This is a genomic window from Bacillus sp. GC_Bacil_1, from assembly GCF_026540675.1.
Classification (GTDB): Bacteria; Bacillota; Bacilli; order Bacillales; family Bacillaceae_G; genus Bacillus_A; species Bacillus_A cereus.
This window is the reverse complement of the sequence record NZ_JALNUG010000003.1, coordinates 1-57,671: the sequence shown is the minus strand read 5'-3', so window position 1 is coordinate 57,671 and position 57,671 is coordinate 1. Positions and strand designations below refer to the sequence as shown.

The window sequence follows — 57,671 nt, the reverse complement described above, 5'->3', positions numbered from 1 at the left end:
ATTTTCCGTTTGGCGAAAGAAGAGAATGTAAAGTATATCCGTTTACAATTTACGGACCTTTTAGGGGTAATTAAAAACGTAGAGATTCCAGTGAGACAATTAACGAAAGCTCTTGATAACAAAATGATGTTTGATGGATCTTCGATTGAAGGTTTCGTACGTATTGAAGAATCTGATATGTATTTATATCCTGATTTAGACACTTGGGTAATTTTCCCTTGGACAGCTGAAAAAGGTAAAGTAGCTCGACTAATCTGTGATATTTACAATGCAGATGGCACTCCATTTGATGGAGACCCACGTAACAACTTAAAACGTGTGTTAAAAGAAATGGAAGCTTTAGGATTTTCAGACTTCAATCTTGGACCAGAGCCAGAATTCTTCCTATTTAAGGTTGATGAAAAAGGAAATCCAACATTAGAACTAAACGATAACGGTGGATACTTCGACCTTGCGCCGATGGATCTAGGGGAAAACTGTCGTCGTGATATCGTTCTTGAACTTGAAGAAATGGGATTTGAAATTGAAGCATCTCACCATGAGGTTGCTCCAGGGCAGCACGAAATTGACTTTAAATATGCAAATGCAATTCGCTCATGTGATGACATTCAAACATTCAAACTTGTTGTAAAAACAATTGCTCGTAAACATGGTTTACACGCAACGTTTATGCCAAAACCACTATACGGTGTGAACGGTTCAGGTATGCACTGTAACTTATCATTATTTAAAAATGGTGAGAACGTATTCTTTGATGCAAACGGTGACTTACAATTAAGTGATGATGCTCGTCACTTCATCGCAGGTATTTTAAAACATGCACCAGCATTTACAGCGATAGCAAACCCAACTGTAAACTCATACAAACGTCTAGTACCTGGATATGAAGCACCTTGTTACGTAGCATGGTCTGCACAAAACCGTAGCCCGTTAGTACGTATCCCTGCATCTCGTGGTATTAGTACACGCGTAGAAGTACGTAGTGTTGACCCAGCTGCAAACCCATATTTAGTAATGGCTACATTATTAGCTGCAGGTCTTGATGGAATTAAAAACAAATTAACTCCACCAGCTGCAGTAGACCGTAACATCTATGTAATGACAAAAGAAGAGCGCGAAGAAGCAGGTATCGTTGACTTACCAGCAACATTAGCGCAAGCGTTAGTTACATTACAATCTAATGAAGTAGTATGCGGTGCACTAGGAGAACACTTACTTGAGCACTTCATCGAAGCGAAAGAGATTGAGTGGGATATCTTTAGAACACAAGTTCACCAATGGGAACGCGATCAATATATGTCTCTTTACTAAGAGGCTTGAACCCTTGATACAACTCGTATCAAGGGTTTTTTAATTCCCTATTATTACAATTTTATATGGTTGCAAAATGAAAAACAGCCACATAAAAGCCAATAATTAATAACAAGTAGTGATATCATAGAAAAACATTATCAGATAAATGTAAGTTTTATATAATTTGTGAAATGAAAAAGCCTTGATACTACGGTATCAGGGCTTTTTTAGTGAAGTTATTGGATATGTTAACTACTAGATAATGGATTGTTTTTGGTTATTTTGAATCATGTTACTAAGAAAATCTTTTCAAAAGAAGTGATTTTATCTTTTTTTTAAATCACTTGTGCTATAACTTAATAATTCTTTACTGCCTGTACAACGCGACCAATGATTTTTACATCTTCAGCTGAAAGATCGTAAGTTTTTGGTTCGTGGATAGGATCATTACTCAATGGTATTAAAGTAATGATGCTTCCAGACTTTGAAATCTTTTTCACGGTAGCATCATAACCATTGACTTTTACAACAGCAATTTGTCCGTTTTCAACATAAGGAGTTTCCTCTACTAAAACATAAGAACCATCAGGAAATTCGAGATTCATGCTAGTGCCTTTTACAGTAAGATAAAAATACTTTTTACGCTTGTTTAAAAATGTACTCAGCATTGGTAAATAGCCTTCGATATTTTCTTCAGCGAATATAGGTGTACCAGCTGCTACAGAACCAATGATAGGAATATGAATAATATTTGATTGATCGTTTTGGATGGTTTCATAAATAGAAACTTCTTCTTTAACAGTATTGTCCTCTTGAGTTGCGAGTTTTTCTAAATCATCAGTAGTGATTCCTAATCCCTTACAAACTTTTATTACATTATCAACAGATGCTTTACCAATCCCTCTTGATAACATGGATTGCAGTGTTGTGGGGGGGAGACCTATTTTTTCGGCGAAGGCTCTTTTGCTATAGCCAGCTTCTTTTATTAAGCGTGTTACAACCTCTGCTTTTTTCATTACTTTCACCATCTTTCATATTAAAATGTATACGATATTGCGTATTTCTGTATATATCATAACCTAACTGAATTTGTTAGTAAATAGAAAAGTATACGAAATTAAGTATTTAAATACGTTTTTTTGTTGACTAAATACGAAATTGAGTTTATATTTAAATGGAAATGAACGCAATATCGTACAAAAAATAGGTGGTGAGTCGATGTATTCGAATTTGCGTGCAGAGATGGCGAGAAAAAGAATTATGATTACACAAATTTCTTCGCATCTGAAACTTCGCCACGCAACAGTGAGCGACAAAATAAATGGTAAATTTCGTTTTTATTATGATGAAGCTTTTGAAATTAAGAAAACTTTTTTTCCAGAACATAATTTGGAATATCTCTTTGAATTTGAAGAAAACGAAGCGAATTGAAATCGGAGGAGAATTGCTTAAAATGGATAACCGAATTATTGAATAATGACTTAATAAAAGGGTTCATATCATAGTATTTATTTTAAATTTCGATAATTAGTTAATCTGTAAAAAGAAAGCAACGAATTATGCGTAGTGCGAAATTATCTCAATACAATAAAGATAGTTCAAAATTAGTAGTGAGGAGGAGATGAGGATGGGGCAATTAACTGACTCATCAGTACATAGTTCATTAGTATTTGAAGTTAATGGAAAAGTAGTAACGGATAGTTTGGTAATTGCGAAGATATTCAAAAAAGATCACTTCGACGTTTTGAAGGAAGTTCGAAAACAAATTGTATCTGTAGGTGAAGAGTTTGGAGGAGAAAATTTTCACGAGTCCACTTATATGAATTCAAAGAACAGGCGAATCCCTAAATATGATTTAACAGAAGAAGCATTTACGTTACTTGTGATGGGATATACCAGTAGAGAAGCGGTTGGAATAAAAATTAAATTCATGAAAGAGTTCAAACGAATGAAGCAGTATATACAAAATCAACAAAATGTGCCAAAGGATCCAATGGGGGTTTTAAAGTTAACATTTGCTGCGTTAGAAGGGCATACCCAGGAGATACAAGAGATTAAGTCTGAGGTGAAGGGATTGCGAGAAAATACGCCGCTGTATGCTATCGAGTGTGAAGAAATAACAAGGGCTGTAAAAAGGTTAGGTGTTATGTTATTGGGAGGTAAAAATTCAAATTCTTATCAGGATATCGGCCTTAGAAGGAAGTTATATAGAGATATTTACAGTCAGTTACATCGGGAATTTGGTGTGAATAGTTATAAAGCTATTAAGCGTCATCATTTGGATAGAGCAATACAAATTATTAATGAAGAATATTCAATCCCAACTGTTTTAAATGAAGAAATTACAGTTAAAAACTCACAAATAAATATGGCAGACATTCAGTAGGAGGAAAGAACATGCAAAGAAAGATTTTAGTAATTACTAGCAGTTTAGCAGGATTACCAACTGTCAGTGAATTTAAAACAAAAGAAGATGCAAAAGAGCAGGTTAGAAAGCTTATTCAAAAAGGAATGAGTCAAAATGTGATTCGTATAACACAAGAAATTCCAATGAATATCGAAATTCAAGTGGATGTTGAATTTGAGGAATAAGAGAGGTTTAGAAGAAAATAGATATGGATAGCATGATTGTTTTGAATGAATAAGAAAAGAATCCGTTGCAGCGGATTCTATAAGAAAAAATATCTCTAGATAAGTATAACATTGAATACCGTTTTTGAGAATTTATGAGGTGGCTAGTATGGGGATTATTCGAGTGAAAAAAGATAGTAATTATTCTGTTATAAATAATACTGGTTTAAAAGATGAAAGGTTGTCATGGAAAGCGAAAGGAATCTTAGCCTATGCGCTTACATTACCAGACGATTGGACTTTTCATATTAGCGAATTAGCTCGACATGCTAAGGATGGAGAAGATTCGCTCCGTACAGGTTTTAAGGAATTAAAAGAATTAGGTTATGTAAAACGTTATCCTGTTCGTGATGGGAATACGAAAAAAATTACAAGGTGGGATACGGAAATTTACGAAACGCCACAAAGGAACATGCCACAAGTGGAAAACCAAGATGTGGTAAAGCCATATGTGGAAAATCAGACACTACTAAATACTAATAGACTAACTACTAATAAACGAAATACTAATATACAAAATACTAATCATTTTGATGATATGGATAAATTAGACTCTCGTGTATTTATTAATGAGAGGGTTAAAGTAAGTTGTAACTTTATTAAGGGGATGGGCATTCCGTTAAGTGAAATTGCAATTGCAGAGTTGGGAGATTTTTGTAATTTGTTTAGTGATGAGTTAATTCAGTATGCAATTAATAAAGCCGTTGATGAGAATGCACCAAGATGGAACTACATTAAGGCTATATTGAGGAATTGGAAGGAGCAAGAAGTTAAAACATTAGTTGATGTGGCTATAATAGATAGACGTTTCGAAATGAGCAAGAAAAAGAAATATAACGGGACAGGTAGGAAGTATTCAAATAGAAAAGAGATTGTACCCGATTGGTTATATAAAGATGATGAATCAACAAATCTAGAAGAGGAAAGAAAAACTGTGCAGTCTATTGATGAAGAGCGTGAGAGATTACAAGAAGTGTTAAATAAATATAGGTCATAAGAAAAAATACTAGATGATTTACGAGTAATAAAGATTGAAAAGGCTAATAAGCATATTCATTCTATTAAATTAGTATTAAGAGACTTTGTAAAAAGAACGGAAGTGGGTGAATCAGTAAGTGTTCGAATGGCTCAAAGATTATAAGAAGTTAGAAGAAGAAATTGCTTATTTAGAATACAACTTAGATAAATCAAAAGCCGAATTGAAGCGTTGGATTAGCGGTGATTTGCAAAATGTAAGGTTAACCGCTGAATCGGAAGGGGCTAAGGTAGAAGGGCGGATTGAAGCAATTGAATATGAATTAGCTCATAAGATGAATGAAGAGTATGATTTAAAGCTTTTGATTAATAAGTTTACAGGACTGGATCATCAAATACTTAAAATGAAATATGTTGATGGAATGACTTTAGAACAAATTGCGTTTGAATTACATTATAGTACAGGTTATATACGCCGGAAACACGCTGAAATAAGGAAGATTGTCAAGTTTTTAGATGGATTTTAATGTTACCTTTTTGTAGGATACATGCAGTGTACAGAAAGTATTGAAAAAGTGATTTATAGTAGTAATATAAGATTTCGACGAAAGGGCAACTATTTTTATGGTTGCTCTTTTTGTTGTGAAAGAAGGTGAGTAACATGAAGTGATTTGATGGATTAATGGGTCTTTAGCTTCTAGTTATATTTAGTAAAGTAGTAGTTTTGCAGGCGAAAATAATAGAAAAATAAGGAGATGTTTAATGATGAGTTTATTAGCTGCTTCAGTCAAAACAAAGAATTTGCCACAACAGGTGTTACGTTGGCAATCAATGGTAGAAAGTGAATGTGCTGCACAAGGTGTATCTGAGTTAGTTCCTTACGTGCTTGGAGTTATTATGGTAGAAAGTGGAGGGAATTCTGAAACGACACCTGATATTATGCAGTCCAGTGAATCACAAGGATGGGCAATGAATACGATTAAAAATCCGAAAGATTCAATTTATTACGGAGTGAAGCATTTAAAGGGTGCTTTTGATGATGCGAAGAAAAATGGCATTACAGATTTAAGTGCCATTGTTCAATCATATAATTTTGGACGAGCTTACCTTCGCTGGTTAGCATCTAATAATAAACAGCATTCATTACCGGTGGCAGATCTGTATTCTAAAACGGTTGTTGCACCATCTCTTGGAAATACAACTGGTGCTATGGTTCGATATAATCAGCCTATCGCAGTGGCATACAATGGTGGTTACCGATATAAAAATGGAGGGAATTTTTTCTACTCTGAAATCGTTAAGCAATATGTGAATTTTGATGGAGGTGGCCACAATACTGATAAACCGATACAACCAGTAGGTCTTGGAATTGCTGTAAATAAATATCCGAATAACGGTGGTATTAATCTATATAGCCAACCACAAGGTGGACATTTTACGAGAGTAATTTATGATAAAACACCGTACCTTATTATAGATGCAGCATGGTTTGAAAATCCTATGATTTGTCTCGGGAACGAGGCATGGGCTGCTCTGGAACATTTCGATGTGCAATGGTTCAGTGCTTATTCAAAATATCCACCAGGTGGCGGTATTAACACGTATGATGGTCCTAACGGAAATTATACAGGTTTTGTAGATGGGTCTGTTCCGTATAGACTTTTAGGACGAAAAGATGGTTACCTGGGTATTGGAAATAATGCATGGGTAAAAGAAGAACATTTTGATGTTAGATAATAACGGGGAGCTTTTCGTTCGGTTAATCTTAAGATTTGAAAAACTAAAATACATCCAAAAAATAATAAATATAGACAGTGAACGAAGGTGCTCATTCAAGCACCTTTTTTATATTGTGTAAAAATAGAAAGGAAGACTAATATGGCAAAATTTATTTATCCTACAGATACAACAAGAGTAACAAGTGGTTTTAGAGGTAGTAGACCAGATCATCATGGGGTAGACCTTGCTGAAGCGGGCTATCATCCGATTTATGCAGCAGCTAGCGGGCAGGTTAGTCGTTCTTATCTTTCATCTAGTTATGGTGAATGTATTATGATTGTGCATACTATTGATGGAGTTACATGGGAAACTGTATACGCTCATATGCGTAGTGGTTCTCGAACAGTAAAAGTAGGCGATTATGTTACACAAGGACAAACTATTGGGGTTATGGGGAACACAGGGGAGTCTAGTGGCCAACACTTACATTTTGAATTGCATAAAGGGCGCTGGGATGCTAGTAAGAGTAAAGCTGTGAATCCACTAGATTATTTGGGGAAAGGTGACAGTGGCAACAATACTGATAAACCGATACAACCAGTAGGTCTTGGAATTGCTGTAAATAAATATCCAAATAATGGGGGTATTAATCTATATAGCCAACCACAAGGTGGACATTTTACGAGAGTAATTTATGATAAAACACCGTACCTTATTATAGATGCAGCATGGTTTGAAAATCCTATGATTTGTCTCGGAAACGAGGCATGGGCTGCTCTGGAACATTTCGATGTGCAATGGTTCAGTGCTTATTCAAAATATCCACCAGGTGGCGGTATTAACACGTATGATGGTCCTAACGGAAATTATACAGGTTTTGTAGATGGGTCTGTTCCGTATAGACTTTTAGGACGAAAAGATGGTTACCTGGGTATTGGAAATAATGCATGGGTAAAAGAAGAACATTTTGATGTAAAGTAGTATCTCGAAATCCATGAATATTAAATTAGATAAACAAAAAGCATTATATGATGATTTTTTGAGGTGAGGTTAATCTCTGTAAACCGGTGGGCGAAGAGTAGAGAGAAATTAATGGAAGAGCAAGAGCAACGGACACATAGTTGCTCTTTTTTTTTTGAAAGAAAGTGATAACAATGAATCACCTATAGAAAATGCTAGCCGTATATGCATTAAGCCATCAGATGTACTTAGTAACACAGTAGAAATTTTAGGTGAAAAAACAAGAGAATAAAAAGGAGATGTTCAGCAATGGAAATTAGACAAAAATTAGTTAACTCAAGTAAATATGGTATAAAGTGTCCCAATACAATGACACCGGAATTCATCACAGTGCATAATACATACAATGATGCATCAGCTGAAAACGAAATATCTTATATGATTGGAAATAATAATTCAGTTTCGTTCCATGTTGCAGTAGACGATAAAGAGGCAGTACAAGGTATTCCATTCGATCGTAATGCTTGGCATGCTGGTGATGGTAACGGAAATGGTAATCGTAAATCTATCGGGGTTGAAATTTGCTACTCTTTAAGTGGTGGGGATAAATATTACAAAGCAGAAGATAATGCAGCAATTGTTATTGCTCAGTTAATGAAACACTTCAATATTCCAATTAGTAATGTACGTACACATAAGTCCTGGAGTGGCAAGCATTGCCCACATCGTATGCTTGATGAAGGAAGGCTGGATCAATTTATTAAGAAGATAAATGAAGCACTTAACAACGGTAATAACGATAATAAACCGATACAACCAAAAGGCCTTGGAATTGCGACATCTAAATATCCAGAGGGTTGGGGTATTAATTTATATAGTAGTGGTAATAAAGATGCTTGGTTCACTGGTGAAGTAATTAATACTAAGACTCCATATTTAATTTTAGATGGTGCTTGGTATGGTGGTAATGAAAATATGCTGTGCCTAGGATGGCAGCAATGGGCGAAGCAAGAACATCTTGATGTACAGTGGTTCTATGCATATTCAAAATATCCAGCAGGTTATGGTATTAACACATATAAAGGGCCGAATGGTGAATGGACTGGTAATGTAGATGGGTCTGTGCCTTATGGGATTTTTGCAAGAAAAGATGGTTATATCGATATTGGGCAAAACACATGGGTAAAAGAAGAACATTTTAATGTGAGATAAGGATATGAGAGTAGGATCACTCGTGTGATTCTTTTTAATTTTTGAAAAGGAGATGAAAACGATGGAAGAACAAATCTTCAATTCAATGATTCAACAAGGAGCATTCGCAGCTTTATTTGTATGGATGCTGTTTACTACGCAAAAAAAGAATGAACAGCGCGAAGAACAATATCAAAAAGTTATTGAAAAAAATCAACAGGTCATTGAAGAACAAGCGAAAGCATTTAGTTCGTTGTCGAAGGATTTATCAGATGTTAAGCAAAAAATCTTAGGAAACGGGGATGAGAAATAAAATATGATATTAAAGTATTTGTCGCGTATGCAGGTTCTCAAATAGGAATGCGATTAATATATAATAATGAGAAAAAGCCCTAATACCGATAAGTATTGGGGCTTTTTCTCATTAGCTATAGTGAATAAGGTTGTGGTGGATTCTTCAAGAGGAAAGAGTGAATGAAGTCTAATGTAAATGAAATGAAACCTTGAATGATGCTTAGTTATAACGCAGTCTTATTCAGGGGTTCGTTAGTTTATTTTCTAAATTTAGGGAATAAATATAGCTTAGTACCTTGCAATAAACAATACCAAGTGGTATATTATGGATAAAACAGGTACCGTGTATTGAACAGTACTAAGATAGGAAAGGAGGATGGCACTTGAACGTTCAGTTTAAAAAAGGTGTGCTTGAACTTTGTGTATTAGCACTTGTAAAACGTAAAGATAGTTACGGTTATGAACTTGTTCAGCAAATTTCTAATAAATTTTTAATATCGGAAGGGTCAGTATACCCTTTATTACGCCGTTTGACGAAAGAAGGGTATTTTCAAACGTATTTAAAGGAATCTACGGAAGGGCCACCTCGTAAATATTATCAATTAACAGAGCAAGGGAAGACGCAATTTCATTTGTTAGTAACAGAATGGCGTGATTTTGCGAAAGGGGTACAAGAAATTATTGAAGGGGTGGAATGGGATGAGTAAAGAAGGGTTTCTTAAAGAATTATCAAGTTATCTTAGAAAGTTACCAGAGGAAGAGAGGCAAGATATTTTATTGGATTATGAAGAGCACTTTCAGTTTGGACTAGAAGAGGGGAAAACTGAATCAGAAATAATTCAGGGCCTTGGTTCTCCGAAAGTAATCGCAAAAGAGTTACTTGCGATGTATCGCTTCGATGAAATGAAAAAAAATCCATCGACTTCAAATGTGACAAGAGCTGTTATGGCAGCGATTGGACTTAGTTTGTTTAATTTTATTATTGTGTTAGGCCCGTTAGTCGCAATTGTTGCTTTTATATTTTCTTTTTGGATTGGTGGTATTGCTAGTGTAGTAACACCATTTTTCGTTATTGGAAAAGTATTTATGGGTACTTTTATATGGTTGGATCTTTTCGTTAGTATAACGTTTGTTGGAGTAGGTTTATTGTTATGTATTATCGCTTTTTATAGTACAAAGTGGTTTAAGAGATTGTGTGTACGATATGTAATATGGAACTTCAAAATGATAAAAGGAGAGTAAATGATGAAAAAACTATTTTTAATCGCTATCGCTTGTATCATTATTGGAGTAATAGGAATTTCCCAAACATATGAAAAAGCAGTACAAACTGCTGAAAAAGGCGATAAAGAAGATGTAATTAAAAACGAAACATTAAAAAATATAGAAGTTAAGTTAGATGCCGGAGATATTGTTATCCAAAAATCTCCTGATTCTTCTTTTTATGTAAAGCAATCAGGAGATGTACGTAAACAAGAGATTCGTATTGCAGAAGATGGTGACACATTAAAAATTATTGGGGAAAGAGAAAAAGGTGCTTCATTTGATTTTTCTTTTTATGATTTTAGGTTTCAAACGTCTAAATTGACTCTCCTTGTGCCCGAACGCTCTTATCAAGATGTAAAAGTAAATTCATCTGCTGGACAAATCGAAATGAGTGATGTGAAAAGTGATAGCGTAAGTGTTAGAACACTTGCTGGAGAAGTAGAGTTGAAACAAGTAACGGCTAAGAATGTGGAGGGATCGACAAAAGCTGGTGAGGTGAACTTTAAGAAGGTATTAGGGAAAGTGACCGCAAAAACAACAAGTGGGGAAATAAATATTCAAGATCATGATTCTAAGTATAATCTAGAAGCAAGTTCAACTGCGGGAGATATAGATATTACTTTATCGGAAAAACCACAAGATGCGGTAATTACTGGGCAAAGTGCTGCCGGAGATGTAACAATTTTTAATGAAGAAAATAATAACGTAACAATTGGCAATGGTAGTAAAAAGATTAGCGGTAAAACGGCTGCGGGAGATGTGACGATTGAAACTCGTTAATAAGAAATAGAATGTATGGAAATCTATCAAAATACAAAAAAAGAAGATAATTACCGTATATAAATAAGGTAATTATCTTCTTTTTATTATTTTTAATGTAAATCACGATATACGCCAATTACTTTCCCGATAACTGACACTTGTTTTAAAATGATAGGTTCTAATGAAGAGTTTTCTGGTTGTAGACGGAAATGGTCTTTTTCTTTATAGAAACGTTTAACAGTTGCTTCGTTATCTTCTGTTAAAGCGACTACAATTTCACCATTATATGCAGACTGTTGTTGGCGAACAACAACTAAATCTCCATCGAAAATACCAGCTTCAATCATACTATCTCCAGAAATACGTAACATGAACACTTGGTCTGCTCCAGCAACAATACTAGCTGGAAGTGGGAAATGTTCCTCTACGCTTTCAACCGCTGTAATTGGTAAACCGGCAGTAACTTTTCCGACAATTGGAACTTGAATAACAGATTGTGTTTCCGTATCCATTCGGTCTTCACCTAAAATTTCAATGGCACGTGGTTTTGTTGGATCGCGTCGAATGTATCCTTTTTCTTCTAATCGTGATAAATGTCCGTGCACTGTAGAACTAGAAGCGAGGCCGACTGCTTGACCAATTTCACGTACGGAAGGTGGATATCCTTTTTCTTGTACTTTTAGCTTAATAAAGTCGAGAATGTCTTGCTGGCGTTTTGTTAACTTTTCCATGTTTTCTAACACCTCGTTTTCTTTCATTTTTCTTATTAATAAGTATAACATGTGAAAAAACATTCTACAAACATAAGTTCGAACAAATGGCGGATTTATGTTACACTATAGGGAAATAATAGGGAGAAAGAGGGGTTCAAAATGAATGCAATTATTTATGCACGTGTGAGTACAACGAAAGAAGCGCAAGAAACATCATTATTACGTCAAAAAGATGAATTATTGCATTTAGCTGAGCGCTATCAAATGAATGTTACTAAGGTGATTGAAGAGCAGGCTAGTGGATATACAATTGAACGTGACGGTATATTAGAGGTGCTGGATACAATTCGAGACGAACAAATTGATGTGTTACTTATACAAGATGAAACGCGCCTTGGTAGAGGAAATGCGAAGATCGCATTAATGCATTGTTTACATAAAGAAGGCATAAAAGTATATACGCATACACATAATGGTGAATTACAATTGTCGGATTCTGATTCGATGGTATTAGATATTATTGGTATTGTTGAAGAATATCAAAGAAAGATTCATAATTTGAAAATTAAACGAGGTATGCAACGTGCAGTAGAAAAAGGTTATCGTCCAGAAAATAATTTAAAAAATCGTCATTTAAGTGTAGGAAGAGAGAAAAAAGAAGTGCCAATTGAGGAAATTGTACGTTTGCGAAAAAGTGAACTCACGTTTGAAGAAATTGCAGCAACATTACGTGGATTTGGTCATAATGTTTCAAAGGCGACTGTACATCGTAGATATGTAGAGTATACGAAGCAATTGCTTGATAAAGAAGAGTAACTATTGTATGATAATAATCAGTTTTGATTAGAAGGGGGATTCGAGATGATTAATCACGAACTCGTTGAACGCATTAACTTCTTAGCGAAAAAAGCAAAAGCTGAAGGTTTAACTGAAGAAGAGCAACGTGAGCGTCAATCGCTACGTGAACAATATTTAAAAGGATTTCGTCAAAATATGTTAAACGAACTTAAAGGAATTAAAGTTGTTAATGAAGAAGGTACAGATGTTACACCGACGAAATTAAAAGCTTTAAAAAAGCAAGATAATGCAAAATTAAATTAAAAGATGGGCGAAGCCCATCTTTTTTTATTTGTAAAAATCGTTATTTAATAACTTTCCAGTTGTTATTAACTGTTGCTTCTATCGTTTTATGTTCCAATATATAATTAGCGATAAGTTCAGACATATCTGTGGGTATATCTTTTACTACCGGTTTGTTTTGAAACATAAAGAAATTTCCCCCGCCACTTGCACGATAATTATTCATTACAACTTCATATTCTTCATTCATATTAAGAGGAGCACTGTTATGCTGTAAAGATTCTACTCTTTCACCAATTGGTTTTGAAATGTTTAATACATATGAAATCCCTTCCCACATATCATAATTATAATGTTGTGGTTTTGGTTCTATGTAGGTAGGACTTACGATGATGGATCCATCTGTTTTTAATGTGAAATAAGAAGCAGAGAGTTCAAGAGCGGCTTTTATATCAGCTCCAGTTATTCTAATTACTTTTAATGTGTTTGGATAAATATAATTAGAAACGATGTCACGCATTGTTACATGTTCCGGGAAACCTGGAGATGTATTATGGAACAAACTTGTACAAGAAATTGATACCTGAGCTATATCCATCTGTATTTTATTTATGAATTCGATAAAAGGATGATCGTGCAAACGAGTTTGCATAGCATCTGAAATTTGCATGTCCCCCTGAATGATTCCAATAGGTTGATCAAGCCACTTTTGTGTTTTCTCTTCGTAATCGGCTACCAATGAAAGTACATCTTGGTCCGCTTCAATTCCTTGTACAGATAATAATTCAGAAGAGCTCTCTTTTTTTACCCATTTACGTTTCGTTTTTTCGAATGTTACTTTTACTTTGCCGACTGAGTGTCCATTGCATCCGGTCTGTAAAATTGTTACACCGTTAGCCATTGTGTGAGAAATTTCTCGGTGTTGATGACCTGTTAGTAAAAGATCTATGCCTTCAATTTCATGGCACATTGCATATCCTTGGTTTTCACCTGTTAACACGTCAGTAGGTTCCCCGGTTTGTAAATCTTTTTCAAATCCACCGTGATAGGCTACGACTAATAAATCGGGTTTCTCATGTTCGCGAATATAAGAAACCCATTTTTTTGTAGTCTTTAATGCATCTTCAAATAGTAAATCTTTAATGTGATGGGCCTGTTCCCAATTTGGGATGTAATGTGTTGTTACCCCTAAAATAGCGATTTTTATATTGGATTCAATCTGTTTGATTAAATAAGGTTTTCCGAAATAGGGTTTGTTTATGTTTTTATCTAATATGTTTGCTGATAGGTACGGGAAGTTCGCAGTAGTCACAGCATTATTTAATATATTCATCCCGTAATTAAATTCATGATTGCCGATAATTGCAGCGTCATATTGTAAGTAATTCGCTAATAAGGACATTGGATTTTTTTTGTTTTTTTCGTATGTAACGTAATGATAAGTAAATGGTGTTCCTTGAATAAAGTCGCCATTATCAATTAAAAGAACGTTTGTATTTTGGGAACGTTCTTTTTTTATAAGAGTAGAAATTTTAGCTAAACCAAGTTCTGCTGGGGAGTTATCTTGGTAGTGAATAGGATAAACAGTGCCATGTATATCGCTTGTTAATAAGATGTTTAAAGTTACAGTTTGATTTTGTTCCAATATGACTCACCTTTTCTATTGTTATCTTCCAATTAATCATATCAAATATGTGAAGTGAATTTTGATGTGAATGTATAGAATGTGTAAAGATTCTGTAAATACCCAATTGTGTATCAAAATATGTGATATATTTCTTCATGTTTACGGAAGGTTATTTTATAACAAGAAAAATGGAGGCATTAATATGTTGAAAAAAGTTTTTGCAATGAGTACAACAGTTGTACTAGCGGCCGGATTATTAAGTGGCTGCGGGACGAAAGAGTCCAGTGCAAGTAAAAATGAAGATACGAAAAAAGGTTATGTACCAAAGACCTTAAATGTTCAATTTGTTCCTTCTCAAAATGCGGATACGTTAGAGGCAAAGGCAAAACCATTGGAAAAGCTATTAAGCGATAAATTAAATATTCCGGTAAAAGTTAGTATTTCAACTAACTACAATACAATTGTAGAAGCGATGGCATCTAAACAAGTAGATGTAGGATTTTTACCGCCAACAGCGTACGTATTAGCACATGAAAAGAAGGCTGCAAATGTAATTTTGCAAGCACAACGTTTTGGAGTAGAGGATGAAACAGGAGCTCCTACAAAAGATTTAGTAGATTATTATAAATCTGAGTTTGTTGTTAAAAAAGACTCTAATATAAATAGTGTAAAAGATTTAAAAGGTAAAAAAATTGGTTATCAAGATGTAACATCATCAGCAGGATATGTATGGCCTGCAGCTGTTCTATTAAAAGAGGGAATTGATCCGCTAAAGGATGTGAAACCTGTTACATTAAAAGGGCATGATCAGTCACTTATTGCTCTTTTAAATGGTGATGTAGATGCAGCTGTTGTATTCCAAGATGCTCGTAATATTGTAAAAAAGGATTATCCGAATATATTTGATCAAACGAAAATAGTGAAATTTACTGAGAAAATTCCGAACGATACAATTTCTGTACGCTCGGATTTAGATGCAGAGTGGAGCAAGAAATTACAAGATGCTTTCATTGAAATTGGAAAAAATGAGGAAGGCCGTAAAATCATTAAAGAAGTATATTCTCATGAAGGATATATTAAATCTGATGATAGTAAATTTGATATTGTTCGTGAATATGGAAAGACAGTGAAGACGCAATAATACATAGTGAAATGGCGGCTAGCTGGAAGGTGTGAGATTTCAGTTAGTTTGCCGTTTTTTAGTTATTGATAATACATTGAAAGTAGGTAAGATGTGTGATAGAGTTTCGAAATGTTTCCAAAATGTATCCGAATGGCACAAGGGGATTGAATAATATAAATTTAAAGATTCAAAAAGGTGAGTTTATTGTAATGGTCGGATTATCCGGAGCTGGAAAATCTACACTTCTCAGATCCGTAAATCGTCTTCATGAGATTACCGAAGGAGAAATCATTATTGAAGGTGAGTCTATTACTTCTGCGAAAGGAAAAGGATTAAGGCGTATGCGCCGGGATATCGGTATGATCTTCCAAAGTTTTAACCTTGTAAAGCGATCAACAGTATTAAAAAATGTATTAGCTGGTCGTGTTGGATATCATTCCACATTACGTACAACGTTAGGTTTGTTTCCGAAAGAAGATGTGGAGCTCGCATTTCAAGCATTAAAAAGAGTGAATATTTTAGAAAAAGCATATGCGCGTGCTGATGAATTATCAGGAGGACAACAGCAACGTGTATCGATAGCTAGAGCATTGGCGCAAGAAGCAAAAATCATATTGGCAGATGAGCCTGTTGCATCGTTAGATCCACTTACGACAAAGCAAGTGCTAGATGATTTGAAAAAAATTAATGAAGATTTTGGAATCACGACAATTGTAAATTTACATTCTATTGATTTGGCTAGACAATATGCGACACGCATTATCGGATTACATGCAGGAGAAATTGTTTTTGACGGTTTAGTAGAAGAAGCAACGGATGAAAAATTTGCTGAAATTTATGGGGACGTTGCTCAGAAAAGCGAATTATTAGAGGTGGCAGTAAAATGAATGACGTGACGATATATTCAAATGAAATACCGAAGCCGCCGAGTAAATTGAAACATATGTTAACGTTTATTTTAGTTATTTTAATGCTGTGGAGTAGTAGTGTACAAGTAGATGCATCATTTTCAAAATTGGTAGACGGTTTTCCAAATATCGTAGATCTATTGAAAGAAATGGTGCCACCTGATTGGAGTTATTTTCAAGTTATTACAACAGCGATGTTAGATACAATACGTATGGCGATTATTGGGACGACCTTAGGAGCGATTTTAGCTATTCCACTTGCATTGTTTGCAGCAAGTAATGTGTTTACTAACACATTTTTATACAGTCTAGCTCGAATGATTTTAAATTTTATACGAACAATACCAGATTTATTATTGGCGGCTATTTTCGTAGCGATTTTTGGAATTGGGCCACTTCCAGGTATTTTGGCTCTTACTTTTTTTTCAATTGGACTTGTAGCGAAATTGTTGTATGAATCAATTGAATCAATTGACCCTGGCCCACTAGAAGCGATGACAGCTGTAGGGGCTACTAAGGTACAATGGATTGTTTATGGAGTCATTCCACAAGTAAAAGCACACTTTGTTTCCTATGTACTATATACATTTGAGGTGAATGTACGTGCAGCGGCTGTTCTAGGTTTAGTAGGAGCAGGTGGTATTGGACTATATTATGATCGTACACTTGGATTTTTACAATATCAACAAACTGCTTCTATAATTATCTATACCCTTATTGTTGTTTTGTTAATTGACTACATTAGTACATTGTTGCGGGAGAAACTATAATGAATAGAACGACGATGATTGTGCCAAAACCGAAGAAACCGAGTATATATCGCTGGATTATTTTAATAGCACTTACAGTTGTATATGTATGGGCCTTTTCAGGAGTACCATTAGAAGGGATAAAGGACACAGCAGGTGAAATCACGAAAGCAATTATGACAGGGATATTAAATCCAGACTGGTCGTATGTATCTTTGCCAGATGGTGAAGATTTATTGCATGGATTAATTGATACGTTGGCAATTGCGATATTAGGTACATTTATTTCTGCATTTTTATCTGTTCCGTTTGCCTTCTGGGCGGCAACGAATATGAGTAGTGGAAAATTAACTTCAGGATCTGGGAAATTTGTACTTAGTTTTGTTCGTACGTTTCCTGAATTAGTTATGGCTCTTTTATTTATAAAAGCTGTTGGTCCAGGCTCTTTTGCAGGAGTATTAGCTTTAGGATTACATTCTATTGGAATGTTAGGGAAACTATATTCAGAAGGAATTGAAAACATAGATAAAGGACCGACGGAAGCGTTGCTAGCAACAGGAGCAAACCGTTTTCAAATACTTTGGTATGCAGTGTTACCACAAGTGTTACCAGATTTTCTATCGTATACGTTATACAGATTTGAAATTAATGTACGATCCGCTGCGGTTTTAGGGGTTATTGGAGCGGGAGGGATTGGTACACCTTTAATTTTTGCGCTGAGTTCACGGAATTGGTCTCGTGTTGGGATTATTTTATTAGGTATTATTTTAATGGTAATTATAATTGATTTGATTTCAAGTTCGATTCGGAAACGGATTGTTTAACTTATTTGAAAAGCATCGAAGTTAGATGCTTTTTTATGTTTTTAAAAAAGTAAGAATAGAAGAAATTTGTATAAATATACAGATAATTCTCTTTCTTTTTAAAATAAAAATAATGAAAAAGTATGTCATATTGAATGCCCATACATTCCCGGAAACATTGATTTTTTTATAAAAAATCAAAAAAATATCAACATATTTGTCGATACATGTTGTATAATCTTGCGTGGGAAGCTATCATATAAATGTATAAAACGTTTACTAATATAAGCGAAGGGAAGAATAGCATGTCACATTCAATCGAACAACTTTCTATCAACACGATTCGCACATTATCCATCGATGCGATTGAAAAAGCAAACTCTGGTCACCCAGGAATGCCAATGGGTGCAGCACCAATGGCTTATACATTATGGACTCAATTTATGAAACACAATCCAAATAACCCAACGTGGTTTAACCGTGATCGTTTCGTATTATCTGCAGGTCATGGTTCAATGTTATTATACAGCCTACTTCACCTATCTGGTTATGATGTAACAATGGATGACTTAAAGAACTTCCGTCAATGGGGAAGCAAAACTCCAGGACATCCTGAGTACGGTCATACAGCTGGTGTAGATGCAACGACTGGTCCACTTGGACAAGGTATTGCAACTGCTGTAGGTATGGCAATGGCTGAAAGACATTTAGCTGCTAAATATAACCGTGATGCGTATAATGTAGTAGATCATTATACATACGCTATTTGTGGTGATGGAGATTTAATGGAAGGCGTTTCTGCTGAAGCATCTTCATTAGCTGCTCATTTACAATTAGGTCGCCTTGTTGTGCTTTATGATTCAAACGATATTTCATTAGATGGCGATTTAAATCGTTCATTCTCTGAAAGTGTAGAAGATCGTTACAAAGCATACGGATGGCAAGTAATCCGTGTTGAGGATGGAAACGATATTGAAGCAATCGCGAAAGCAATTGAAGAAGCGAAAGCTGACGAAAAACGCCCAACGCTAATTGAAGTAAGAACGACAATTGGTTTCGGTTCTCCAAACAAATCAGGAAAATCAGCTTCACATGGTTCTCCACTTGGTGTAGAAGAAACAAAATTAACGAAAGAAGCATATGCTTGGACTGCTGAGCAAGATTTCCACGTAGCAGAAGAGGTATACGACAACTTCCGTAAAACAGTACAAGATGTTGGTGAAACTACGCAAGCAGAGTGGAACACTATGCTAGGTGAATATGCACAAGCATACCCAGAATTAGCAAACGAATTCCAAGCAGCAATGAACGGTCAACTTCCAGAAGGTTGGGAGCAAAACTTACCAACTTATGAATTAGGATCAAAAGCAGCAACTCGTAATTCTTCTGGTGCTGTAATTAATGCAATTGCAGAGTCTGTACCATCATTCTTCGGTGGATCTGCTGACCTTGCTGGTTCTAACAAAACATACATGAATAACGAAAAAGACTTTACAAGAGATGATTACAGCGGTAAAAACATTTGGTACGGTGTACGTGAGTTCGCAATGGGTGCAGCAATGAACGGTATTGCATTACATGGCGGTTTAAAAACTTACGGTGGTACGTTCTTCGTATTCTCTGATTACTTACGTCCAGCAATTCGCCTTGCAGCATTAATGCAATTGCCAGTAACGTATGTATTCACACATGACAGTATCGCTGTTGGTGAAGATGGTCCAACACATGAACCAGTCGAGCAATTAGCAGCGCTTCGTGCAATGCCGAACGTTTCTGTTATCCGTCCAGCTGATGGTAACGAATCTGTTGCAGCTTGGAGACTGGCTTTAGAATCTACAAACAAACCAACTGCTTTAGTATTAACTCGTCAAGACCTTCCAACATTAGAAGGTGCAAAAGATGATACGTATGAAAAAGTAGCAAAAGGTGCATATGTAGTTTCTGCAAGCAAGAAAGAAACGGCTGATGTTATCTTACTTGCAACTGGATCTGAAGTAAGCCTAGCTGTTGAAGCTCAAAAAGCATTAGCAGCAGACGGTGTTGACGCAGCTGTTGTCAGCATGCCATCTATGGATCGTTTTGAAGCTCAAACTGCAGAGTACAAAGAATCTGTATTACCAAAAGCAGTAACAAAACGTTTCGCAATCGAAATGGGTGCTACATTCGGATGGCACCGTTACGTAGGTCTTGAAGGAGATGTGTTAGGTATCGATACATTCGGTGCTTCTGCTCCTGGTGAGAAGATTATGGAAGAGTATGGATTTACTGTAGAGAACGTTGTTCGTAAAGTAAAAGAAATGCTTTAATGATTTCAGAAAAATCTCTCCGGCATGGAGAGATTTTTCTATGTAAATGAGTTTTTTCGACAGAAAAAGTTTTTTATCTCTCCGCAGTCAGACAATCATTGCAAATTTTCTTATATATAATGAAGAGAAAAGGTTGTCCAGATTGGGAGGGGAAAAATGAAAACGTATGAATTGTATTTAATTCAAGAGGATATTGCGAAATCTTATTTTGGTCGTGAATATTTGTTTTTTGATTTATTTGCTCGATTTTCAGAATCTGGGTCCCTTTCGGAGAAAAAAGTGTTATATAAACAAATGATGTATATAACAAAACCATTGCAAGTAATGAAAATTCATCATAAATTAGAACAAGCTTTGCGCGTTCTTGGTAAATATGATAGAACACATCATACACATACACTTTATACGGGAGCGGAGTACGGTGAAATAATGGTGAAACCGCACTATATTCGTATGAATACCTCTGGAAATGTCTCTATGGAAACGACTTTCTTTGAGGTGTTAAGAAAGTGTGAATTAACATTTTTAGCTATGGATTATGAAAATACAAAGTACGGATGGCTGAATCCTCTAAAACAAGTACGAACATATGTGTAAAAATGTCGAATTGTATCTTGTCTTATTGAAAAGGTTTTAGTACACTGTAAGGTAGACAACATGAAGGAGGAAAATATATGCCAATTTGGTTAGGTATTCTAGTGGGCGTAGTAGCACTAGTAGCAGGCGTGGCGTTAGGATTTTTCATTGCCCGCAAATACATGATGAATTACTTACAAAAAAATCCACCAATTAACGAACAAATGTTAAAAATGATGATGATGCAAATGGGACAAAAACCTTCCCAAAAGAAAATCAATCAAATGATGAGCGCAATGAACAAGCAACAAATGAAATAAGCGCTAAAAGACACTCGCTAAGAGTGTCTTTCTTTTTGTTAGTTACAGTTTTTAAAACTTTTAAAAATTCTGTATTTTTGATAAACTGAAAACATCGCTCATTTTAAGGGAGGAGGAAAAAAATGAAAGTGTTTATGAATTTAGCGTGGTTTTTTAAACAAGAAAAACGAGCATACATAACCGGAATTATTTTATTATTTGGCGTTGCACTTTTAGAACTTGTAGCACCAAAAGTAATTGGAATCGTTGTAGATGAAATTAATGATGGAACATTGACGACCAATAAGTTACTAAATTGGGTTGTACTATTAGTAATTGTAGGTATTACGATGTACATATTACGTTACATATGGCGTATTATGATTTTCGGGTCTTCGTTAAAATTAGCTCGCCAATTACGAAAAAATTTATATGAACATTTTACAAAGATGAGTCCATCTTTCTATCAGTCAAATCGAACAGGTGATTTAATGGCACATGCGACCAATGATATTCAAGCGATCCAGCAAACTGCTGGAGCGGGTGTTTTAACGCTTGTTGATTCATTAGCTGTTGGGGGATGTGTACTCGTAGCGATGGGTTTTACAATTAGTTGGAAGTTAACATTGTTAAGTTTAATTCCGATGCCGATTGTAGCCATTTCGACAAATTATTATGGAACGTTATTACATAAAAGGTTTCATAAAGCACAGCAATCGTTTTCGGAAATTAATGATAAAGTGCAAGAGAGTATGAGTGGAATGAAAGTGATTCGATCGCTTGGGCAAGAGAAAGAAGATTTGCAGGCGTTTCGAAAAAAATCAGAAGATGTTGTGCATAAAAATGTGTTAGTTGCACGTATTGATTCGTTATTTGATCCGACAATCGCTCTTATCGTTGGATTTTCTTTTTTAATTGCAGTATGTTACGGATCGGTATTAGTTGTAAGAGGTGAATTAACAGTAGGTGATCTCGTTACATTTACGACATATTTAGGTACCCTCGTTTGGCCAATGTTAGCGTTTGGATGGTTGTTCAATATTATGGAGCGTGGGCGTGCTTCATATGACCGTGTAGAAAAAATTCTTTCACAAAAATCAGATGTAGTAAATAGAGAAAATGCTGTACATACGATAGCGAGCGGTAATGTTTCGTTTGCTGTTGATTCATTTTCGTATAAGAAAAATGAACTGTTACATTTAAACGATATTCACTTTGATTTGAAGAAGGGCGAAACACTAGGAGTTGTAGGACGTACAGGTGCAGGGAAAACGACTTTATTAAAATGTTTAATCCGTGAGTATGATCATTTTAATGGTGAATTAAAAGTTGGGGAGCGAGATATTCGAGATTTAACACTTCATGGTGTCCGTTCTGCTATTTCATATGTGCCGCAAGATCATTTTTTATTTTCAGCAAGTATTGGTGAGAATATTGCCTTTGGAAAGGCGGATGCTACATATAATGAAATTACCGAAGCTGCGGATATTGCTTGTATTCATAATGATATCCTCCAATTTTCAGAAGGATATGAAACAGTAGTAGGGGAAAGAGGCGTTTCGTTATCTGGTGGTCAAAAACAGCGAATCTCTATTGCTCGTGCTTTATTAACAAATGCTGAAATTTTAATTTTGGATGATTGTTTATCAGCGGTAGATGCAAAAACAGAAGAGACAATTTTAAGTGCCTTAAAGAGGGAAAGAGCAGGGAAAACGACGATTATTACTGCACACCGATTAAGTGCAATTCAGCATGCCAATCTTATTCTTGTTGTTGATGAAGGTAGAATTGTACAAAGAGGTACACATGAGGAATTAATGAAGGAAAACGGCTGGTATAAAGAAATGTATGAAAGTCAGCAATTAGAAGCTTTAGTTGAGAAAGGAGGCGTATGATGGTAGAGAAGAAGCGAAGTGATTTAAGTAGATTGCTTTCTTATATGAAGCCATATAAAGGGTTGCTATCTTTAGCGTTTATCTTTTTAGTTGGTGCGACAGTAACGGAAATGATGGGGCCTTTTTTAATTAAACAATTCCTCGATGAACACCTAGTACCGCGGGATTTTGAACGATCAGCACTCGTTACTTTATTTGTAATTTACATAGTTGCTCATTTATTAAAAGTATTATTTACGTATTTAAATCTATTGTACTTTCAGAACATTGCTTTTAAGATTGTTCAAGATATGCGAGTTGAAGTATATGAACATGTTCAAAAGCTATCATTAAGTTTCTTTGATCGTACGCCAATTGGTACGCTCGTATCTCGTATAACGAATGATACGGAAGCGATTAAAGATTTTTATGTCAGTGTATTATCAACATTTGTGAAAAATGTAGTCTTTTTAGTAGGTATTTTAATAGCGATGTTTTTATTAGATGTAAAATTAGCGTTATTTTCTCTCGTATTAATTCCGATAATGTTCGCGATTATGGTATTATATCGCCGGAAAAGTGCAGCTTTTTATTTAGAAGTACGTAATCAACTAAGCGTGTTAAATGCAAAATTGAACGAGTCCATACAAGGAATGAATATTGTTCAAGTGTTCAGACAAGAAAAACGTATGAGAAAAGAGTTTGAAGAAGTGAATAATAAACATTATAGTGCAGGGCGACGTACATTGAAGTTAGACGCATTACTTTTACGACCAGCTACGGATTTAGTACATATTGTAGCTATTGCTTTAGTACTAGGTTTATTTGGGATTGATGCTTTAAAGAGCCCTGTTGAAGTAGGCGTTTTATATGCTTTTGTTAACTATATACATCGTTTCTTCCAACCTGTAAATGAGATGATGATGAAATTGTCCTTTTTCCAACAGGCACTTGTTTCGTCATCACGTGTATTTCATTTAATGGACGAGAAAGATTTAGCACCGGTTCAAAAAGGCAATGAGAATCCTCAAGTTGTGGATGGAGATATTGAATTTAAAAATGTTACTTTTTCGTATGATGGAAAGCGTGACGTTTTAAAAAATGTATCATTTCACGTGAAACAAGGGCAAACGGTTGCTTTTGTTGGGCATACTGGTAGCGGAAAAAGTACGATTATGAATTTGTTAATGCGATTTTATAATCTTAAGTCAGGAAATATTGTAATAGACGGTGTAGATTTAGAAAAATTTGAAGAACGAGAAATTAGAAAGAAAATAGGACTCGTATTGCAAGATGCATTTTTATTTGCTGGAAATGTAAAGCAAAATATTCGTATGTATAATGAAGAAATTACGGATGAAGAAGTAAAAGAAGCTGCTCGATTTGTGCAAGCGAATACGTTTATTGAAAAGTTACCAGAGCAGTATGAAACAGAAGTAGTAGAAAGAGGTGCAGCATTTTCAAGCGGTCAACGACAATTAATTGCTTTTGCTAGAACGATAGCAACGAATCCGAAAGTATTAGTATTAGATGAAGCAACAGCTAATATCGATACAGAAACAGAAGAGGCTATTCAAACAGCGTTGCAACAAATGCGAAAAGGTAGAACGACGATAGCCATTGCGCATAGGTTATCTACAATTCAAGATGCAGATCAAATTTTTGTGATGCATGATGGAGAGATAGTAGAAAGAGGAACACATCAAGAATTACTAAGTGAGCAAGGTTTGTATTATAATATGTACTTGTTACAAAATAAAGGGAGTTTGCAAAAGGCCTTGTAAATACAAGGTCTTTTTTATTTTGTATACAAAATATATTTACTCTTTGTTTCTATAGCATAAATGTCGTGTCCTCTTATGAAACTTGTACATATTGTATGTATACGAAGTAAAAAAATTGATAGGAGATTTTATATGCAAAACAGATCGAGTTCAAATGTTACGTTTATTGATGTGTCTCATTGGGAAGGGAATATTGATTGGAATGCAGTGAAGGCATCTGGAATTCCAGCAGCGTATGCAAAAGCGACAGAAGGTGTAAATTATATTGATCCTACTTTTACTAAAAATGTACAAGCAGCCCGAAGTGCGAATGTATTAATTGGTGCATACCATTTTGCACGTCCAGAACAAAATGATGCAATTTCAGAGGCGAAATATTTTGTGAGTATATTACAAAGTAACCAGACAGACTTAATGCCAGTTCTGGATTTAGAATCACCAAAAGATCCGAGTAATAGTAATTTAACTGGTAGCGCTATATCGAATTGGGCAAGAAGCTTCATAAATTATGTGAAACAGGCTACTGGAAAAGATGTAATGTTATATACAGGAGTTTGGTATATTAATGAGTTCGGAATTAGCGGATTAAGTGATATTCCACTTTGGATTGCTAAATACTCTAGTACACCGCCTGCTGATGCTGGTGGATGGACAGCGTGGACAGCATGGCAGTACACAGATTCTGGACAAATTTCAGGTGTAGGAAATTGTGATGTATCAGCTGCAGTTTCACTAGAAGCTTTACAAGGGAATGGAGCAAGTGGTGGAGGGAATGTTTCTCCGCCTAATAATGCAACTCCAGTGTACGGGGTTGCTATAATTAATGGAGATAATGTGAATTTGAGAAGTGGACCATCTTTGCAGTCTAGTGTAATTCGCCAATTGAATCGTGGCGAAACATATGAAGTTTGGGGAGAACAAGATGGATGGCTTTGTTTAGGGACAAATCAGTGGGTATATAATGATCCGAGTTATATTCAGTATAAACATTATGTGGCGACTATTACTGGTGATAATGTAAATTTACGTGACGCTCCATCATTAAAAGGAAATGTTATAAGACAGTTACATCATGGTGAATCGTATCGAGTATGGAGTAAGCAAGATGGATGGCTTTGCTTAGGGACAAATCAATGGATATACTACGATCCAAGTTATATTCAGTATGGTGTACAATAGAGTGAAAATAAAAGGTGCCCCGTCAGAGGTGCCTTTTATCCCGCATTAACTGGCGGTAAGACCCCCACCTCAAAATTCAGCGGAAGCAAAGAAGTTAGGGGGGATCAATTGCCAGTAAACGCCCGATTGGTTCAACTAATAATCAGTGGGGAAGGAACAAAACCCCCACTGATTAAAGTTTCACTTTATTAAAAATATACAACTTTTACAAAGTCTATATCGAAACCATAGTATACTATAGTAGATATATTTTAAAAAAATAATAGAAAATGAAATAAAGGGGTAAAAATATGAATTATGTGCTAATAGGTGCGGTTTTAATATTATTAGCTGTAGTATTTGTGCTGTTTTATAAAAATAAACAGTTAGAATCAGAGAGTCAGCAAGTAGAATTTGAAAAGAAACAAGCAATTGAAACGTATGAAAACGAAATTGCAGCTACGGTGATAGAGCATAAAGAACAACAAAATAATTTAAAAAATATGGAACAGAAAAAATACAATGATTTACAAGTAAGTGCAAATAGAGAAATTGAAAATATGCGTATGATGAAAAATCAATTAGCTATGCAACATAGTAAAGAACGTAGTGAAATACAAAATAAACATAATAACGAAATACATATGTTTCAAAAATTAATTGCAAATTTACGAGAATATACTAAAAACGGCGCTGAAATGAATACGTACGAAACATTACATTATATGAAGCGAGGATTCATAGAGCAAGGCATCATATTAGATGCTGAAATTGAAATCATGCCGAATGTTTTTATTAAAAATAATAGTGAAATAAACGATAATCGAATCCATCATCTCATCTTGTGCAAAACTGGTATTTATCTACTTGAGACGAAAGAATGGGAAGAGAAATTAATTCATGGTTTAACGAAAGAAAATGCTAGTATATATTCATTTATGATTGATGAAATGGGTAAGTATCAACAAGAAGTTGAAAAAGAAGAGACATTTGAATATATAGTAGGTAAAGATTCGTCAACTATGCAAGTGAAAAATGAAGGGAATCCAGTATATAAGGCGAAGAAACTATCTCAAATTTTATACAATTGTTTGAAAGAAATGCAGGCTAATAGTATAAAAGAAAAGGTAAAACCAGTTGTATATTTTTATAATGAAAATGGAAAAGAAATAATAGATCTTTCTAGTGAGGAAACACCTAGATTAAAAGATCGGGAGCAAATTGTAACGTTCTTCAGAAATGAAATCTTAGCAGGGAAAGTAGTATATACAGTGCAAGAATTAGAACAGATTCGAGAAATGATTAGCCGGATGAATTATATAGTGAGTTAAAAGGGGAGATCTTTCTGAACGCTATGCTACGTGGCATTTTGTATGTCTATTTTTGTTTGTATATAGTAATGTACATTCTATTTATATTCGTCATTGATATGGTCCATATACCCTTAAGTGTAAGGAGCATTTTTGTAGTATTCATACCATTTGTTTTATTAGTCATGATTCAAAGGGCTATTTTATATGTTTCTAAAAATCGTAATGAAGAAAAGAAGCAAATGTTGGGGGGGTTAATAGTAGCACTCATACCATTAATAGTGTGCACTGTACAACTAAGTGTAAATGAATATACATCAAAGTTTAATCAAAATAGATGGTTAAATCATGCAGATAAGCGGGTATATATGGTAGATGATCTATTACAAAAATATAAATTAATAGAGAAATCAAATGAAGAAATTATACAATTGTTAGGAGCTCCAACGGAAACGAGAAGTGGGGAAGAAGGAGTTACCACTTTGTATTATCTTGGGACTGAACGTGGCTTTATTCCAATAGATAGCGAACAGCTTGTTTTCCAATTTGATAGAGATGGAAAAGTCATGGAATATACGGTGCATAAAGATTAAAGAAACGTAGAGGGAAGCTATATGTTATAGCTTCTTTTTTATTTTTCAATATGTCACGGAAGGGGGAGAAGGTTTTTGAGTGGAATAAGGAATGAAAGCGGAGGTGATGCATATATATAGATGCATTGGGTGATTATTAGTCCGATTGGTGAGGGGTAATAATTAATAAGTACGGACAAAAACCCCACTCATTAAAGTTTCACTTTATCATATTGTATAAATGAAAAGGAGGTAAGACGGTGAAAGCAATCCCGACTGATGTCCTGAGTAAAGAATTGATGGAAAGAGAAGGAGTTATCTCTATTACAGTAAAGGAATTTGAAAAGATAGAAGTAGCTGGAGTGGTGGTCGCTGGTCCAGCAGTTATTTTGATTAATCAAGATTAAGTACATATCATTTTAATAAAAAGCATCCATCTAGGATGCTTTTTATTTGTATGTAAGGATAAATATGATGGATAATTGTGTTATTGGAGGGAAAGTCTGTGGCAATAATTATAACAATGTTAGTAATGGGTATTTTATTAGGATTTGTTGGAGCTGGAGGAGCTGGGTTTATTATCGCGATACTCACTTTAGTATTCCAAATCCCTATTCATGTTGCTCTTGCAACATCTTTAACTGCAATGGCATTTACGACATTATCAGGTGTTGTAAGTCATTACCGTGAAGGCAATGTTGCACTTATTATAGGCGGGATTGTTGGGGGATTTGGCGCAATTGGCTCTTATATTGGTTCTAAATTTGGTTCACTTATACCAGCACATCTTCTTCATTGGTTTACAGCTGGGATGTTATTTTTATCGGCAATTTTTATGTTTATTAAATTAATTATGTTCCAAAACAAAGAAAAGTCGTCTTTATATAAACATAAAGAGTTTTCCGTGAACTACTTGTTGAAATGTGTATGCCTTGGATTAGTTACTGGAATGATGGCTGGTTCATTTGGGATTGGTTCTGCACCGTTTATTCAACTTGGATTAATGGTTCTATTGGGACTTACGATTCAGCAATCTGTAGGGACAACAATGCTTGTTATATTACCGATTGCAATTGGAGGCGGGATAGGATATAGTTCGGAAGGATATTTAGATTATATATTGTTATTACAAGTATTGATTGGGACCATGTTAGGGGCATACATTGGCGCGAAGTTTACAAATTATGCACCGCGAACGCTTTTGAGGTTTTCGATGATTATGACACCGGTTTTAGCTGGTTGTATGCTATTGATGGAATAAAGTGAAATTATAATCAGCAGGGGGTTACTGCCTACAAATAGCGGGATAAAATTAATATAGCAAACTATTAATATATTTTACGAATGAATTATATAGGTAATTCATATTTCCCATATAAAAGGATTTGTTTTAATATTATGAGTGTAAAGTTCGAGTATTCGAAGTACTACTTGAATTATATCCCTATCCCTTTTCTAAAAATGCGAACAAGTTTTGCCCTATTCTATTCAATAGTTAATTGCATAGAAATATATTGTTCGATGACCATTATGGAACGTACATAATGGGAAAATCCCGATCCTTAAAGAGGATGCCCCTAATCTTCATGTGAAAATATGATCGGATATGAAAGCTGACCAATTTATGGTCAGCTTTCTTTTTGTTCGAAAATTATTTCTTCTTTAATTTCTGTTTGCAATAATACAGTTTTTCCAAAGCGACGTTTGCATTCCGCGCGCACTTTTTCAAGGGCTAGTAGCTGAGTAGTGGCGGGAACTGTGACAATAGCTTGGCGAGGTTTTCGATTTTCTTCACAAAAGACACATTCCACGACATAATTAGAAATCATATTTTCATCCTTCCAGTTTTAATTTCTAAGAAGGGATTGTCTATGAAGTTGATGTAACTTTTCGTCATTGTTTTATTATTTCCTCTTTTTTTCAAGGGGAAAATAATAAAGAAGGCGAATTTTAGTAGGGGAGGGATGTTTATGGAGAGATGGATAGGTAGTGCAGCGGTATGTGTAAATGAAAGAAATGAAGTTTTAATGGTACTGCAGGGCAAAGAGGGAGAAGAAAAAAGGTGGTCTGTCCCAAGTGGAGGACTTGAAAAGGGAGAGACACTAGAAGAATGTTGTATCAGGGAAGTTTGGGAAGAAACAGGTTACAATGTGGAAGTTGTAAATAAAATATATGAAAAAGAGGGTATTACATACGGTGTTCCAGTGTATGTCCATTATTATTTTGTTAAACAAATAGGCGGTAATATGAAAATCCAAGACCCTGATGAGTTAATACATGAAATTGCTTGGAAAGGGATACATGAAGTTGAACAATTGTGTTTAGCTTTTCCAGAGGATTATGAATTGCTGTGCCAATATATAGATAAAGAAGCAAGTATGTAAATACTTGCTTCTTTAATGTATCCAAGACAAGAAAAGCGGAACGATAACTAAACTAGCGCCTGCTGTTAAAAGCATAGATAAACTTGCAATTGTTCCTTCCACAGGACCGATTTCGAATGCTTTTGATGTACCGGTTCCATTTGCGCTTGTTCCTAACATAATACCTTTTGCGATTGCTGTTTTAATACGGCAAATACGTATGAGAGAAGGGCCGAGCAATGCTCCTGTTAAGGCAGTTAAAACGACAAATACAGCAGTTAATTGTGACATACCACCAATCATTTCTGAAATAGCCATTGCGATTGGTGTTGTTACGATATGTGGCGCTAAACTATGTTCTAGTGATGAATCAATTTGAAAATAATTTGCTAGTAGTGCTGAAGTAATGACTGATAAAAACGAACCGACAATGACATTAAGTAAGATAGCCATTCCATGTTTCTTTAATAAATCAAAGTATTTATAGATTGGCCATGCAAAAGCAACTGTTGCGGGTTTTAATAATTCAGTTAACCAGTGACCACCAGATTCATATGTTTCATAAGGTGTATCTAATCCGAGCAATAAAGCAATTAAAATAATGGGACAGACGAGAAGAGGAGAAAGTAGACTCCAATTCCAACGTTGATACATTTTTTTTGATAGCCAATATGTGAATAGTGTTAATAGTAAACAAAGAAATCCGATCATTGCGTTGATCCTTTCCGCTTTAGTAGCAATTCTGTTAAAAGTCCTGTAACTAAGGTAACGCAAAGAGTGCTAATCATAATAATTAAAATGAGATCGATTCCATATTGTGTTAGTGTATCTCTGTAACGTATGACAGCGACTGCAGAAGGGATGAAAAATAAAATAAGTTCTTTTAATAAAAAATCTGCTCCGTCCTGTATCCATTCTTTTTTAACTAGGTTAAATTTTAATGAAATTAATAATAAAAAAATACCGATTATACTTCCTGGAACTGGGAGGTGTGCCTGTTTTGCAATCCATTCACCTGTCCAAGCGAAACAAAATAGTAATAAAATTTGTCCGCTTAACTTCCACCATTTCATACAGTAACCACCTCTTTCTTTTTTTACATAAAAATTGTAAAAAAGAATTAACAATTTCTACTATACGTTCATTCAAAATATTTGTCTAATATATAAATTATATGTTATTAATATATTAGACATATTAATCGAAAGTGAAAAGGGTGTCCAAAAATGGAATTACGGCATTTGCAATATTTTGTTGTTGTGGCAGAAGAGTTACACTTTGGACGGGCGGCTGCTCGTTTACAAATGACACAACCACCACTTAGTCAACAAATACAGCAATTAGAAAAAGAAATGGGAGTTACATTATTTTCAAGAACGAAAAGAAAGGTTGAACTAACAGAAGCAGGAGAAATGTTTTTAAAAGAAGTAAAAAAGGCGTTTGAACAAATTGAAAAAGCAGTAGAAGTTGCACAAAGTGCGCAAAGGGGAGAAGTAGGATCACTTTCAATTGGTTTTGTAGGTGCGGCGATATATGATATTTTACCATCAATTGTTAGGGAATATAGAAAGAAATTTCCGAGAGTGTCTGTTGCATTACATGAATTGTCAACACCAGATCAAGTTCATGCACTTCATGATAACCGTATCGATATTGGCTTTTTACGTCCACCAATTCCAACACAATTATTAGAATTAGAGCCAATTCAAAGGTTATCTTGCACCTTATGTTTACCAAAGGCACATCCACTTGCAGAGAAAGATGAAATACATATAGAAGATTTACGAGATGAGCCGTTTGTATTTATTACGAGACCAGTATGGCCAGCTTTGTATGATACAATTTTATCTCTTTGCAGAGAAGTTGGATTTAGTCCGCGTATTGTACAAGAAGCAACAGAGTATCAAACAGTTATGGGGCTTGTAGCAGCAGGGATTGGAATTACAGTAATACCCGTGTCGGCAAATAAGTTATATAAAACAGAAGTTGTATATAAAGAGTTATATGATTCTAATTTTGTTGCAGAAATGTCAGTGGCTTACAAAAAAATGAATAGTAATCCAGAGCTACTAGAGTTTTTAAAAATTGCAAGAGAGAAGAAAAGAATAGAAGTAGAAGATGAGCAATAGTAGTAACAGAATATGGATTTAATTCAAATTCATAAAAGTACACCTTATTAAACAATAAAGCGGAAATGCAACTTAAGTTGCATTTCCGCTTTATTGTTCTTTTTTTAGCTCGATACTAAATAGATAAACGTGTTCATTTTCTTTTAAGAGTAGATCAATACCTGTTTCTTCATCAATGGTAGGAACGCTTACAGTTTCTTTACTGGTTTGGATTACAGCAGCTAAAGTTGTTTTTTGATTGTATTTTAAATTTTTTATAGATTGGATTGTAGTAGTTGCAGAGCTATTTACGCTTGGTGGCGCTTCTTCAGGAACAAGTGTTGAACCACCTTCAATATTCAGATACCACTGCCTTTTTTCTTGTATATCTTTATCGAATTGGAAATGTGGTGGTAAAAAAGAAAGCTTTACTTTCTTTTTTGAAAAATGTGAGGTAGCTATATTAGCAATTTCTTTTGTTTTTTTACCATTGTTATAATAATCAATTGTAGCATTTATTTCATCTTTATCATTTTTAAGAGTAACGTTATAAAACATGCTATTTCCTTCTTGAAAAGGAGTCATTTGTAAAATAGAAGCTTGCTCTTTTGTTAATTTGTATGGCTCAACAATGGCAACTTCATTGTTTTTTATTTGGCTACAACTTGTGAGTAATAATAAACACAAGATTGATAGTAATTTTATACGCATGCAATCTCCTCCTTTTTACAATTATATTTTAAATGTGATTTTTTATCATTTCGTTTTCTAGGACTAAAGACTTAGAAGAAATTCCGATTGTAGTGCGATGTTTAAAATGTCATATTTTTATACACTAGTAGTATAGAATGCGTATGTAATAAGGTAGGGGAAGAATTTTATGTCTTTATGTCGGTTAGCGAGAAAAAATATTAGAACATTTGCTACCAAAAGGATGAAGCAATTTATGTGGATTGCTATGAGTACTATGATTTTGTTTTTTATGATATCGTTACAATTTAATGAAGGAGCTATTTTGAAAGTAGGGGATGCATTTGTATTTCAAATGTATTTTTACACACTGTTTATTGTACTAATTTTCATATGTATTTTTACTACATATAAAATGATGTACTCCCTTTTGCTAGTGAGGAGAGAGGAGTTTACATCTTATGTAGCAGAAAATATAAAAAGAAAAGAAGTACTATGTTTATTATGTCAGGAGCAATTATTCATTTATGGAGCAGCGTTTGTTTTTGGATTAGTTAATGGGATGTTATTTTTAAAATTATTTACGGTTATCTTTATGAAAATCGCAGGGATAGAAGGAGTAAATAGTGCGCCAATTACAATATATGCAGTTGTAATTATTAGTGTAATTATGATGACTGTCGTTTTAATATCGATGATGCAATGTTATCGATTTGTTCGAAGTTTAAAAGATGAAAATTCGTTGCGGTTTAAAGAAAGGGCATGAGAAATCATGCTTTTTTCTATTTTACACGTAAAAATAATCATGTTACAGTGAAAAGACCTGACAAAGAATGGGAAGGAAAGGTTGTATAGAATGACAAATGAACAATCAATTGTAAAAGTCGATCGGTTAACGAAGCGAATCGGCTCAAAGACACTTGTACAAAATATTAGTTTTGAAGTGAAAAAAGGCGAGGTTGTCGGTTTACTCGGACCAAACGGTGCTGGAAAAACGACTTTAATGAGAATGATGGTTGGTATGATCCGTATGACAGAAGGTGAAGTATGGATTGATGGTCAATCTGTGAAACAGCAATTTGAAAAAACCGCTGCGAAAATTGGGGCGGTAATTGAGACACCCGAATTTTATCCTTTTTTGAGCGGGTATGAAAATTTAACATATTTCGGACGAATGAATGGTAATGTGACCGAAGAGCGTATCGATGAAGTAGTGAAATTGTTAGGAATGGGACAAGTAATTAATCGTAAAGTAAAGGCATATTCACTCGGCATGAGACAACGTTTAGGAATCGCTCAGGCGCTTATTCACGATCCGGATGTGTTGGTACTAGATGAACCGACGAATGGATTAGACCCTAGTGGAATACATGAAATGAGAATGTATATAAAAAAAATTGCACATGAACAAGGAAAAGCTGTACTTGTATCAAGTCACTTACTTTCAGAAGTTGAATTAATGTGTGACAGAGTTATCATTATTCAGCACGGGGAATATGTGGCTACGCAAAATATTCAGCATAGTCAAAGTGAAGAGATGGAGACGATCCGTATACGTGTAGATGATGCGAATAAAGCAGCGGAAATGTTAGGGCATGATGTTTTAGTAAAGGATAATGAATTAATTATTAACGTAAAAGATGAAGAAATCCCAAATGTTATTCGTACATTGCTTGAGAAAAATATTCAAGTGTATCGTGTATATGAAGAAAGAAAAACGTTAGAAGAGCAATTTTTAGAATTAACAGGGGGAAAAGATATTGTTTAATTTAGTATATAACGAACTGTATAAAATATTTAAGCGGAAGCGAACGATTATTCCATTTGCGGTTATTGCAGTATTAATAATCGGATTAGGGGGGGTTACGGTAAAGTATTTTGAACCGGAAACAAAAGGATGGAAAGTAGATTATACAGAACGTACTGTAGAAATTGAGAAAAAGCTTGGCATGAAAAAAGAGGCTATTTTAGCAGAAAAATCAGGGGATGAGCTTGTAAAAGAATACCAGCTTAAGATGAAGCATTTAGATACGGATACAGCACCGGCAAGCAGTTCTCCACTTTCTTTCATGAGAGATACAGGTTTTATCGTATTTCCAATTTTGCTCCCATTTATCCTCGTGTATGCAAGTACAATTTTTGCGAATGAATATAGCTGGGGAACATATAAATTTTTAACAATCCGTCCGGCGAGTCGATTTAAAATTTTAACAGCAAAGTTTTTAGCAATCGTTATATTTGCAGCTTTATTGTTTATATTTAATATGATTTTCTCCGCTTTATGTGGACTTGTTATTTATAAATTCCAACAGCCTGCATGGAGTGAGTTTATTTTCCAAGATGGAAATATAATAAAACAAAATATTTTTGTGGAAGCAAGTAAATATTATGTTTTATCGTGGTTACCAACGGTTGTGTATGCATCGTTTGCATTTATGATTTCTGTGTTAACGAGATCTAGTGGAGGTGCAATTGGTATTTCACTATTCCTTGCTTTATCAGGCAATATTGCGTTATTAGCAGCCACTAGATATAACTGGGCGAAATATTTATTGCCAGCAAACACAGATTTATATAGTATTTCAAAGAATGGAAGTTTTATTGAAGGAGTAACATTCCCGTTTGCATCATGTATGTTACTACTTTATTTGTTCGTATTTTTATGTATTTCATATACTGTGTTTTTAAAACGTGATTTAACTTAATAAGAAAAGCCGTTCAGGGTGCTGAGATGCACTTTGAACGGCTTTTTTTATGAGAATTGTTTAAGTGCTCTTTCGGCTAGTAAAGCAAAGTATTCTGCACTTATAGGCAGTGCCTCTTCATTAATTGTAAAAGCAGGATGATGCCATTCATGTGTACCGCTCGTTCCCATAAAGACGAATGAACCTGGTATTTCCTGTTGGTAAAATGAGAAATCTTCTCCAGCCATTGACGGACTAGGCGAGATGATATTAAGATTCATCTTTGTGGCAACTTGAGTAGATAAGTCTGTAAGAGCTTTATCGTTGTGAACAGCAGGAGGACCTGAATAAAAACAGAATTTCGTTTTTACACCTAATGCATCAGATACACCTTTAATAATACGCTCCATGAGTGCTGGAATCTTTTCACGTGTTTCAGCTTGGAACGTGCGAATCGTTCCTTCTAACGTAGCTTTTTCAGGAATCACGTTCCACGTATTTCCTGCATGAATATTTGTAACACTAACAACCGCATTATGAGATGAACTTATATTTCGGCTTACAATTGTTTGCAGTGCCATCACAATTTGAGAGGATGCGACAATAGGATCTACGCCAGCATCTGGTACAGCCGCGTGTGTACCAACTCCGTGAATTTCAATTTCAAATCGATCAACTCCAGCCATCAGTGGACCATCTTTAATGCCAATTGTACCTACTGGTAAATCAGGTTTATTATGCATGCCGAAAATCGCTTGCACATTACGTAAATGTCCAGCATCAATAACTTTGCAAGCGCCATTACTACTTTCTTCAGCTGGTTGGAATATGAAGCGAACCGTTCCATTTAGGGAAGATTCTCTTTCTTTTAATAAGAAAGCAGTACCTAAAATAGCAGCTGTATGAAAATCGTGTCCACAAGCATGCATTTTCCCTCGTACTTTAGATGCATAGGACAAATGTGTTTCTTCTTGAATAGGAAGGGCATCAATATCAGCACGAACTGCTACAATTGGTCCGTTTTTATTACCAGACACTTCAGCGATAATTCCTGTTTCTAAATTGGAATCAATGATAGTAATATTTTTTTCTTCTAACCAATTTTTTATTGCTTTTGTTGTTTCGAACTCTTCATATGATAGTTCTGGATACTCATGTAAATGTCGACGGATGGAAATAAGTTTTTCTTTTAGTTGATTTGAAATAGATACCATGTAGTATGCCTTCTTTCTTCAGCAAAATATTTACCATAAGTATACAACAATAAAAGAGAGGATTCTCAAATGAAAATCCTCTCTCGTTTATCCCATAAAAGCCCGATTGGTTCAACTAATTAAAGTTTCACTTTATGCTGCGACTTTTTTATGCGTAGGATGTTTACGATAACGTCCACGCATTGCGTATGCAATTTGCGGGATTGCAATCCCAATTAATATAAGTGATACACCGAACCATTGTGAAGATAGTACAGCCTCTTTTAAAACGAATACGGACATAATTGTTGTAACTGGTAGTTCCGCTGCACCAAGAATAGTCGCTAAGCCAGAACCGATTTTTGGAATCCCGATTGTAAAGGCAATAGATGGAATGACGATACTAAATGTTCCTAATCCTAAACCGTATTTCCAAAGACCTTGAGAAATGGCACCATTAAAAATAAATGTTGGTGGGAATACAATCATGACTAAAGTTAAAGCACCAGTCATTAAGAGAACACCGCGCGGTAATGAAGGTACTTCAACAGCAACTTTTCCGCTCACGAAAATGTATGTTGCGAATGTAACAGCAGATAATAAACCTAAAATGATTCCAGTCGTATCGAAAGCACCTGCTGATTGTTCTAGTAAACCACTGGATAAAAATGTCCCTACAAGTAAGAAAATAACAGAAATAACTTTTTCTCTTGAAGGTAAAGTTTTTGTTGCGACTGCTTCAATGATAATTCCGACCCAAACGAATTGGAATAAAAGAATAATTGCAATAGAAGCTGGTACAGTTTTTAATGAAGCATAATAAAAAATTCCGGTAAAACTTGCAGATGTTCCTGCAACGAATAAAAGTAATGCTTGCTTTAAAGGAACGCGATGTCTAGAAAATAGAAGTGTAATAGCAAGCAAAATAATCCAACCGAACAAATATTGGCTGCCAATTACCTCTCCAAGTGAAAATCCTTCTGCATATGCAAGCTTAACAAAAATAGCTAAAATTCCATAACTACACGCTCCTAATAAAACTAAAAGAGAATAACGAAGCATGAAAAATTCCTCCCATCTATATGAAGTTGTTCCGTATCGAAAATATATAACTAGAGGGAAGTATACAAAATTAGAAATAAAGGGTCAAATGAAAGAAAAGTATGACATTTTATAGAATAATAATAAAAGTATGATATTTATGCATAATCTTGAAATTATTAATAGTAGAAGTATTATAAAATCAACTTTGCATTGTATAGAGACAGCATTTGAAAAAAATAATTTTTAAACAAATATGTAAATAGGCGTACTAGTAGCGTGCTAATTATTTGAGAAACTATGTTACCTTTGTTATGTTAATAACAATTAAAGGAGTTTCATAATGCATTTGAGTTTTTTCTATATAATAGAAGGAAATGAAAACGTTTTATTAGAAACTGTGAGAAAATATGTTTTTTCTTATTGCCACGTTGTAAAAGTGATTTCACGAATTGTTCATAGTATTTTTATGTGTTTTTGTTACAATATTTAGGGAGAGGAGTGGAATGATGCAAGATATTAGTATTTTTTTAGCGTTTGGCGCCGGGTTCTTATCATTTATTTCCCCATGTTGCTTACCGCTTTATCCGGCATTTTTATCGTACATAACAGGTATGTCGGTTTCTGAATTGAAAGAAGAAAATGCAATGCTTCGCAAAAGAAGTATGATACATACAGCGTTTTTCTTACTTGGATTTTCAATTATATTTATTGCAATTGGATTTGGTACAAGTTTTATTGGAGGAATCTTTACTGACTATAAAGATTTAATCAGACAGTTAGGTGGTATCTTTATCATCGTGTTCGGTTTAATTATTGTCGGAGTGTTTAAGCCGAAATTTTTAATGCAAGACCGTAAATTTACATTTAAAAATCGTCCAAGTGGCTATTTTGGATCAGTACTAATTGGATTAGCTTTTGCAGCAGGGTGGACGCCATGTACCGGACCAATTCTAGTGTCCGTAATTGGATTAGCAGCAACAAATCCAGAATCAGCAATGATATACATGATTGCTTACATACTTGGATTTGCAATCCCGTTTTTCGTACTGTCATTCTTTATTACGAAAATGTCTTGGATTAAAAGAAATAGTATGGCCTTCATGAAAGTCGGAGGATACATTATGATTGTTATGGGTGTCTTCCTATACTTTAACTGGATGACGAAAATTATCGTATATTTCTCAAGTTTATTTGGTGGTTTTACCGGTTTTTAGTATTATTCTGCGAAAATGTTGGAAATACTAACGGAAAAGCATATAATGAAAGTATATTTTGCATATAGCCACAAAAAAGGATGAGAAAATATGAACATAGTTGTTTTATCCAGTATCGTTGCTGTTTGTATGGCTGTCGGTGCGATGTTTATTCGTTTAAAAGCAGCTAAGAAACCTGCAACATTGAAAAAAATTATACTTCCACCATTTTTTATGAGTACGGGCGCATTGATGTATGTTTTTCCTGAATTTCGATTAACTCCAGCAGAAATGTTAGAAGCAATTGGTGTCGGTTTGATTTTCTCTATTTTTCTTATTAAAACATCTAAGTTTGAAATTAGAGGACAAGAGATTTATTTGAAGCGTTCAAAAGCCTTTGTTTTTATATTAATTGGATTACTTGTCGTGCGGATTGTATTTAAAATATACTTAAGCCAATCTCTTGATTTAGGACAACTTAGTGGCATGTTCTTCTTACTTGCGTTTGCGATGATTGTGTCATGGAGAATTGCAATGTATCGTTCCTTTACGAAATTACAGAAGGAAATGGAAAAAGAAGATGGTTTTTATAATGAAAAAGATATGAAGCTAACTTAAAAACTGTATATGTACTAAATAAAAAGACAGCGTTAAAGGCGCTGTCTTTTTTATCGAAAATAATATGGAGTTACTTTGCGAGTAAAGATTGATAGTTAGAATAATCAATCTTTTTTTCTTGTAGTTTTTTTATTAAAAATTTATGATCACGCTTTGGTGTGGCAATGATATATCCTTTAATAATTAAGTCTTGTGTAATTTGAGAGGCGTTTTCTTGTAATGCAAGTTCCCCGATTTTTCCAGCAATCTTTGATTTTGCAACATCGCGAAATAGTTCTGGAACAGGGCTTACAAGCTCTTCTAACAATTGTTTTTGTTCGTCAGCCCATAAATGTCTCGTTTTATTTATGTAGTGTTCTTCCCAATCCAAAATGGACATGCCGTCTTCTTTTGGTAATCGTTTTAAAAATTTTCTGAACATAAAGTATCCACCGATAGACATAAGCCCTAATAAAATAACCGTCCATAATACAATGAACCAACTGAACCATCCTTCGAGCAAGCATATCCCCCCTTAATGATAGCGGTTTTCTTTTATTCATATTATATACAGTGAGATTCATAGAAAGCAAGAACGCTTGGTCATTTTGACCAAGCGTTATAGTTTAAACGAAGTATAGTTGTTCAACACATAAATTATTATTATCGTCTTCAACATACTCAATAATAAGTGTGCCAACTTTACGATCTTTATCTTCAGTTGTGAAAATAGAGTAAGAAGTAAAACGTGTTTTTGATAGGCCGCTTATATGTGTAGGTAAAGAAATGTAGTCGTTATCGCGGAAGAATTCCATCAGTTCAATATCCTCAAATTCTTTTCGGTCAACTTGTTTGTTTGTATAGCGGCGTTGAAGTTGTTTTAAAGACTCATTCCAAGAAATTGCTTTTGTGTCGTATACCATTGTTCTATCTCCTTACTGTATGTAATCATTAAGAACATACGTTCTAATCTAGTATACTCTTTTTATTCGAAAAGGGAAAGCAAAAAATAATGTAAGCTTGGATTTCCAAGCTTACATTATTGATGCGTCCGTCATAATCTCTATTTTTTATTATAAGTTAGATAGGAATAAGAAACAAGATGATATATATAATGTTGAGAGTTTTAAAAATTCTGTATATTATAGGTGTACTAAAGTGTAAGGGAATGAGAGGTATGGTATACGTAATTTCACTGCAAGGGCCGATGGCTAGCGGAAAAACAACATTGGCTAAAAGGTTAGAGAGATGTGGGCTTTCGGTTATATATGAAAATCCTTATCCAATTGTAGAAAAGCGAAAGCGATTAAATTTGGATATGAATTCAAAAGAAGGGTTTATCATAAATCAAAAAATGTTTATCGAAGCAAAAATTAAGGAGTTTCAAAATGTGAAAGGTTCAGTCGTAATTTTTGATCGCGGACCAGAAGACATTGAGTTTTTTACACTCTTTTATCCAACGATTATAGGGGAAGAGTGGGATATAGAAGCTGAATTGAAAGGTGAATTATATAAATTAAGAGAATGTCGTTCAGATGCCATTTTTTATTTAGATGTGACGAAAAAGAATGTATATGATAGAAAAAATAACGATAGGACAAGAAAACGAAGTACATTTGAGGAGCAATTTAAATTAGTAGAAACGGAAAAAGATTGGTATAAACAATTTTCTGTAACTTATTTGGATACGAATAGATTAACAGTGGACGATCTAGAGGTATATTTTATGTACTGGTTAAAGGAGAGAGGGCTATGAAAAAAATACTTTTATTTGTATACCCAACATTTGCAGAGTTTGAGATAACAGTAGCAACGGCATTGCTGAAAACGAAGTATGAAATCATAACAGCGGGCTTAACAAAAGAATTGATTATAAGTGAAACTGGGTTGCAAGTGCAGCCGCATATAGAAGTAAGTGAAGTATGTGTAGATGAGTATGAGGGGATACTTATTCCAGGTGGAGAAGAAGTACAGTTGGAAGATGCAAAATCTCTTTTTTCAATCATTCGTCAATTTCATGAACAAGAAAAATTAGTGGCGGCAATTTGCGCTGGACCGTATGCGCTAGCAAAAGCGGGCTTATTTAAGGGGATTTCTTATACTGCGACTATAGATTATCAAAAGTTCGATTGTTTTCCAATAGAAAATTTCGTATATAAAGAAGTTGTGCAACACTCAAATATCATTACAGCACAAGGGCATGCATTTGTACCATTCGGAATAGCAATTGCCTCTTATTTTGGAGTGGCAGACGAACATAATACAGATTTTTATGGTGGTAAAGGCAATGTAGTAATGGAGAAACTTTTACGAGAAAACGTGTAAAAGCTAGCAAATGCTAGCTTTTTTCTTTTTGACATCGATAAATTGCTAACGTTTTCGGATCGCGCCATATACCGTTATGAAGTGACAATTCATTTTCTACTTCTTCTTTTAGCCATTCCTTCATTTCCGCGTGAAGATATGTATTATCAGGTATATTTAGCGACGGAAACATGCTAGAAATATAGTTTACTATTGGAGTAGCATGATGAAAAACGAGCGCATTATGAATAACTGTTTCTTCAACAGTTGGAAAAACGGATTGTAATATCTCTTTACCGTTTTCTAAACAAAATGGAGTGACTGATGATGTTGTTTTCGGTAAATCAAATGCGTCTAACATGCGGTTACACATTTCAACTATACGAGGTAATGTAACGTCAGAATTTGTTGTAGCTAAAAGTGAGCCACCAGGACGTATTACTTTATGGAATCCTTGGATTGTTTTTTCGACGTCTTTCATGTGGTATAACATATGTCTTGCGACGATCCAGTCGTAGCAATTAGCTTCGAAAGGAAGTTTACCAGCGTTACCTAGTCTCCACTCAATTATGCTATTTTTTATTGTAGCTTCAGAAAGCATCGTTTTCGATTGATCCAAACCTGTTAAATGTCCTGTATGACCGTTAGTTTGTAATAGGGAAAGGAAACTCCCGTTAGCGCACCCAACCTCTAATATTTTTTCATCTCCTTGAAGTTGTAAATGATCCATGACGACTTCATCTAAATTCACATGTTTTTCTTCATAATGTTTATGCGTATTAATACGTGTTTGTAAATGGTTACTTACGTTGTATTGGCGTTTTACATCATTCATCTTTTCGCATTCCACTTTCGTGCAAAATTGCTGAATTGCGTGCGTTAATACATTTGTTTTCTTTAAACCTTCGTAATGGAGTGCTAATTCAAACCTTTCAAGTAATTTCTCTTCAATTCGAAAATGAATATCTTTTCGTTTTGTCACTGAAATTTCGCCCCTTTGCATCTGTTAGTGAGACTATAGCACGTCTGGAAATTTTGTGTAAATCATTTGTGTACACAAAATTATGGGGATGAAAAAAATATTTGAATATGATTTTAAACTATTGACGATTTAAACGTTTTCATATATTCTTAAATTAAGTAATATTCAAATAATTCAAAAGAAATGAGAGAGTCACATGCTTCTTCAAGGAACACATCGAATTGGTCGTATGGCCATGCTGTTGGCACTTGCGGATGAAAATGAAAGTCCTGTATTATCCATTCCAAAAGGTTGGAAGTATTGTACGGGGAAAGTGGGTTCGATGAATTCGCAAAAGGTTGTCGCAGCAATGGAAACAGCGGCTAAGAGCAACCAAGTTATTGAAACAGACGTTTACAGAGAAACACATGCACTTTATCATGCAATTATGGAAGCTTTGTACGGAGTGACGAGAGGTCAAATTCAGTTAGCAGACGTTCTTCGTACAGTAGGACTTCGGTTTGCGATTGTGCGCGGTACACCATACGACGGAAAAAAAGAAGGCGAATGGGTTGCTGTTGCGCTTTATGGAACGATTGGTGCACCTGTAAAAGGATCTGAGCATGAGGCGATTGGTTTAGGAATTAATCACATATGATTTGCCCATAGTCTATTAGTTAGAAGGGGGCCTTACTTTTTTAGGACAGAAGTCTGTCTTAAAAAGATAAGGTCCCCTTTTGCCTTTTTAAGGAGGAAAAATGATGATTACGTTAACAGGACATACATTGACAGTTGAAGAAATGAAGAGGTTATTACTTGAAGGAGAAGGTGTAACAGCTTGTCCAACTAGTATGCAAAAGGTAGCAGAATGCCGCGAAGTAGTTGAGAAAATCGTAGAAGACGGAAAAGTCGTTTACGGTATTACAACTGGATTTGGAAAATTTAGTGATGTGCTTATCCAAAAAGATGATGTAAAGGCACTTCAGCATAATTTAATTCAGTCACATGCATGTGGGATAGGCGATCCATTCCCAGAAAAAGTATCGCGCGGAATGTTAATTTTACGAGCAAACACGATGCTTAAAGGAGTATCAGGCGTAAGGCCGCTTGTTGTAAATATGCTTCTTGAGTTTGTAAATCGTAAAATTCATCCAGTCGTTCCGCAACAAGGTTCACTTGGTGCAAGTGGAGATTTAGCGCCTTTATCTCATCTCGCGCTCGTATTATTAGGCGAAGGTGAAGTGTTCTATAAAGGGAAACGCGTTCATGCAATGGTTGCTCTTACAGAAGAAGGGCTTGAGCCAATTGAACTTGAAGCGAAAGAAGGTCTTGCATTAATTAATGGTACGCAGGCGATGACAGCGCAAGGAGTTCTTTCTTATATAGAAGCAGAAGCAACGGCGTATCAAGCTGAACTAATTGCTTCGATGACAATTGAAGGGTTACAAGGCATTATTGATGCATTTGATGAAAATGTTCATAAAGCACGTGGTTATAAAGAGCAAGTGGATGTAGCAAGCAGAATTCGTGACATTCTTCATGATAGTAAGTTAACAACAAAACAAGGAGAACTACGTGTACAGGATGCCTATTCACTTCGTTGTATCCCGCAAGTACACGGTGCTTCTTGGCAAGTTTTGAATTATGTGAAAGAAAAATTAGAAATTGAAATGAATGCCGCAACAGATAATCCGCTAATCTTTGATGGCGGGGAAAAAGTAATTTCAGGTGGTAACTTCCACGGTCAACCGATTGCGTTTGCGATGGACTTCTTAAAAGTAGGAATGGCGGAACTTGCAAATATTTCGGAGCGCCGTATTGAGCGTTTAGTAAATCCGCAATTAAATGATTTACCACCATTTTTAAGTCCAGAACCAGGACTGCAGTCAGGTGCAATGATTATGCAGTATGCTGCAGCGTCACTTGTTTCTGAAAATAAAACGTTAGCACATCCGGCGAGTGTAGATTCAATTCCGTCTTCTGCTAACCAAGAAGATCATGTAAGTATGGGAACAATTGCTTCACGCCATGCTCATCAGATCATTCAAAATGCAAGACGTGTTCTTTCAATTGAGATGATTTGTGCAATGCAAGCAGCAGAATATCGTGGTATTGAAAACATGAGTACAGTGACGAAGAGCTTCTACCATCAAGGCCGTCAACAAGTACCTTCTATTACAAATGACCGCATATTCTCAACTGATATTGAAAATATTGCGCATTGGTTAAAAACGAATTATTCGATAAAAGAAAGATTAGATGTAAACGCAGCACTATAAAATGAGAAAAGGGAGAGATTGAAATGGAAAAAGTACAACAAACAATTCGCGCGCCAAGAGGTACTGAGTTACAAACGAAAGGGTGGGTTCAAGAGGCTGCACTTCGAATGTTAATGAACAATTTAGATCCTGAAGTTGCTGAAAAACCAGAAGAATTAGTTGTATATGGTGGAATTGGCCGTGCAGCTCGTAACTGGGAAAGCTATCAGGCGATTGTAGATTCATTAAAAACGTTGGAAAGTGATGAAACGTTACTTGTTCAATCAGGAAAACCAGTTGCAATTTTCAAATCACATGAAGATGCGCCTCGCGTACTGTTAGCGAACTCAAACTTAGTACCAAAATGGGCGAACTGGGATCACTTCCGTGAACTAGAGAAAAAAGGTCTTATGATGTACGGACAAATGACAGCAGGTAGCTGGATTTACATTGGAACACAAGGAATTTTACAAGGAACATATGAAACATTTGGCGAAGCAGCTCGTCAACATTTCGATGGTTCATTAAAAGGTACATTAACACTTACTGCTGGTTTAGGTGGTATGGGTGGTGCACAACCTCTTGCTGTAACGATGAATGGCGGTGTTGTTATTGCTATTGACGTCGATAAGCGTAGCATCGATCGTCGTATTGAAAAGAGATACTGTGATATGTATACAGAATCGTTAGAAGAAGCATTAACGGTTGCAAACGAGTATAAAGAGAAGAAAGAACCAATTTCTATTGGCTTATTAGGAAATGCGGCAGAAATTTTACCAGAACTAGTGAAGCGTAATATTACGCCAGATTTAGTTACGGATCAAACATCAGCTCATGATCCATTAAACGGTTATATTCCAGTAGGCTACACATTAGAAGAAGCGGCGAAACTTCGTGAAGAAGACCCAGAACGTTACGTACAATTATCAAAAGAAAGCATGACAAAACATGTAGAAGCAATGCTTGCAATGCAAGAAAAAGGCGCAATTACATTTGATTATGGAAATAACATTCGCCAAGTTGCTTTCGATGAAGGCTTGAAAAATGCATTCGATTTCCCAGGATTCGTTCCAGCATTTATTCGTCCATTATTCTGTGAAGGAAAAGGACCGTTCCGCTGGGTAGCACTTTCTGGTGATCCAGAAGATATCTATAAAACAGACGAAGTAATTTTACGCGAATTCGCTGACAATGAGCATTTATGTAACTGGATTCGTATGGCACGTCAACAAGTGGAGTTTCAAGGTCTTCCATCACGTATTTGTTGGTTAGGTTACGGTGAGCGCGCGAAATTTGGTCGCATTATTAATGAAATGGTGGCAAATGGTGAATTATCAGCACCAATCGTAATCGGTCGTGACCATTTAGATTGCGGATCAGTAGCATCTCCAAACCGTGAAACAGAAGCGATGAAAGATGGTAGTGATGCAGTAGCAGACTGGCCAATTTTAAATGCATTAATTAACAGTGTAAACGGTGCAAGCTGGGTATCTGTTCACCACGGTGGCGGCGTTGGTATGGGTTATTCACTTCACGCTGGAATGGTTATCGTTGCAGATGGAACAGAAGCAGCAGCAAAACGTATTGAGCGCGTATTAACTTCTGACCCTGGTATGGGTGTTGTTCGTCACGTGGATGCTGGATATGACTTAGCTGTGGAAACTGCGAAAGAAAAAGGCGTTAACATTCCAATGATGAAATAAGGAGGAGAAAACATGCTGGACACTTTACTAATAAATATTGGTCAATTACTAACAATGGATCAAGAAGATGGCTTGTTAAGACGGGAAGCGATGAACACGCTTCCTGTTATCGAAAACGGTGCGGTTGGAATTGAAAACGATGTAATTACTTTCGTTGGAACAGCGGAAGAAGCGAAAGGATTACAAGCGAAAGAAGTTATTGATTGCGGCGGGAAAATGGTTTCTCCTGGTCTTGTTGACCCGCATACTCATCTTGTATTTGGTGGATCTCGTGAAAATGAAATCGCACTAAAATTACAAGGAGTTCCGTACTTAGAAATTTTAGAACAAGGCGGAGGCATTCTTTCGACTGTAAATGCAACGAAACAAGCATCGAAAGAAGAACTTGTTCAAAAAGCGAAATTCCATTTAGACCGTATGTTATCTTTCGGAGTTACAACTGTAGAAGCGAAGAGTGGTTACGGATTAGATGATGAGACGGAATGGAAACAATTAGAGGCAACTGCACAATTACAAAAAGAGCATCCGATCGATTTAGTTTCCACATTTTTAGGTGCTCATGCAGTTCCGAAAGAATATAAAGGTAGATCGAAAGAATTTTTACAATGGATGTTAGACCTACTACCAGAAATGAAAGAGAAGCAATTAGCGGAATTCGTTGATATTTTCTGTGAAACAGGTGTGTTCTCTGTCGAAGAGTCAAAAGAGTTTTTATTAAAAGCGAAAGAGCTTGGCTTTGATGTGAAAATTCATGCAGATGAAATCGACCCTCTTGGTGGTGCGGAAGCAGCGGCAGAAATCGGTGCAGCATCAGCAGACCATTTAGTTGGCGCTTCTGATAAAGGAATTGAAATGCTTGCAAACTCTAATACAGTAGCCACTTTATTACCAGGAACAACTTTCTATTTAAATAAAGAAAGTTTTGCTCGCGGTCGTAAAATGATTGATGAAGGTGTTGCAGTTGCGTTAGCTACAGACTTTAACCCAGGTAGCTGTCCAACTGAAAATATTCAGCTTATTATGAGCATTGCGATGCTAAAACTGAAAATGACACCAGAAGAAGTTTGGAATGCTGTAACGGTTAACTCATCATATGCCATTAACCGTGGTGATGTAGCTGGGAAAATTAGAGTTGGTCGTAAGGCAGATTTAGTTTTATGGGATGCTTACAATTATGCTTACGTACCGTATCATTACGGCGTAAGTCATGTGAATACAGTATGGAAGAATGGTAATATTGCATATACAAGAGGTGAACAATCGTGGAGCACGGCCACTATTTAAAGAAAAATGCAAAGTTTATTGATCGTGAAGTGACAAAATGGAGTGAGATGATTAAAGATTGGGAGGAAGGCGTAGAAATATTCGGTGCTGCTTTAATTGGAGCACCCCTTTCTAAACCATCTATTAGTCATTCAGGAGCAAGTTTTGCTCCAAAAACAATTCGTGCGATGTTAGATGCATACAGCACATATGCAATTACAGAAGAACACGATATGAAAGAAAGTGTCTTATATGATTGCGGCGATATTACGATGCATGTGACGGATATAAAAGAAAGTCATAACCGAATTGCGAAAACAGTTGGTCATGTAACGAAAGTAAATCCGAACATGATACCAATCGTTCTTGGTGGTGACCACTCGATTAGTTTTCCGAGTATAACAGGCTTTGCAAACAGTAAAGGAAAGGTCGGGATTATTCAATTTGATGCTCATCATGATTTACGTAATTTAGATGATGGAGGCCCGTCAAATGGTACACCATTCCGTAGTTTACTAGAAAATGATGTCATTACAGGGAAACAACTTGTTCAAATTGGAATTCGTAATTTTTCTAACGCACGTACCTACCATGAATATGCAATAGAGCATGGCGTAACAGTGTATACAATGAAAGACGTACGAGAGCGAGAAATAAAAGATATTATCACGGAAAGTATTGAAGTGTTAAGAAAACAAGGTGTGACTTCTATTTATATTTCTCTTGATATGGATGTACTAGACCAAGCGTTTGCACCAGGTTGTCCAGCAATTGGGCCAGGTGGAATGGATAGTACGAATTTACTAGATGCGATTGAATTCCTTGGTAAAGAACCGCTCGTTCAAGGGATGGATATAGTAGAGATTGATCCAACTCTTGATTTCAGGGATATGACGAGTAGAGTAGCAGCGCAAGTGATTATGAGTTTTCTTTTAGCGAGGGAAATAGTTAGTAAGCAGGTTAGTATATAGACGGAAAAGTAGATCTTTATCTATGCCTTATCAAAAACACATTACTACTCAAATGTAGTAATGTGTTTTTATGTTAAAAGAGAATGAATGTGGGTGCAACCGTTAATAAAATTGCGGGTTTTTATAGTGTGTTATGTAAATTTAATTTCTTGCTTTTGAAATATTGACGCGTAAAATGATTTTATGATAAAATAAAAATTTTGCTAAAAAACTAAAAGTGTGTTAAGCTTGAGAAGGTTACCATATATGGAGGTGGATTATTTGTTTCAAATTGGCGATAACATTGTTTATCCAATGCAGGGAGCAGGTATAATTAAAGCCATAGAAGAGAAGGAAGTCTCAGGAGAAAAACAACAGTATTATGTTATAAAAATGTCGGCTAGTAATATGGAACTAATGATTCCAGCAGGGAGAATATTGAATTCGAATATACGACCAGTGACGGATATAACCGCATTAGCACACATAATGGATATTTTTCAACATGGGGAATCAGATAGATTACTTACGTGGAAACAAAGGTATAAATTGAACACTGATAAAATAAAGACGGGTAAAATGCAAGAAGGTGCTGAAGTTGTGCGCGATTTAATGCGTATACAGAAAGAAAAAGCACTTAATGCAAGCGAAAAGAAGATGTTAGATAACGCATATGAATTTTTGATTAGTGAACTGGGATTAATTGAAGGTATCACAGAAAATCAGATAAAAAGCTTTTGTTAAGGTTCATTACAAATAATGTATTATATCCCAAAAAAGATCTTGAATTTTTTGGGAACATAATTATAGAAAATTTATCATTTCAAAGACATTCAACTCTTTCAAACCACTTTTAGAGCATTACCTCTATTGTTATTACTACAATCAAATCCATTTTTATTTTTTAATTTCATTTATGAATGTTCGAAGTTTAATTGAATACTTCGATAAAATAGTTACTTGATTTTTGCAATCCTGATTCACACTGGCACGGACGAGGAGCCGTAAGGATGAAAGAGAGGTAGGGCTTTCATTGTTTTAGGTATATAAGTTATTATTTTTAGAAGAATACTGAACCATATTCACTTCTATTGATAAGGTATTTTTTATATTAAAGAGATAAACGAATTGACAGACATATATGGTCAACAAAAAAGGTTTCCTTCTAAGGAAACCTTTTTAATATTATTTATAGTATTTTATTTTTTTGATATTCGAATTTTTTATTGTAAAGTCGTAAAAATTGACGTTACTATCTAAAAGTAAGTATGATGCGATTATAGTAAGATTTTTTAGGGGGAAGAAAAATGACAAGTTCAAGTAATAAAGCAGCGAGTATTTATGAAGGAACAAATGTAAACGCTGGTGGATCTTTTGAAAACGTTGAAGAAACAAAGTTGTTTGATCCAATTCAAATTGGAGCTTGGTCTCTTCGTAATCGTATAGCGATGGCACCGATGACAAGATGCTTTGCAGATAATGAAACTGGAGTAGTTGGTGCTGATGTAGTGGAGTACTACAGAAAACGTGCTGCGGATGGAATTGGACTAATTATTACAGAAGGAATTGTCATTAGTCCGAGAGCAAAAGGGAACCCGGGAGTACCAGGTATTTATACACAAGAACAAATCGATTCTTGGAAACCTGTTACAGAGGCAGTACATAAAGAAGGCGGGACGATTATTGCTCAAATATGGCATGTTGGGCGTATGAGTCATCATGAAATAATTGGTGGTCAAATGCCGCAAGCACCATCTGCTATCGCTGCAGAGGGAAATGTTCCACGCTTTCGTAAACCGTTTGATACGCCAGAAGCAATGACGTTAGAAGAAATACAAGAAGTAATCGGTCAATACGCACAAGCTGCGAAAAATGCGATCGAAGCTGGATTTGATGGAGTAGAAATTCACGGTGCACACGGATATTTAATCGATCAATTTACGTATGAGTTTGCGAATAAGCGAACAGATAAATATGGCGGTAATTTAAAACAAAGGTTAACGTTTATGAAAGAAGTAACGGCGGCTGTAATAGAAGCTGTTGGAGCTAATAAAACACTTCTTCGCTTCTCTGCTTTCAAAGGCGATAATCCTACTTATATGTGGGAAAACCCTGAGCTTGCAATTGAAACGTTCGTAAATATGTTCAAAGAAGTTGGATTAACGATGATCCATCCCTCAACGATGAATTATACGCAAGAGATTGCTGACGGAAAGAATTTTCATCAACTAGTAAGAAAATATTGGGATGGTACGATTGTTGGGGTTGGTAATTTAAATCCGAAAGAGGCCGAAGAAGCGTTGCAAGAAGGAACAATTGATGTAGTGGCATTCGGCAGACCGTTAATTGCTAATCCAGACTTTGTTCATCGAATTAAACATGCTGAAAGTTTAGTTGAATATGACGCGAAAGAGCATCTTGCTACGTTAGTATGAATAAAGATAAAAGGAGAGCACACCGAGTGTTCTCCTTTTATTATGGGATTTCATAGGGGGAAGCGGGATGAGTGAAACGCTACTCGTTATTATTAGTATATTACTATTTTTAATGTTGCTTTTAATCATCTTTTTTATCATTACATTTTTTATAAAAAAACGAACACATCATTCTATTTTAAAGTTACATCCGTACTTAGGAAGAATGCGCTACTTACTGGAAAAGATAGGGCCTGAATTTCGACAATATTGGTTTGATCATGATACGGATGGAAAGCCTTTCTCACGTTATGATTTTCAAAGTGTTATGTTTTTAGCGAAATATCGCTCTGAAATACTTGGTTTTGGATCAAAACGAGATTTTGAAGCTTCTGGCTATTATATTGCTAATACATTATTTCCGATATTAACTGAGGAATTAAGTGTGAATCTTTCGCAAGAGCGGGAAGGTAAAAAGTACATGATTCATAAAGAAGGATTATTTTCAAGAAGAGAAAAATTGACAGCGGATACAACGAATCTTTGGCTGTACGAAGAAGATGATGCAATTATAGTCGGTGAAAACCGTAAATATCCGTGGAAACTACATGGCATGTTTGGAGCATCTGCGACTTCTTACGGCGCGATTGGAGAAAATTATATTTTAGCGAGTGGTTTTGGAGCGAAAATGGCAGGCGGATCGTGGATTAATACTGGTGAAGGTGGCGTTATTCCAGAACATTTACATACAGGAGCGAATATCGTTGCGCAAATTGGTCCAGGGTTATTTGGATACCGTGATGAGGACGGTAATTTTTCAATGGGAAAATTCATGGAGAAAGCGAAAGAAAGTAATATTAGAGCATTCGAATTGAAATTTGGGCAAGGTGCTAAAATACGTGGTGGTCATCTAGAGGGACAAAAAGTAAATGAGAAAATTGCTTTTGTTCGCAACGTCCGAAAGGGAGAGACGATTAATTCACCGAATCGATTTTCATTTTTAAAGAATGCAGTGGATACACTTTGTTTTATTCAACAGTTGCAAGAAAGCGGCGGTAAACCAGTTGGAATGAAAATTGTAATTGGTCAGCAGGAGCCTTTGGAAGATTTAATAAAAACAATGAAAGAACTAAATATTTACCCAGATTTTATTACAATAGACGGTTCAGAAGGCGGATCAGGGGCAACGTATAAATCGATGGCAGATTGTATGGGACTGCCGCTTATTCCAGCATTACTTACATTTATCGATACAGCAAATTATTATGGTGTCCGTAACAAGTTTAAAGTATTTGCATCGGGTAAATTAATCACACCAGATAAAGTGGCGATTGCTTTAGCGATTGGAGCGGATGCTGTAAGTTCAGCCCGCGGATTTATGATGGCAAGCGGCTGTATTATGGCCCTTCAATGTAATTCTGGCCAATGTCCATCTGGTGTAGCCACGACGAATCCGCATTATCAAAAAGCGTTAGATCCGTATGAGAAGAAGTGGCGAGTCATGAATTATATTATTAGTATGAGATATAGTTTATTTTCATTAGCAGCGGCAGCGGGAGTGAAGAGCCCGCGCCATTTAACTAGAGAGCATATTGTGTTTAAAGACGAGGTGGGGAGAGTAGTTCCTCTTTCGGAATTGTTTCCTATAGTAAATCAAGCCTAAAAGTATATTTGATATGTAAGATGTTTTAAAGGAATAATCATATTTTTGGAAAAATTAGGATTATAATAGGGAAGTATTTTTAAAAATGACTATTTTTAGGGAGAGATTCACTTGCAGCAAGGTTCTTACAGTATTACAATTTTTTTACTCGTCATAGGGCTCGTTATATTTAGACGCATGCGCTCTATGAATCGACCAATTAATAATAAAGGAAGACAACTACTATTGCCATTATTTTTCTTATTACCAGGTTTTTCTTTATATGCTGCACCGATGCAACTTGCTGATTGGCAAATTGGTATAGCTGCTGGGATCGGACTGTTATTGTCAATTCCACTTATTATTTTAAGTGGGTATGAAGTCAGAGAAGATGGTCAAATTTATGCAAAAAAGTATCGCTTTTATTGCTACATTTTTAGTTATCGTTCTTTTACGTGCTTATTTTAGAAGACATTTACAAAGTTTAGATCCAAAGTCAATCGGCATTCTTTTCTATACTCTTGCGGTTTGTTATATAGTACCTTGGCGTATTGGATGCTATATGAAATTTCGTAAAGTATATGTAGAGAAAGCGAAAATTGAGACGTCAATAAGCTAAAAGTCATACACTTGTATGGCTTTTTCTTTTAAAATTTATCGGGTAAACGAATAAAAATAAGGTGTGAAAAAACACTGTTTAATTTCTGAATATTATTACTTTAATTTCTTGAAAAATCATTGTAATCCACTGGGATAAAGGCGTTTATAAAGGTTTTCACATGTAATAAAAAGTGCTCGTTCACTTGAAAGAACAAAAAATGTTTGTTAAGGTAGGGAACCATAAGCGAAAACAAGAAAATAGAAAAAGTCATTTTTCGAAATTTTGAATGGCTTATGGAATAAGGGAGAGATTTGGTGAAGATTGAAATTATGGTTTCGCTTGCTATTTATATGGCAGGTATGTTGTATATCGGATATTGGTCTTATAAGAAGACATCCGATTTATCAGATTATATGTTAGGTGGAAGGGGACTCGGTCCAGCAGTTACAGCTTTATCAGCTGGTGCTTCTGACATGAGTGGTTGGATGCTAATGGGATTACCTGGTGCGATGTATGCAACAGGATTATCAAGTATATGGATTGCGATAGGTTTATTAATAGGTGCTTATGCAAACTATTTAATCATTGCCCCACGTTTACGAACGTATACAGAAGTGGCAAATGATTCAATTACGATTCCAGACTTTTTAGAGAATCGGTTTAAAGATCGTACGAAAATACTTCGTTTTGTCTCCGCTATCGTCATTTTAGTATTTTTCACATTCTATGCGTCGGCTGGTTTAGTTTCAGGTGGACGTTTGTTTGAAAATTCTTTCAACCTAGATTATAAAATTGGTTTATTTGTAACAGTGGGTGTCGTTGTTGCGTATACACTATTCGGTGGCTTTCTAGCCGTAAGCTGGACGGACTTTGTACAAGGTTGTATTATGTTTATTGCGCTTGTACTAGTGCCAATTGTTGCTTTTACGGATGTCGGTGGTGTAACAGAAACATTTAATACGATTAAACAAGTCGATGCATCGCATTTAGATATGTTTAAAGGGACCACAATACTTGGCATTATTTCATTTTTAGCATGGGGACTTGGGTATTTTGGTCAACCGCATATTATTGTCCGTTTTATGGCAATTACCTCTATTAAAGATTTAAAGACTTCTCGTAGAATCGGTATCGGTTGGATGACGATTTCAATTATAGGTGCAATGCTTACTGGTCTAATTGGTATCGCTTATTATGCTAAAAATAATGCGACATTACAAGACCCAGAAATGGTCTTTGTAACATTCTCCAATATTTTATTCCATCCGTACATTACAGGATTTTTATTATCAGCTATTTTGGCTTCGATTATGAGTAGTATTTCCTCACAATTACTTGTTATTTCAAGTGCAGTAACGGAAGACTTCTATAAAACATTTTTCCGTCGTAATGCAAGTGACAAAGAACTTGTATTTATCGGTAGATTGTCAGTATTAGTAGTAGCTATGATCGCAGTTGTTTTAGCGTATCATCCAAGTGATACAATTTTAACACTTGTAGGTTATGCTTGGGCTGGATTTGGTTCAGCGTTCGGACCAGCCATTTTATTAAGTTTATATTGGAAAAGAACGAATAAATGGGGCGTTCTTGCAGGTATGATTGTTGGTGCAGTAGTTGTTATAGCATGGGTAAAAATTCCAAGTTTAAAAGCAATTATGTATGAAATGGTACCTGGATTTTTCTGTAGTTTATTAACTGTTATCGTTGTAAGTTTATTAACGAAAGAACCCGTTAAGGCAGTTCATCGTGAATTTAATGAGATGGAAGCAATATTGGAAGAAGAAACGAAATGATTAGCGAAGAGAGTAAACGAAACTGGCGTTTACTCTCTTTTTATTTAAAATGAAAATAAGGAACTTATTGACAACTAAAAGTAAGTAACTTATAATAAATTTGAGTTCAAGTTAATTTGTACTTTGAATAAAGATTTTAAATGGAGTAAATATTTTTTAAAAACTATCTCGAATTTGAGATGAATTGACAAGCTGGAAGTTAATGTGTATTTTTATAATCGATATCTCGAATTCGAGATAAAATTATAATGACGGATTTTACTTTGTAGCATGGACAAAATGAATAATGAATTTAAATGTAAAAGAATTTTTATAATGAAATAAAAAAGGAGTGGAAGAAATGGAAAAGAAAACAATGGGAATCCATCACATTACAGCGATTGTAGGGCATCCACAAGAAAATGTAGACTTTTATGCTGGTGTATTAGGGTTACGTTTAGTGAAACAAACAGTGAATTTTGATGATCCAGGTACGTACCACCTTTATTTTGGAAATGAAGGAGGAAAACCTGGAACAATTATTACGTTTTTCCCATGGGCAGGTGCTCGTCAAGGTATTATTGGGGATGGTCAAGTAGGAATTACGTCTTACGTTGTACCAAAAGGTGCAATGGAGTTTTGGGAAAATAGATTAGAAAAATTCGATGTTTCGTATACGAAAATGACTCGTTTTGGAGAGGAGTATTTAGAATTTGATGATCCGCATGGTTTGCATATAGAATTAGTTGAAAGAGAAGCAGGCGAATTAAATAATTGGAGTTTTGGAGAAGTTACACCAGAAGTAGCAATTAAAGGGTTTGGAGGTGCTGTTCTTTTATCTGCACAGCCTCAAAAAACAGCTGAATTGTTAGAACATATTATGGGTCTTGAGAAAATTGGAGAAGAGGGTGAATTTGTTCGATTCCGTTCTTCTGCTGATATTGGAAATATTATTGATTTGAAATTATCAACAATCGGTCGTGGCCAAATGGGCGTTGGTACAGTTCATCATATAGCTTGGAGAGCGATTGACGATGCTGATCAGCTAGACTGGAAAGAGCATGTGTCGCGTTTTGGATATCACGTAACTCCTGTACAAGATCGAAATTATTTTAACGCGATTTATTTTAGAGAACATGGTGAAATCTTATTTGAAATTGCAACAGATCCTCCTGGTTTCGCTCATGATGAATCGTTAGAGACGATGGGTGAGGAATTAAAGTTACCGGAACAATATGAACAACATAGAAAACAGATTGAACAAACGCTTTTACCATTTGAAGTGAGAAATTTAGATTAAAGTGATTGAAGGGGGAACAGGATTATGATGAAACATGTTTTTCAAAAAGGAAAAGATACGTCAAAACCAGTGTTGTTATTACTTCATGGCACAGGTGGTAATGAATTAGATTTACTACCACTTGCAGAAATAATTGATCCGGAAGCGTCGGTATTAAGCGTTAGGGGAAATGTGTTAGAGAATGGGATGCCGCGTTTCTTCCGCCGATTAGCAGAGGGCATTTTTGATGAAGAGGATTTAATTTTCCGTACGAAGGAATTAAATGAATTTTTAGATGAAGCGGCTAAAGAATATAAATTCGATAGAAATAACATTGTAGCTATCGGTTATTCGAATGGGGCAAATATCGCAGCAAGCTTATTATTCCATTACGAAAATGCATTAAAAGGTGCTGTGCTTCATCACCCAATGGTACCTAGAAGAGGAATGCAATTAGCAAATTTAGCAGGGAAATCTGTGTTTATTGCTGCTGGGACAAATGACCCAATTTGTTCATCAGCAGAGTCAGAGGAATTGAAGGTACTATTAGAAAATGCAAATGCGAATGTAACAATGCATTGGGAAAATCGAGGGCATCAATTAACGATGGGTGAAGTAGAAAAAGCAAAAGAGTGGTATGACAAAGCATTTTAAAAAAAGAAGCATCTGCTAACGATTA

General features: G+C 35.3%; 62 protein-coding genes and 1 pseudogene (1 of these 63 running past the window's edge). 51 read left to right on the top strand and 12 right to left on the bottom strand.

The window, feature by feature from the left end:
• Positions 1-1,311 carry the 3' portion of a type I glutamate--ammonia ligase gene (gene glnA / locus OXT04_RS05680; protein WP_000092763.1) on the top strand. 24 nt of this gene lie to the left of the window's left edge, so the window shows 1,311 of its 1,335 coding nt (coding positions 25-1,335); its start codon lies beyond the left edge, outside the window; its stop codon occupies positions 1,309-1,311.
• Between the two features lie 338 nt (positions 1,312-1,649).
• Here the strand turns inward: glnA and OXT04_RS05675 are convergent, their stop codons facing one another.
• Positions 1,650-2,309 (bottom strand): LexA family protein, encoded by a 660-nt coding sequence (locus tag OXT04_RS05675; RefSeq protein ID WP_000708856.1) that lies wholly within the window; start codon positions 2,307-2,309, stop codon positions 1,650-1,652.
• Between the two features lie 202 nt (positions 2,310-2,511).
• Here OXT04_RS05675 and OXT04_RS05670 point away from each other — a divergent pair, with 202 nt between their 5' ends.
• The 12 genes from OXT04_RS05670 (at position 2,512) to OXT04_RS05615 (ending at position 11,109) form a co-directional block, all read left to right on the top strand.
• A complete protein-coding gene (locus tag OXT04_RS05670) occupies positions 2,512-2,724 on the top strand; it encodes a hypothetical protein (RefSeq protein WP_029443074.1) in 213 nt (70 codons plus the stop codon).
• Positions 2,725-2,920: 196 nt separating this feature from the next.
• On the top strand, positions 2,921-3,679 hold the full coding sequence (locus OXT04_RS05665) for an ORF6C domain-containing protein (protein ID WP_048564701.1): 759 nt from the start codon (positions 2,921-2,923) through the stop codon (positions 3,677-3,679).
• 11 nt (positions 3,680-3,690) lie between these two features.
• Positions 3,691-3,885 carry a hypothetical protein gene (locus tag OXT04_RS05660; RefSeq protein ID WP_001189064.1) on the top strand — a complete coding sequence of 65 codons (195 nt, stop codon included), beginning with the start codon at positions 3,691-3,693 and terminating at the stop codon, positions 3,883-3,885.
• Between the two features lie 148 nt (positions 3,886-4,033).
• The gene (locus tag OXT04_RS05655) at positions 4,034-4,921 is read left to right on the top strand and encodes a DnaD domain protein (protein WP_065229215.1); all 888 of its coding nucleotides are present in this window, start codon (positions 4,034-4,036) and stop codon (positions 4,919-4,921) included.
• A 118-nt stretch (positions 4,922-5,039) separates the two neighbouring features.
• Positions 5,040-5,426 (top strand): DUF1492 domain-containing protein, encoded by a 387-nt coding sequence (locus OXT04_RS05650; RefSeq protein WP_000464425.1) that lies wholly within the window; start codon positions 5,040-5,042, stop codon positions 5,424-5,426.
• A 238-nt stretch (positions 5,427-5,664) separates the two neighbouring features.
• Positions 5,665-6,636 carry a lysozyme family protein gene (locus OXT04_RS05645; RefSeq protein ID WP_267414104.1) on the top strand — a complete coding sequence of 324 codons (972 nt, stop codon included), beginning with the start codon at positions 5,665-5,667 and terminating at the stop codon, positions 6,634-6,636.
• A 141-nt stretch (positions 6,637-6,777) separates the two neighbouring features.
• Complete coding sequence (locus OXT04_RS05640) at positions 6,778-7,599, top strand: M23 family metallopeptidase (protein WP_065229214.1); 822 nt, start codon at positions 6,778-6,780, stop codon at positions 7,597-7,599.
• A gap of 288 nt (positions 7,600-7,887) precedes the next feature.
• On the top strand, positions 7,888-8,790 hold the full coding sequence (locus OXT04_RS05635) for a peptidoglycan recognition protein family protein (protein ID WP_063548393.1): 903 nt from the start codon (positions 7,888-7,890) through the stop codon (positions 8,788-8,790).
• A gap of 61 nt (positions 8,791-8,851) precedes the next feature.
• Positions 8,852-9,082, top strand: a complete 231-nt coding sequence (locus OXT04_RS05630; RefSeq protein WP_000392443.1) for a BhlA/UviB family holin-like peptide — start codon at positions 8,852-8,854, stop codon at positions 9,080-9,082.
• 364 nt (positions 9,083-9,446) lie between these two features.
• Positions 9,447-9,770, top strand: a complete 324-nt coding sequence (locus OXT04_RS05625) for a PadR family transcriptional regulator (protein ID WP_267413819.1) — start codon at positions 9,447-9,449, stop codon at positions 9,768-9,770.
• On the top strand, positions 9,763-10,305 hold the full coding sequence (locus tag OXT04_RS05620) for a DUF1700 domain-containing protein (protein ID WP_000031386.1): 543 nt from the start codon (positions 9,763-9,765) through the stop codon (positions 10,303-10,305). The genes OXT04_RS05625 and OXT04_RS05620 overlap by 8 nt, the downstream gene beginning before the upstream one ends.
• The gene (locus tag OXT04_RS05615) at positions 10,306-11,109 is read left to right on the top strand and encodes a DUF4097 family beta strand repeat-containing protein (RefSeq protein ID WP_001986547.1); all 804 of its coding nucleotides are present in this window, start codon (positions 10,306-10,308) and stop codon (positions 11,107-11,109) included.
• 92 nt (positions 11,110-11,201) lie between these two features.
• Here OXT04_RS05615 and lexA read toward each other — a convergent pair whose 3' ends face one another.
• Positions 11,202-11,822 (bottom strand): transcriptional repressor LexA, encoded by a 621-nt coding sequence (lexA, locus tag OXT04_RS05610; RefSeq protein WP_000413738.1) that lies wholly within the window; start codon positions 11,820-11,822, stop codon positions 11,202-11,204.
• 141 nt (positions 11,823-11,963) lie between these two features.
• Between lexA and OXT04_RS05605 the strand changes: the two genes are divergently transcribed.
• Positions 11,964-12,620, top strand: a complete 657-nt coding sequence (locus tag OXT04_RS05605; protein ID WP_000991471.1) for a YneB family resolvase-like protein — start codon at positions 11,964-11,966, stop codon at positions 12,618-12,620.
• Positions 12,621-12,665: 45 nt separating this feature from the next.
• Complete coding sequence (locus tag OXT04_RS05600; protein WP_000607015.1) at positions 12,666-12,905, top strand: DUF896 domain-containing protein; 240 nt, start codon at positions 12,666-12,668, stop codon at positions 12,903-12,905.
• Between the two features lie 40 nt (positions 12,906-12,945).
• Here the strand turns inward: OXT04_RS05600 and OXT04_RS05595 are convergent, their stop codons facing one another.
• On the bottom strand, positions 12,946-14,529 hold the full coding sequence (locus OXT04_RS05595; RefSeq protein WP_267413812.1) for a bifunctional metallophosphatase/5'-nucleotidase: 1,584 nt from the start codon (positions 14,527-14,529) through the stop codon (positions 12,946-12,948).
• Positions 14,530-14,713: 184 nt separating this feature from the next.
• On the opposite strand from OXT04_RS05595, the gene OXT04_RS05590 reads away from it, so the two are divergent.
• The 14 genes from OXT04_RS05590 to OXT04_RS05525 all read left to right on the top strand — a co-directional run bounded on the left by OXT04_RS05590 (position 14,714) and on the right by OXT04_RS05525 (position 29,234).
• Positions 14,714-15,652: a phosphate/phosphite/phosphonate ABC transporter substrate-binding protein gene (locus OXT04_RS05590; protein ID WP_000915063.1), complete on the top strand. Its 939-nt coding sequence runs from the start codon at positions 14,714-14,716 to the stop codon at positions 15,650-15,652.
• A gap of 95 nt (positions 15,653-15,747) precedes the next feature.
• The gene (gene phnC, locus OXT04_RS05585; protein ID WP_000569234.1) at positions 15,748-16,521 is read left to right on the top strand and encodes a phosphonate ABC transporter ATP-binding protein; all 774 of its coding nucleotides are present in this window, start codon (positions 15,748-15,750) and stop codon (positions 16,519-16,521) included.
• Positions 16,518-17,312: a phosphonate ABC transporter, permease protein PhnE gene (phnE, locus tag OXT04_RS05580; protein ID WP_001000773.1), complete on the top strand. Its 795-nt coding sequence runs from the start codon at positions 16,518-16,520 to the stop codon at positions 17,310-17,312. Before phnC ends, phnE (OXT04_RS05580) begins: the two co-directional genes overlap by 4 nt.
• Positions 17,312-18,115: a phosphonate ABC transporter, permease protein PhnE gene (phnE, locus tag OXT04_RS05575; RefSeq protein ID WP_001082390.1), complete on the top strand. Its 804-nt coding sequence runs from the start codon at positions 17,312-17,314 to the stop codon at positions 18,113-18,115. The genes phnE (OXT04_RS05580) and phnE (OXT04_RS05575) overlap by 1 nt, the downstream gene beginning before the upstream one ends.
• Positions 18,116-18,399: 284 nt before the next feature.
• Positions 18,400-20,400, top strand: a complete 2,001-nt coding sequence (tkt, locus tag OXT04_RS05570; RefSeq protein WP_016512442.1) for a transketolase — start codon at positions 18,400-18,402, stop codon at positions 20,398-20,400.
• Positions 20,401-20,556: 156 nt separating this feature from the next.
• Positions 20,557-20,997 carry a sporulation inhibitor of replication protein SirA gene (gene sirA / locus OXT04_RS05565; protein WP_000860652.1) on the top strand — a complete coding sequence of 147 codons (441 nt, stop codon included), beginning with the start codon at positions 20,557-20,559 and terminating at the stop codon, positions 20,995-20,997.
• Between the two features lie 77 nt (positions 20,998-21,074).
• Positions 21,075-21,296: a YneF family protein gene (locus OXT04_RS05560; RefSeq protein WP_001123317.1), complete on the top strand. Its 222-nt coding sequence runs from the start codon at positions 21,075-21,077 to the stop codon at positions 21,294-21,296.
• Between the two features lie 122 nt (positions 21,297-21,418).
• The gene (locus OXT04_RS05555) at positions 21,419-23,170 is read left to right on the top strand and encodes an ABC transporter ATP-binding protein (protein WP_000862466.1); all 1,752 of its coding nucleotides are present in this window, start codon (positions 21,419-21,421) and stop codon (positions 23,168-23,170) included.
• Positions 23,170-24,933: an ABC transporter ATP-binding protein gene (locus tag OXT04_RS05550; RefSeq protein ID WP_000229518.1), complete on the top strand. Its 1,764-nt coding sequence runs from the start codon at positions 23,170-23,172 to the stop codon at positions 24,931-24,933. Before OXT04_RS05555 ends, OXT04_RS05550 begins: the two co-directional genes overlap by 1 nt.
• 132 nt (positions 24,934-25,065) lie before the next feature.
• Positions 25,066-26,112: a GH25 family lysozyme gene (locus OXT04_RS05545; RefSeq protein ID WP_001181402.1), complete on the top strand. Its 1,047-nt coding sequence runs from the start codon at positions 25,066-25,068 to the stop codon at positions 26,110-26,112.
• Positions 26,113-26,402: 290 nt separating this feature from the next.
• Positions 26,403-27,422 carry an NERD domain-containing protein gene (locus tag OXT04_RS05540; protein ID WP_071714699.1) on the top strand — a complete coding sequence of 340 codons (1,020 nt, stop codon included), beginning with the start codon at positions 26,403-26,405 and terminating at the stop codon, positions 27,420-27,422.
• A 23-nt stretch (positions 27,423-27,445) separates the two neighbouring features.
• Positions 27,446-27,994 carry a hypothetical protein gene (locus OXT04_RS05535; RefSeq protein WP_000943749.1) on the top strand — a complete coding sequence of 183 codons (549 nt, stop codon included), beginning with the start codon at positions 27,446-27,448 and terminating at the stop codon, positions 27,992-27,994.
• A 239-nt stretch (positions 27,995-28,233) separates the two neighbouring features.
• Positions 28,234-28,380 carry a BC1881 family protein gene (locus OXT04_RS05530; protein ID WP_000644411.1) on the top strand — a complete coding sequence of 49 codons (147 nt, stop codon included), beginning with the start codon at positions 28,234-28,236 and terminating at the stop codon, positions 28,378-28,380.
• Positions 28,381-28,478: 98 nt separating this feature from the next.
• Complete coding sequence (locus OXT04_RS05525) at positions 28,479-29,234, top strand: sulfite exporter TauE/SafE family protein (RefSeq protein ID WP_000974667.1); 756 nt, start codon at positions 28,479-28,481, stop codon at positions 29,232-29,234.
• A gap of 367 nt (positions 29,235-29,601) precedes the next feature.
• Here the strand turns inward: OXT04_RS05525 and OXT04_RS05520 are convergent, their stop codons facing one another.
• A complete protein-coding gene (locus OXT04_RS05520; protein ID WP_000625226.1) occupies positions 29,602-29,802 on the bottom strand; it encodes a DUF3903 domain-containing protein in 201 nt (66 codons plus the stop codon).
• Positions 29,803-29,943: 141 nt separating this feature from the next.
• Here OXT04_RS05520 and OXT04_RS05515 point away from each other — a divergent pair, with 141 nt between their 5' ends.
• Positions 29,944-30,357 (top strand): NUDIX hydrolase, encoded by a 414-nt coding sequence (locus OXT04_RS05515; protein ID WP_000442982.1) that lies wholly within the window; start codon positions 29,944-29,946, stop codon positions 30,355-30,357.
• Positions 30,358-30,369: 12 nt separating this feature from the next.
• Here the strand turns inward: OXT04_RS05515 and OXT04_RS05510 are convergent, their stop codons facing one another.
• Both OXT04_RS05510 and OXT04_RS05505 read right to left on the bottom strand, forming a co-directional pair.
• The gene (locus tag OXT04_RS05510) at positions 30,370-31,047 is read right to left on the bottom strand and encodes an LrgB family protein (RefSeq protein WP_000578965.1); all 678 of its coding nucleotides are present in this window, start codon (positions 31,045-31,047) and stop codon (positions 30,370-30,372) included.
• Positions 31,044-31,409, bottom strand: a complete 366-nt coding sequence (locus tag OXT04_RS05505; RefSeq protein WP_000872365.1) for a CidA/LrgA family holin-like protein — start codon at positions 31,407-31,409, stop codon at positions 31,044-31,046. The genes OXT04_RS05510 and OXT04_RS05505 overlap by 4 nt, the downstream gene beginning before the upstream one ends.
• A 153-nt stretch (positions 31,410-31,562) precedes the next feature.
• Between OXT04_RS05505 and alsR the strand changes: the two genes are divergently transcribed.
• Entirely contained in the window at positions 31,563-32,465 is a 903-nt protein-coding gene (alsR, locus tag OXT04_RS05500) for an acetoin biosynthesis transcriptional regulator AlsR (RefSeq protein WP_000423235.1), read from the top strand.
• Positions 32,466-32,555: 90 nt separating this feature from the next.
• Here the strand turns inward: alsR and OXT04_RS05495 are convergent, their stop codons facing one another.
• Positions 32,556-33,155: a hypothetical protein gene (locus tag OXT04_RS05495; RefSeq protein WP_023522779.1), complete on the bottom strand. Its 600-nt coding sequence runs from the start codon at positions 33,153-33,155 to the stop codon at positions 32,556-32,558.
• Between the two features lie 169 nt (positions 33,156-33,324).
• Between OXT04_RS05495 and OXT04_RS05490 the strand changes: the two genes are divergently transcribed.
• The 3 genes from OXT04_RS05490 to OXT04_RS05480 all read left to right on the top strand — a co-directional run bounded on the left by OXT04_RS05490 (position 33,325) and on the right by OXT04_RS05480 (position 35,839).
• The gene (locus OXT04_RS05490; RefSeq protein ID WP_267413774.1) at positions 33,325-33,900 is read left to right on the top strand and encodes an ABC transporter permease; all 576 of its coding nucleotides are present in this window, start codon (positions 33,325-33,327) and stop codon (positions 33,898-33,900) included.
• 90 nt (positions 33,901-33,990) lie between these two features.
• Positions 33,991-34,902: an ABC transporter ATP-binding protein gene (locus OXT04_RS05485; RefSeq protein ID WP_000180626.1), complete on the top strand. Its 912-nt coding sequence runs from the start codon at positions 33,991-33,993 to the stop codon at positions 34,900-34,902.
• Entirely contained in the window at positions 34,895-35,839 is a 945-nt protein-coding gene (locus tag OXT04_RS05480) for an ABC transporter permease (protein ID WP_267413768.1), read from the top strand. Before OXT04_RS05485 ends, OXT04_RS05480 begins: the two co-directional genes overlap by 8 nt.
• Positions 35,840-35,886: 47 nt before the next feature.
• On the opposite strand, the gene OXT04_RS05475 is transcribed toward OXT04_RS05480, so the two are convergent.
• Entirely contained in the window at positions 35,887-37,032 is a 1,146-nt protein-coding gene (locus OXT04_RS05475) for a M20 peptidase aminoacylase family protein (protein ID WP_000253673.1), read from the bottom strand.
• 132 nt (positions 37,033-37,164) lie between these two features.
• Positions 37,165-38,073, bottom strand: a complete 909-nt coding sequence (locus tag OXT04_RS05470) for an EamA family transporter (RefSeq protein WP_000947044.1) — start codon at positions 38,071-38,073, stop codon at positions 37,165-37,167.
• 322 nt (positions 38,074-38,395) lie between these two features.
• On the opposite strand from OXT04_RS05470, the gene OXT04_RS29765 reads away from it, so the two are divergent.
• The 3 genes from OXT04_RS29765 to OXT04_RS05460 all read left to right on the top strand — a co-directional run bounded on the left by OXT04_RS29765 (position 38,396) and on the right by OXT04_RS05460 (position 39,866).
• Entirely contained in the window at positions 38,396-38,545 is a 150-nt protein-coding gene (locus tag OXT04_RS29765) for a hypothetical protein (protein WP_002152557.1), read from the top strand.
• Positions 38,546-38,561: 16 nt separating this feature from the next.
• Entirely contained in the window at positions 38,562-39,269 is a 708-nt protein-coding gene (gene ccdA, locus OXT04_RS05465) for a cytochrome c-type biogenesis protein CcdA (protein ID WP_001152676.1), read from the top strand.
• Positions 39,270-39,359: 90 nt separating this feature from the next.
• Positions 39,360-39,866, top strand: a complete 507-nt coding sequence (locus OXT04_RS05460; protein ID WP_267413761.1) for a CcdC family protein — start codon at positions 39,360-39,362, stop codon at positions 39,864-39,866.
• Positions 39,867-39,936: 70 nt separating this feature from the next.
• On the opposite strand, the gene OXT04_RS05455 is transcribed toward OXT04_RS05460, so the two are convergent.
• The gene (locus OXT04_RS05455; protein WP_000889371.1) at positions 39,937-40,368 is read right to left on the bottom strand and encodes a DUF2621 domain-containing protein; all 432 of its coding nucleotides are present in this window, start codon (positions 40,366-40,368) and stop codon (positions 39,937-39,939) included.
• Between the two features lie 103 nt (positions 40,369-40,471).
• Positions 40,472-40,768: a hypothetical protein gene (locus OXT04_RS05450; protein ID WP_000262400.1), complete on the bottom strand. Its 297-nt coding sequence runs from the start codon at positions 40,766-40,768 to the stop codon at positions 40,472-40,474.
• 245 nt (positions 40,769-41,013) lie between these two features.
• Between OXT04_RS05450 and OXT04_RS05445 the strand changes: the two genes are divergently transcribed.
• Both OXT04_RS05445 and OXT04_RS05440 read left to right on the top strand, forming a co-directional pair.
• Entirely contained in the window at positions 41,014-41,601 is a 588-nt protein-coding gene (locus OXT04_RS05445; protein WP_141544100.1) for an AAA family ATPase, read from the top strand.
• On the top strand, positions 41,598-42,170 hold the full coding sequence (locus OXT04_RS05440) for a DJ-1/PfpI family protein (protein WP_016512444.1): 573 nt from the start codon (positions 41,598-41,600) through the stop codon (positions 42,168-42,170). The genes OXT04_RS05445 and OXT04_RS05440 overlap by 4 nt, the downstream gene beginning before the upstream one ends.
• Positions 42,171-42,183: 13 nt before the next feature.
• Here the strand turns inward: OXT04_RS05440 and OXT04_RS05435 are convergent, their stop codons facing one another.
• Entirely contained in the window at positions 42,184-43,131 is a 948-nt protein-coding gene (locus OXT04_RS05435; RefSeq protein WP_016512445.1) for a class I SAM-dependent methyltransferase, read from the bottom strand.
• Positions 43,132-43,327: 196 nt separating this feature from the next.
• Between OXT04_RS05435 and hutP the strand changes: the two genes are divergently transcribed.
• From hutP to OXT04_RS05375, 12 genes and pseudogenes are all read left to right on the top strand, one after another.
• Entirely contained in the window at positions 43,328-43,768 is a 441-nt protein-coding gene (gene hutP / locus OXT04_RS05430; RefSeq protein ID WP_000926516.1) for a histidine utilization transcription antiterminator HutP, read from the top strand.
• Positions 43,769-43,871: 103 nt separating this feature from the next.
• Positions 43,872-45,389 (top strand): histidine ammonia-lyase, encoded by a 1,518-nt coding sequence (gene hutH, locus OXT04_RS05425; protein ID WP_267413731.1) that lies wholly within the window; start codon positions 43,872-43,874, stop codon positions 45,387-45,389.
• A 23-nt stretch (positions 45,390-45,412) separates the two neighbouring features.
• Positions 45,413-47,071, top strand: a complete 1,659-nt coding sequence (gene hutU / locus OXT04_RS05420; RefSeq protein ID WP_000416946.1) for a urocanate hydratase — start codon at positions 45,413-45,415, stop codon at positions 47,069-47,071.
• Between the two features lie 12 nt (positions 47,072-47,083).
• On the top strand, positions 47,084-48,355 hold the full coding sequence (hutI, locus tag OXT04_RS05415; protein ID WP_071714694.1) for an imidazolonepropionase: 1,272 nt from the start codon (positions 47,084-47,086) through the stop codon (positions 48,353-48,355).
• Positions 48,334-49,305, top strand: coding sequence for a formimidoylglutamase (hutG, locus tag OXT04_RS05410; RefSeq protein ID WP_267413723.1), 972 nt, complete (start codon positions 48,334-48,336; stop codon positions 49,303-49,305). Before hutI ends, hutG begins: the two co-directional genes overlap by 22 nt.
• Before the next feature lie 261 nt (positions 49,306-49,566).
• Positions 49,567-50,028, top strand: a complete 462-nt coding sequence (locus OXT04_RS05405; protein ID WP_014482101.1) for a CarD family transcriptional regulator — start codon at positions 49,567-49,569, stop codon at positions 50,026-50,028.
• A gap of 563 nt (positions 50,029-50,591) precedes the next feature.
• Positions 50,592-51,719: an alkene reductase gene (locus tag OXT04_RS05400; protein ID WP_000204598.1), complete on the top strand. Its 1,128-nt coding sequence runs from the start codon at positions 50,592-50,594 to the stop codon at positions 51,717-51,719.
• Positions 51,720-51,786: 67 nt separating this feature from the next.
• Entirely contained in the window at positions 51,787-53,361 is a 1,575-nt protein-coding gene (locus OXT04_RS05395; protein WP_267413719.1) for an FMN-binding glutamate synthase family protein, read from the top strand.
• A gap of 177 nt (positions 53,362-53,538) precedes the next feature.
• A pseudogene (locus tag OXT04_RS05390) lies at positions 53,539-53,863 on the top strand (CcdC protein domain-containing protein); the annotation flags it as partial.
• A gap of 392 nt (positions 53,864-54,255) precedes the next feature.
• Entirely contained in the window at positions 54,256-55,734 is a 1,479-nt protein-coding gene (putP, locus tag OXT04_RS05385) for a sodium/proline symporter PutP (protein WP_139213270.1), read from the top strand.
• A 340-nt stretch (positions 55,735-56,074) separates the two neighbouring features.
• Positions 56,075-57,013 carry a ring-cleaving dioxygenase gene (locus tag OXT04_RS05380; RefSeq protein ID WP_000412726.1) on the top strand — a complete coding sequence of 313 codons (939 nt, stop codon included), beginning with the start codon at positions 56,075-56,077 and terminating at the stop codon, positions 57,011-57,013.
• 24 nt (positions 57,014-57,037) lie between these two features.
• Complete coding sequence (locus OXT04_RS05375) at positions 57,038-57,646, top strand: alpha/beta hydrolase (protein ID WP_000975455.1); 609 nt, start codon at positions 57,038-57,040, stop codon at positions 57,644-57,646.
• Positions 57,647-57,671: the final 25 nt, after the last annotated feature.

Bases quoted from the DNA above. Each gene is read 5' to 3' on its own strand.
- OXT04_RS05675 (WP_000708856.1), bottom strand. From the start codon at position 2,309: ATGAAAAAAGCAGAGGTTGTAACACGCTTAATAAAAGAAGCTGGCTAT.
- OXT04_RS05670 (WP_029443074.1), top strand. From the start codon at position 2,512: ATGTATTCGAATTTGCGTGCAGAGATGGCGAGAAAAAGAATTATGATT.
- OXT04_RS05665 (WP_048564701.1), top strand. From the start codon at position 2,921: ATGGGGCAATTAACTGACTCATCAGTACATAGTTCATTAGTATTTGAA.
- OXT04_RS05660 (WP_001189064.1), top strand. From the start codon at position 3,691: ATGCAAAGAAAGATTTTAGTAATTACTAGCAGTTTAGCAGGATTACCA.
- OXT04_RS05655 (WP_065229215.1), top strand. From the start codon at position 4,034: ATGGGGATTATTCGAGTGAAAAAAGATAGTAATTATTCTGTTATAAAT.
- OXT04_RS05645 (WP_267414104.1), top strand. From the start codon at position 5,665: ATGAGTTTATTAGCTGCTTCAGTCAAAACAAAGAATTTGCCACAACAG.
- OXT04_RS05640 (WP_065229214.1), top strand. From the start codon at position 6,778: ATGGCAAAATTTATTTATCCTACAGATACAACAAGAGTAACAAGTGGT.
- OXT04_RS05635 (WP_063548393.1), top strand. From the start codon at position 7,888: ATGGAAATTAGACAAAAATTAGTTAACTCAAGTAAATATGGTATAAAG.
- OXT04_RS05630 (WP_000392443.1), top strand. From the start codon at position 8,852: ATGGAAGAACAAATCTTCAATTCAATGATTCAACAAGGAGCATTCGCA.
- OXT04_RS05620 (WP_000031386.1), top strand. From the start codon at position 9,763: ATGAGTAAAGAAGGGTTTCTTAAAGAATTATCAAGTTATCTTAGAAAG.
- OXT04_RS05615 (WP_001986547.1), top strand. From the start codon at position 10,306: ATGATGAAAAAACTATTTTTAATCGCTATCGCTTGTATCATTATTGGA.
- lexA (WP_000413738.1), bottom strand. From the start codon at position 11,822: ATGGAAAAGTTAACAAAACGCCAGCAAGACATTCTCGACTTTATTAAG.
- OXT04_RS05605 (WP_000991471.1), top strand. From the start codon at position 11,964: ATGAATGCAATTATTTATGCACGTGTGAGTACAACGAAAGAAGCGCAA.
- OXT04_RS05600 (WP_000607015.1), top strand. From the start codon at position 12,666: ATGATTAATCACGAACTCGTTGAACGCATTAACTTCTTAGCGAAAAAA.
- OXT04_RS05590 (WP_000915063.1), top strand. From the start codon at position 14,714: ATGTTGAAAAAAGTTTTTGCAATGAGTACAACAGTTGTACTAGCGGCC.
- phnE (WP_001000773.1), top strand. From the start codon at position 16,518: ATGAATGACGTGACGATATATTCAAATGAAATACCGAAGCCGCCGAGT.
- phnE (WP_001082390.1), top strand. From the start codon at position 17,312: ATGAATAGAACGACGATGATTGTGCCAAAACCGAAGAAACCGAGTATA.
- tkt (WP_016512442.1), top strand. From the start codon at position 18,400: ATGTCACATTCAATCGAACAACTTTCTATCAACACGATTCGCACATTA.
- sirA (WP_000860652.1), top strand. From the start codon at position 20,557: ATGAAAACGTATGAATTGTATTTAATTCAAGAGGATATTGCGAAATCT.
- OXT04_RS05560 (WP_001123317.1), top strand. From the start codon at position 21,075: ATGCCAATTTGGTTAGGTATTCTAGTGGGCGTAGTAGCACTAGTAGCA.
- OXT04_RS05555 (WP_000862466.1), top strand. From the start codon at position 21,419: ATGAAAGTGTTTATGAATTTAGCGTGGTTTTTTAAACAAGAAAAACGA.
- OXT04_RS05550 (WP_000229518.1), top strand. From the start codon at position 23,170: ATGGTAGAGAAGAAGCGAAGTGATTTAAGTAGATTGCTTTCTTATATG.
- OXT04_RS05545 (WP_001181402.1), top strand. From the start codon at position 25,066: ATGCAAAACAGATCGAGTTCAAATGTTACGTTTATTGATGTGTCTCAT.
- OXT04_RS05540 (WP_071714699.1), top strand. From the start codon at position 26,403: ATGAATTATGTGCTAATAGGTGCGGTTTTAATATTATTAGCTGTAGTA.
- OXT04_RS05535 (WP_000943749.1), top strand. From the start codon at position 27,446: ATGCTACGTGGCATTTTGTATGTCTATTTTTGTTTGTATATAGTAATG.
- OXT04_RS05520 (WP_000625226.1), bottom strand. From the start codon at position 29,802: ATGATTTCTAATTATGTCGTGGAATGTGTCTTTTGTGAAGAAAATCGA.
- OXT04_RS05515 (WP_000442982.1), top strand. From the start codon at position 29,944: ATGGAGAGATGGATAGGTAGTGCAGCGGTATGTGTAAATGAAAGAAAT.
- OXT04_RS05510 (WP_000578965.1), bottom strand. From the start codon at position 31,047: ATGATCGGATTTCTTTGTTTACTATTAACACTATTCACATATTGGCTA.
- OXT04_RS05505 (WP_000872365.1), bottom strand. From the start codon at position 31,409: ATGAAATGGTGGAAGTTAAGCGGACAAATTTTATTACTATTTTGTTTC.
- alsR (WP_000423235.1), top strand. From the start codon at position 31,563: ATGGAATTACGGCATTTGCAATATTTTGTTGTTGTGGCAGAAGAGTTA.
- OXT04_RS05495 (WP_023522779.1), bottom strand. From the start codon at position 33,155: ATGCGTATAAAATTACTATCAATCTTGTGTTTATTATTACTCACAAGT.
- OXT04_RS05490 (WP_267413774.1), top strand. From the start codon at position 33,325: ATGTCTTTATGTCGGTTAGCGAGAAAAAATATTAGAACATTTGCTACC.
- OXT04_RS05485 (WP_000180626.1), top strand. From the start codon at position 33,991: ATGACAAATGAACAATCAATTGTAAAAGTCGATCGGTTAACGAAGCGA.
- OXT04_RS05475 (WP_000253673.1), bottom strand. From the start codon at position 37,032: ATGGTATCTATTTCAAATCAACTAAAAGAAAAACTTATTTCCATCCGT.
- OXT04_RS05470 (WP_000947044.1), bottom strand. From the start codon at position 38,073: ATGCTTCGTTATTCTCTTTTAGTTTTATTAGGAGCGTGTAGTTATGGA.
- OXT04_RS29765 (WP_002152557.1), top strand. From the start codon at position 38,396: ATGCATTTGAGTTTTTTCTATATAATAGAAGGAAATGAAAACGTTTTA.
- ccdA (WP_001152676.1), top strand. From the start codon at position 38,562: ATGCAAGATATTAGTATTTTTTTAGCGTTTGGCGCCGGGTTCTTATCA.
- OXT04_RS05460 (WP_267413761.1), top strand. From the start codon at position 39,360: ATGAACATAGTTGTTTTATCCAGTATCGTTGCTGTTTGTATGGCTGTC.
- OXT04_RS05450 (WP_000262400.1), bottom strand. From the start codon at position 40,768: ATGGTATACGACACAAAAGCAATTTCTTGGAATGAGTCTTTAAAACAA.
- OXT04_RS05445 (WP_141544100.1), top strand. From the start codon at position 41,014: ATGAGAGGTATGGTATACGTAATTTCACTGCAAGGGCCGATGGCTAGC.
- OXT04_RS05440 (WP_016512444.1), top strand. From the start codon at position 41,598: ATGAAAAAAATACTTTTATTTGTATACCCAACATTTGCAGAGTTTGAG.
- hutP (WP_000926516.1), top strand. From the start codon at position 43,328: ATGCTTCTTCAAGGAACACATCGAATTGGTCGTATGGCCATGCTGTTG.
- hutH (WP_267413731.1), top strand. From the start codon at position 43,872: ATGATTACGTTAACAGGACATACATTGACAGTTGAAGAAATGAAGAGG.
- hutU (WP_000416946.1), top strand. From the start codon at position 45,413: ATGGAAAAAGTACAACAAACAATTCGCGCGCCAAGAGGTACTGAGTTA.
- hutI (WP_071714694.1), top strand. From the start codon at position 47,084: ATGCTGGACACTTTACTAATAAATATTGGTCAATTACTAACAATGGAT.
- OXT04_RS05400 (WP_000204598.1), top strand. From the start codon at position 50,592: ATGACAAGTTCAAGTAATAAAGCAGCGAGTATTTATGAAGGAACAAAT.
- OXT04_RS05395 (WP_267413719.1), top strand. From the start codon at position 51,787: ATGAGTGAAACGCTACTCGTTATTATTAGTATATTACTATTTTTAATG.
- OXT04_RS05380 (WP_000412726.1), top strand. From the start codon at position 56,075: ATGGAAAAGAAAACAATGGGAATCCATCACATTACAGCGATTGTAGGG.
- OXT04_RS05375 (WP_000975455.1), top strand. From the start codon at position 57,038: ATGATGAAACATGTTTTTCAAAAAGGAAAAGATACGTCAAAACCAGTG.